29 protein-coding genes and 2 tRNA genes (1 of these 31 only partly in view) are annotated in these 42093 nt (G+C 54.6%); 22 read left to right on the top strand and 9 right to left on the bottom strand.

Annotation, left to right across the window (positions count from 1 at the left end):
• Positions 1 to 157: 157 nt before the first annotated feature.
• Positions 158 to 2101, top strand: a complete 1944-nt coding sequence (gene htpG / locus B5F76_RS04825; protein ID WP_087351840.1) for a molecular chaperone HtpG — start codon at positions 158 to 160, stop codon at positions 2099 to 2101.
• Between the two features lie 110 nt (positions 2102 to 2211).
• Here htpG and B5F76_RS04820 read toward each other — a convergent pair whose 3' ends face one another.
• On the bottom strand, positions 2212 to 3456 hold the full coding sequence (locus B5F76_RS04820) for a BPL-N domain-containing protein (protein WP_144268389.1): 1245 nt from the start codon (positions 3454 to 3456) through the stop codon (positions 2212 to 2214).
• Positions 3457 to 3550: 94 nt separating this feature from the next.
• Here B5F76_RS04820 and B5F76_RS04815 point away from each other — a divergent pair, with 94 nt between their 5' ends.
• The 9 genes from B5F76_RS04815 to cydB all read left to right on the top strand — a co-directional run bounded on the left by B5F76_RS04815 (position 3551) and on the right by cydB (position 14919).
• Complete coding sequence (locus B5F76_RS04815; protein ID WP_087351835.1) at positions 3551 to 6208, top strand: valine--tRNA ligase; 2658 nt, start codon at positions 3551 to 3553, stop codon at positions 6206 to 6208.
• Positions 6209 to 6305: 97 nt separating this feature from the next.
• Positions 6306 to 7139 (top strand): hypothetical protein, encoded by an 834-nt coding sequence (locus B5F76_RS04810; RefSeq protein ID WP_162608688.1) that lies wholly within the window; start codon positions 6306 to 6308, stop codon positions 7137 to 7139.
• A 31-nt stretch (positions 7140 to 7170) separates the two neighbouring features.
• Positions 7171 to 7581: a hypothetical protein gene (locus B5F76_RS04805; protein ID WP_087351830.1), complete on the top strand. Its 411-nt coding sequence runs from the start codon at positions 7171 to 7173 to the stop codon at positions 7579 to 7581.
• Between the two features lie 239 nt (positions 7582 to 7820).
• Positions 7821 to 8192, top strand: a complete 372-nt coding sequence (rpsL, locus tag B5F76_RS04800; protein WP_087351828.1) for a 30S ribosomal protein S12 — start codon at positions 7821 to 7823, stop codon at positions 8190 to 8192.
• A gap of 119 nt (positions 8193 to 8311) precedes the next feature.
• A complete protein-coding gene (gene rpsG / locus B5F76_RS04795; RefSeq protein ID WP_087351826.1) occupies positions 8312 to 8782 on the top strand; it encodes a 30S ribosomal protein S7 in 471 nt (156 codons plus the stop codon).
• 78 nt (positions 8783 to 8860) lie between these two features.
• Positions 8861 to 10939, top strand: a complete 2079-nt coding sequence (fusA, locus tag B5F76_RS04790) for an elongation factor G (protein WP_087351824.1) — start codon at positions 8861 to 8863, stop codon at positions 10937 to 10939.
• 162 nt (positions 10940 to 11101) lie between these two features.
• Positions 11102 to 12295 (top strand): bifunctional glutamate N-acetyltransferase/amino-acid acetyltransferase ArgJ, encoded by a 1194-nt coding sequence (gene argJ, locus B5F76_RS04785; RefSeq protein ID WP_087351822.1) that lies wholly within the window; start codon positions 11102 to 11104, stop codon positions 12293 to 12295.
• A 285-nt stretch (positions 12296 to 12580) separates the two neighbouring features.
• Positions 12581 to 13888 carry a cytochrome ubiquinol oxidase subunit I gene (locus B5F76_RS04780; protein ID WP_087351821.1) on the top strand — a complete coding sequence of 436 codons (1308 nt, stop codon included), beginning with the start codon at positions 12581 to 12583 and terminating at the stop codon, positions 13886 to 13888.
• Between the two features lie 2 nt (positions 13889 to 13890).
• Positions 13891 to 14919, top strand: coding sequence for a cytochrome d ubiquinol oxidase subunit II (gene cydB, locus B5F76_RS04775; protein ID WP_087351819.1), 1029 nt, complete (start codon positions 13891 to 13893; stop codon positions 14917 to 14919).
• Between the two features lie 339 nt (positions 14920 to 15258).
• On the opposite strand, the gene B5F76_RS04765 is transcribed toward cydB, so the two are convergent.
• On the bottom strand, positions 15259 to 15909 hold the full coding sequence (locus tag B5F76_RS04765; protein ID WP_162608687.1) for an OmpH family outer membrane protein: 651 nt from the start codon (positions 15907 to 15909) through the stop codon (positions 15259 to 15261).
• A 279-nt stretch (positions 15910 to 16188) separates the two neighbouring features.
• Complete coding sequence (locus B5F76_RS04760) at positions 16189 to 17298, bottom strand: transglycosylase SLT domain-containing protein (RefSeq protein WP_162608686.1); 1110 nt, start codon at positions 17296 to 17298, stop codon at positions 16189 to 16191.
• 158 nt (positions 17299 to 17456) lie between these two features.
• Between B5F76_RS04760 and B5F76_RS04755 the strand changes: the two genes are divergently transcribed.
• The 7 genes from B5F76_RS04755 (at position 17457) to B5F76_RS04725 (ending at position 30905) form a co-directional block, all read left to right on the top strand.
• Entirely contained in the window at positions 17457 to 18458 is a 1002-nt protein-coding gene (locus B5F76_RS04755; RefSeq protein ID WP_087351811.1) for a tRNA dihydrouridine synthase, read from the top strand.
• Positions 18459 to 18492: 34 nt separating this feature from the next.
• Positions 18493 to 19356, top strand: a complete 864-nt coding sequence (gene ispH / locus B5F76_RS04750) for a 4-hydroxy-3-methylbut-2-enyl diphosphate reductase (RefSeq protein WP_087351852.1) — start codon at positions 18493 to 18495, stop codon at positions 19354 to 19356.
• A 136-nt stretch (positions 19357 to 19492) separates the two neighbouring features.
• The gene (gene selB / locus B5F76_RS04745; RefSeq protein WP_087351809.1) at positions 19493 to 21430 is read left to right on the top strand and encodes a selenocysteine-specific translation elongation factor; all 1938 of its coding nucleotides are present in this window, start codon (positions 19493 to 19495) and stop codon (positions 21428 to 21430) included.
• A 24-nt stretch (positions 21431 to 21454) separates the two neighbouring features.
• The gene (locus B5F76_RS04740) at positions 21455 to 23167 is read left to right on the top strand and encodes an FAD-dependent oxidoreductase (RefSeq protein ID WP_087351808.1); all 1713 of its coding nucleotides are present in this window, start codon (positions 21455 to 21457) and stop codon (positions 23165 to 23167) included.
• Between the two features lie 476 nt (positions 23168 to 23643).
• Positions 23644 to 27195: a pyruvate:ferredoxin (flavodoxin) oxidoreductase gene (gene nifJ / locus B5F76_RS04735; RefSeq protein WP_087351805.1), complete on the top strand. Its 3552-nt coding sequence runs from the start codon at positions 23644 to 23646 to the stop codon at positions 27193 to 27195.
• Positions 27196 to 27524: 329 nt separating this feature from the next.
• On the top strand, positions 27525 to 29621 hold the full coding sequence (gene pta, locus B5F76_RS04730; RefSeq protein WP_087351803.1) for a phosphate acetyltransferase: 2097 nt from the start codon (positions 27525 to 27527) through the stop codon (positions 29619 to 29621).
• 69 nt (positions 29622 to 29690) lie between these two features.
• Positions 29691 to 30905, top strand: coding sequence for an acetate kinase (locus B5F76_RS04725; protein WP_087351801.1), 1215 nt, complete (start codon positions 29691 to 29693; stop codon positions 30903 to 30905).
• A gap of 103 nt (positions 30906 to 31008) precedes the next feature.
• Here the strand turns inward: B5F76_RS04725 and lepB are convergent, their stop codons facing one another.
• From lepB to B5F76_RS04705, 4 genes are all read right to left on the bottom strand, one after another.
• The gene (gene lepB, locus B5F76_RS04720; RefSeq protein ID WP_087351800.1) at positions 31009 to 31629 is read right to left on the bottom strand and encodes a signal peptidase I; all 621 of its coding nucleotides are present in this window, start codon (positions 31627 to 31629) and stop codon (positions 31009 to 31011) included.
• A gap of 190 nt (positions 31630 to 31819) precedes the next feature.
• The gene (epsC, locus tag B5F76_RS04715) at positions 31820 to 32725 is read right to left on the bottom strand and encodes a serine O-acetyltransferase EpsC (RefSeq protein ID WP_087351798.1); all 906 of its coding nucleotides are present in this window, start codon (positions 32723 to 32725) and stop codon (positions 31820 to 31822) included.
• 206 nt (positions 32726 to 32931) lie between these two features.
• Positions 32932 to 33007, bottom strand: a tRNA-Lys gene (locus tag B5F76_RS04710).
• 55 nt (positions 33008 to 33062) lie between these two features.
• Positions 33063 to 34766 carry a glutamine--tRNA ligase/YqeY domain fusion protein gene (locus B5F76_RS04705; RefSeq protein ID WP_087351796.1) on the bottom strand — a complete coding sequence of 568 codons (1704 nt, stop codon included), beginning with the start codon at positions 34764 to 34766 and terminating at the stop codon, positions 33063 to 33065.
• 264 nt (positions 34767 to 35030) lie between these two features.
• Between B5F76_RS04705 and B5F76_RS04700 the strand changes: the two genes are divergently transcribed.
• The 4 genes from B5F76_RS04700 (at position 35031) to B5F76_RS04685 (ending at position 38792) form a co-directional block, all read left to right on the top strand.
• Positions 35031 to 35125, top strand: a tRNA-Ser gene (locus B5F76_RS04700).
• Positions 35126 to 35812: 687 nt separating this feature from the next.
• Positions 35813 to 36898: a DctP family TRAP transporter solute-binding subunit gene (locus B5F76_RS04695; RefSeq protein WP_087351794.1), complete on the top strand. Its 1086-nt coding sequence runs from the start codon at positions 35813 to 35815 to the stop codon at positions 36896 to 36898.
• Between the two features lie 121 nt (positions 36899 to 37019).
• Entirely contained in the window at positions 37020 to 37493 is a 474-nt protein-coding gene (locus B5F76_RS04690) for a TRAP transporter small permease (RefSeq protein ID WP_087351792.1), read from the top strand.
• Between the two features lie 3 nt (positions 37494 to 37496).
• Positions 37497 to 38792 carry a TRAP transporter large permease gene (locus B5F76_RS04685; protein WP_087351791.1) on the top strand — a complete coding sequence of 432 codons (1296 nt, stop codon included), beginning with the start codon at positions 37497 to 37499 and terminating at the stop codon, positions 38790 to 38792.
• A 113-nt stretch (positions 38793 to 38905) separates the two neighbouring features.
• Here the strand turns inward: B5F76_RS04685 and B5F76_RS04680 are convergent, their stop codons facing one another.
• Positions 38906 to 39829, bottom strand: a complete 924-nt coding sequence (locus tag B5F76_RS04680; RefSeq protein ID WP_162608685.1) for a DMT family transporter — start codon at positions 39827 to 39829, stop codon at positions 38906 to 38908.
• Between the two features lie 361 nt (positions 39830 to 40190).
• On the opposite strand from B5F76_RS04680, the gene B5F76_RS04675 reads away from it, so the two are divergent.
• A complete protein-coding gene (locus tag B5F76_RS04675; RefSeq protein WP_087351787.1) occupies positions 40191 to 41111 on the top strand; it encodes a phosphoglycerate dehydrogenase in 921 nt (306 codons plus the stop codon).
• A gap of 89 nt (positions 41112 to 41200) precedes the next feature.
• On the opposite strand, the gene glpK is transcribed toward B5F76_RS04675, so the two are convergent.
• Positions 41201 to 42093, bottom strand: partial view of a glycerol kinase GlpK gene (gene glpK / locus B5F76_RS04670; protein ID WP_087351784.1) — the 3' portion only. 601 nt of this gene lie beyond the right edge of the window; only the last 893 of its 1494 coding nucleotides appear in the window; its start codon lies beyond the right edge, outside the window; the stop codon is at positions 41201 to 41203.

Genomic DNA, 42093 nt, shown 5'->3' with positions numbered 1-42093 from the left:
TTTTTTGAAGTCATAAAACACTGTAACAGCAAGAAATATCTGGAAATATTTGAGGACTGAGCAGGATTAAAACGCACCATCAGGTATCGAGATTCTGGAAATTCACGAAAATATCTTGTGGAACAGGCTTTAGGCTCTGTTTTTCGGAGGGACAAACATGAGTGAAGGCAATACCGAGGACAAAAAGACCTGCGAATTTCGTGCAGAAGTGCGCAAGGTGCTGCAGATTCTGACCAATTCCCTGTACACCAACAAGGAAATCTTCCTGCGCGAACTTGTTTCCAACGCGTCCGATGCACTGGACAAGCTGCGTTTTCGTGAAAACAGCGGGGACAAGCCCCGTGAAGCCGGCCTGCCCCTGGAAATCAGCATCACGCTGGACAAGGACAAGAAGGAACTTGTCATTGCCGATACGGGCATTGGCATGACCGAGCAGGAAATCGGGGACAACCTAGGCATCATTGCCAAATCCGGCTCCGAGGAATTTCTGAGCAAGCTTGCCGAGCAGGCTGGTTCCGACACCGACGGCAAGGGTACCGACGCTTCGCAGATCATAGGCCATTTCGGTGTAGGCTTCTATTCTGTCTTCATGGTTGCAAACAGGGTCGAGGTTATTTCCCGTCCTGCCTTTGGTGACGGCAGTGCCTGCGTGTGGGAAAGCGACGGCCTTGGCACCTACACTGTATCCGCCTTTGCCGGCGAGGAGCCGAAGCGCGGCACTCGCATTGTTGTCCATCTCAAGGATGACGCCCTGGAGTTTGCGGAAAAATTCCGCGTCGAGAACGTGATTCGCAAGCATTCCGGCTTCATTCCCTTCCCTGTTCTTGTGGACGGCGAAAAGGTCAATACACAGCCTGCCCTGTGGAGAGAGCCCAAGAGCCAGATCACTGCCGACCAATACAAGGAGTTCTACAAGTCCTTCACCTACGACTTCAAGGATCCCCTGGACTGGCTGCACATCAGTGTGGACAGCCCGGTGCAGTTCCAGGCTCTGCTCTTCATCCCGGACGAGGAACAGGAATTCAAGGGACCCAGGGAGGACGAGTACTGGGGTATTGATCTCTACTGCAACAGGGTACTCATTCAGCACAAGAACAAGGACCTCATTCCTCCCTATCTGGGCTTTCTGAAAGGCATTGTGGATACCGAGGACATCCCGCTCAATATTTCCCGCGAAACACTGCAGGAAAACGTGGTCCTGCGCAAAATCAACCAGACCATAGTCAAGCAGACCCTCGGTCATCTGGAGAAGATGGCCAAGGACAAGCCCGAAGAATACCTGAAGTTCTGGAAGCATCACGGCACAATCCTGAAGTTCGGTGTTCACCAGGACTTTGCCCAGCGCGACAGGCTGCTCGGTCTACTTCGCTTCAACACTTCCGCAGGGGAAAACGAGGAGAGCGTCTCCAGCCTTGCCGAATACATGGAACGCGGCCTCGAAGGGCAGAAGACCTTCTGGTACGTCACCGCCCCCAACCGCGAGGCGGCAAAGGTCAATCCCTACATGGATCGCTTCCGCAAAAAGGGCGTGGAAGTCCTCTTCTTTTACGAGGCACTGGACGAATTTGTAGTGAGCGGCCTTGGCAACTACAAGGACTGGAACTTCAAGTCCATCGAAAACGCGGAAGAAAAGGATCTCGAGGCCTTCCCGGACAAGGGTGAAGAAGCCCCCAAGGCAAGCCCCCTTTCAGCAGAGGACGAGAAGACCTTTGACGATCTCGTGAACAGGATGAAGGAAATACTTGGCGACAAGGTCAAGAGCGTTGTCATCTCCTCAAGACTTACGGACAGCGCTGCAGTTCTGTCTTCAGAGGACGGCGTGACCTCGGCCATGGAAAAGTTCATGCGCGCCATGGACAAGAACATGACCGTCCCGGTCAAGACTCTTGAAGTCAACAGGGAACATCCCCTGCTGCGTGCTCTGCTTGCAATCTACAAGGCCGACTCTCACGATGCGGTGCTCACCACCATGGTGAACGTCCTCTTTGACTCTGCCCAAATGATGGACGGATTTATCAGGGATCCGCAGGAACTGGCTCGCAGAAGCTCGCAGCTGCTTGAGCAGTCCGCAGCCTGGTACACCCAGGTTACAAAGGCCTAGGTTCCTTTCCCTGACATAGCTACGTTGACAAAAGACCTCTCTGCCAGAAGGCAGAGAGGTCTTTTGCATTGTGCTTTTCTTGCTTGCGCTCTTGCGGCTGCGTGCCACTGCTATTCGAGCAGCAGGACTTCCCGACAGCCCCTGTCCGCGATGCACAGATACAGATACTCTTCCAGAAGAAAGAGCAACCGTCCAAGGATACCCTTGCCCAGCATGGGATGCCCAAAGAGGCGATCGCGCTCCCTGACAAGGCTCCCCCTGTCCATCACGCCGGTCATGCTTGCGTGCATGGTTTCCATAAGGCGAGCAGCGAGCAGATAGCCTTCCGCCCCGGCAAAAAAGGACTCTACAAGGGACGTTATCTCGCTCTCGCTCTCACTCCAGAAGCGAAGCGCTTCCCTTCCCGGCAGGACACTGCAGGAAGCTACCGTTGCTGCCAGAAGATTGTTGCACATGGCCCCTGGCAAACCCTGTTTCCAGCCCACAAGCCATGGGGTTCGGGCAAAGAAAAGCCTGTGTTCCATGGCAAGGTCTACCAGATCCCTGATTCGTGACAGAAGCTCAGACAATAAAGGAGGAATTCCCGGATCCGGAGTCTTGCGCTTGAAAAGGAAGTTCCAGGCAGGCACACTTTCACTGGCAGCGCTCACACAAGTGAGGGCCTTCAGTATATGCACAAGCCACGCGTTGGCCTCGGAGCTGTCCGGAGTCTCCAGGTGGGAATAACTGAGAACATAGCGTCCCTTGCCGTACCTTCCTGTCACCATGAGTTCGGTATCCGCCAGGAAATCCGCGGTAAGGTTTATGCCGTACAAACGCTTCCATTCCTCAAAAATCCGCTTTGGCACGCTGTCCAGGGCAATGTCTGCTATCCAGAAGTCCCTGTCCGGCCCCCGGTAGCGGGCAAGAACCTCCACATCTCCCCCGCTGTTGGAAAACCTGCCTGGCCACCACACGGGAAGCGAGGGTGCATGATTTCCCCAGTCTGGCGTCAGAGCATTGGGGCAGGGCTCTGCCTGCACATAACCGGAAAGCAGGTGCAGCATGCGCTGGGGATACTCTGCCCTGCGCCAGGGACACAGGCCAAGCCCTCTGGATTGAGGCAGGGTAAGCGCCAGTCCTGCACCTCCGCAAAAGCCAAGATAGCATCCTCCCTGGCGGATATAGTCACAGATAGCCCTTTTCCCTGCGTCTCCAAGGGCCTCGGCCTTCAGTTGGGCGGATCCCCCCGGTACCACGAGCAGAGCGTATGGCTCCCCTCCGGCTTGCTTGCGTAAAAGGGCCCCTTGGGCTATGTCTTGGCCTTTCAGAAGTCTGGTGGGAAAACCGAGACTTCCAAGGGCCCTCAAGGACATAAGCCCCCAAATGTGGGAGTCATCCCACAACATTGCAATGGGCGGCACGCTGTTCATGCGGCCAACTATCCCCGACTTTCATGGAGAATGCAAGATGTCCGACACTCTTCCCAAGGGTTACGAGCCCGCGGATGTGGAAGCAAAATGGCGCAAACGCTGGCGCGATGACAAGACCTTCACCCCGGATCCCGCAAAGGGCGGCGATCCATACTGCATTGTCATTCCTCCGCCGAACGTCACAGGCGCGCTGCATATAGGACATGCTCTCAATCTGACCCTTATCGATACCCTGTGCCGCCACTACCGCCAGAAGGGCAAGAACGTGCTGTGGATCCCCGGTACGGACCATGCAGGTATCGCCACACAGAACGTGGTGGAAAAGACCCTGGCAAAGGAAGGACTCAGGCGCCAAGATCTGGGCAGGGAAAAATTTATTGAACGCGTGTGGCAGTGGCGCGAGGAGTACGGCCACAGAATCCTGAGCCAAATCGAGGCCCTGGGCTGCTCCGTGGACTGGACAAGGCTGCGCTTTACCCTGGACGAAGGCCTTTCAAAGGCTGTGCGCAAGGTCTTTGTGCAGCTCTATAACGAAGGTCTTATCTACCGCGGCAAATACATTATCAACTGGTGCTCGCGCTGCCATACGGCCCTGGCAGACGATGAAGTGGAGCACAGCGACGAAAAGGGACATCTGTGGAAGATCCGCTACCATATCAAGAACAGCGACGAAAGCATTGTAGTGGCTACCACTCGTCCGGAAACAATTCCTGGTGACACAGCCATATGCGTTCATCCGGAAGACGATCGCTACGCAAGCCTCGTGGGCAAGACAGCCCTTGTACCTGTTCTCAACAGAGAAATCCCCATTATAGCCGACAAGTACGTGGATCGGGAGTTTGGTACAGGCGCCCTCAAGGTGACCCCCTGTCACGACCACAACGACTGGGCTCTGGGCAAAACACACAACCTCGAATTTATCCAGGTCATTGATGAAGACGGCATCATGAAGGCCGAGGCCGGCAAGTACCAGGGAATGACCAAGCAGGAATGCCGCAAGTCCATAGTCGCGGACATAGAGGCCATGGGCGATCTGCTCGGCGTGGAGGACCTCAACCACTCTGTGGGCCATTGCTACCGCTGCCACACTGTCGTTGAGCCCCATGTTTCGCGCCAGTGGTTTGTGGCAACAACCAAACTTGCGCCCAGGGCCAGACAGGCCATACCGGCTGATATAACCCTGCTGCCCGAGACCTGGCTCAAAACATACTATCACTGGCTCGACAATATCCGCGACTGGTGCATCAGCCGCCAAATCTGGTGGGGACACCGCATTCCCGCCTGGACATGCAAATCCTGCCAGCATGTTGTGGTGGCAGAGGAGGATCCCACGGTCTGTCCCGAATGCGGCTCCCACGATCTTGTCCAGGACGAGGACGTGCTCGACACCTGGTTCAGCTCAGCGCTTTGGCCCTTCTCCACACTCGGCTGGCCGGAAAAGACTGCAGACCTTGACAAATGGTACCCCACATCGGTTCTGGTCACGGGCTTTGACATTCTCTTCTTCTGGGTGGCCCGCATGATCATCATGGGCCAGCACTTTATGGGGCAGGCTCCCTTCAAGACCGTCTATCTTCACGCCCTTGTGCGCGACGCCCAGGGCAAGAAGATGTCCAAGTCCACGGGCAATGTCATTGACCCTCTGAAGATGATCTCTTCCTACGGCTGCGATTCGCTTCGCTTCACCCTGACAGCCTTTGCGGCAATGGGCAGGGATATCAAGCTTTCGGAAGAGCGCATCGAAGGCTACCGCCACTTTGTGAACAAGTTGTGGAACGCCGCACGATTCACTCTCATGAACCTTGGAGAGAAGGCTCCGGAGCCGGTGGATCTTGGCAGTGTCGAAGGTCTCAACAATCGCTGGATCCTGCACAGGCTTGAGCTTCTGAAGCAGGACATGGACAAGGCCTTTGACGAGTACCGATTCAATGACGTTGCCCAGGGTGGCTACAAATTCCTCTGGGGCGAATTCTGCGACTGGTATCTTGAGCTGATAAAGCCGGATATGGCTAACGAGGCTACGAAGAAGGAATCCTCCTACGTCCTCTACACTGTACTCAAGGAAATCCTGGTGCTCCTGCACCCTGTGATGCCTTTTGTCACGGCAGAAATCTGGCAGGCTCTTCCCGGTCACGAAGGCGAGGATCTTGCAACCATGCCCTGGCCCGAAGAGCGCCCCGACTGCATCAGGCCCGAGGACGCAGCCAGGATGGAATTCGTCCAGGGCGTCATCGTGGCTGTGCGCACCATCAAGGCGGAACTCGACATCGCTCCGTCCCACAAGGTTGTTCTCAAGCTTCATCCTGCGGACAAGCCCCAGGAAGATCTGCTCCTCTCCAATGCATCTACGATCCAGACGCTGGCAAGACTTGAGACTATGGAAGTAGGCATGGAGGTGCACGCACCAAAGGCGTCCGCCTCGTCCGTTGTCCAGGGGTGCGAAATCATTGTTCCCCTCAAGGGCAATGTGGACCTTCAGGGCGAGCTTGCCAGGCTCGCCAAGGAAATGGGCAAGATTGCCGACGCATTGGCTGTCGTGGACAAGAAGCTCTCCAATGAAAGCTTTGTTTCCCGCGCCAAGCCGGAAATTGTCCAGCGCGAACGGGATCGAGCTGCGGAACTTAAGGACAATCTGGGCAAGCTGGAAGTCCTGAAGCAGCGCTTTACCGAAGCCCTCGAAGGCGGAGAAGAATAGTTATTCCCACAGGGGCTGAAGTCCGAGGGTGGCCATGGAGACGTACATGGCCACCTGCAAATATGGAGGCGGCGCCTTCGCGCCGAGATTGCGAACAATGAACAGGCTTGCATTCCTTCTGATACCAGTGCTTGTCCTTGGCATGCTTGTGACCCAGCCTGCCAGCGCCGCTGACCATGACACAGCGCAAAAGGCGGCTGCCCCCGATTTGCATCCCCTGCTTGTCAGTGCTTCGGAGCTTGAAGGCTCCTTTGCCGAAATTCAGCACTATGTTGAGGCTGGCTTCATCTACCAGCCAAACCTGAGTTTCTCTGCCCAGGTGACCGCCTGTGGCACGGAAGACACAGACTGGCGCGCGGTAGTCAGCGGCTTTGCCGATGCCGATCGTGCCTTTGCCTTTTTTTTCGGCAAGGCAGAGGATGTTTTGCGCGAACAAAAAGCCCTTGCCAGGCTCGTGCCCACAGAATCTGCGAAGAGCCTTTCCAAGCAGAAAATTGCTGCCTTGCAGAAGGACCTGAAGACTGCCCAGGGCAGAAGGGAGCTTGCCAGCATCACCAAGAAAACTCTGGACGATATTGCGGGAAAGGTTTCCGGCAACAAGGAAACCCTGCGTTTTCTTGGGGGACACATGTACGGTGCCTTTGTGGAGCGTCTGTACGTGACGTCAATCATGGTTCTTGCCGCAGCAGAAGAGGGAACACTTGCTCCTCTTCACAATGTCAGGATTGGAACCTTCTCCCGCATCCATGATGTCCTGACAGCCTTTGGCAGGGACAATTGCCTTGGCAGCAGCGAGAAGAGTCCCCAGCGTCTGAAAACTGTGCAAAAGCTCGGCAGGCTAGTCGGCACAGGCACACACAAGCCCACTCTGGCAGATCTGCGCAAGGTGGTGGAAATCTGCCAGGACGTGCGCGACAGCTTCATGCAATAGAATTCATTCCTCAAATCAAAAGGGATACCACATGTCTGTCATTATTGGTTTTCTCGATGGCGAACCCCAGGAACTCACTCTCGTTGAGGGACGGGTGCACATCAACGGCGAAATCCAGCCCATCAAGAACGTGAGCGTGGAGGAAGTGGAAGAGTTCGCCCGCACCCTTGACAATGCTCCGGAAGGGGACGAGGAGTCCCGGGAGATCTGGCGCCACACCCGCCGCATCCAGTTTCTCGTAAGCCTGCTTTCGCGGGCCTTTGGAGACGAATGCTCCAACTACCTGGAAATGCTCATAGGCAACATGCACTACAGGGTTCTGGAATATCTTGGCGAAACCGACAGCCTGGACGAATTTGTGGAAACCAGGCGCGTTCCAAGACGCCATGACCACTGCTGCGACCACGATCATGATCACTGTGATCACGATCATCACGACTAGCCGCTCTCAAAACACGCTTGGGGGCAGTCGAAGGGATTGCACAACAGGCAGGAAGGAGATGCTCTCCACATCCTGCCTTTTTTTTGCCTTTGCGTGACATTTTGGCTGCACAATTCCAATGCGTTGGATCAAGCGTTGACAAATTTTGCAGTCAATAGTAAAGCTTCGACCTCTTTTGAGGGGGCAACCCCTCTTCTTGTTTTGCGCCCCTGGCGGGCGAAAATCTTTTTGGAGGACAAATGCCTACCATTAACCAGCTCATTCGCAGCGAGCGCAAGGACAGCGTCAAGCACAAGAAAACGCCTGCCCTGCTTTCCTGCCCCCAGCGCCGTGGTGTGTGCACCCGCGTGTACACCACCACCCCTAAAAAGCCTAACTCGGCTCTGCGCAAGGTTGCCCGTGTGCGCCTCACCAACGGCTACGAAGTGACAGCCTATATTCCCGGCGAAGGCCACAACCTGCAGGAACACTCCGTGGTGCTCATCCGCGGCGGCCGTGTCAAGGACCTTCCCGGTGTGCGTTACCACATCATCCGTGGCACCCTGGATACCTCTGGTGTGACGGATCGTCGCAAGAGCCGTTCCAAGTACGGCGCCAAGCGTCCCAAGTAGTCTTTTTTTTGCAACCAGCTTCAGGCAGGTGCTCGTCATGCAACGCACCAGGCAGCCACAGGCGCCGGGCGCTGCGGGGCTGATGGCGCCTGAACCAAGCACTCTCGAAGGAGTATACCATGCCCCGTAAAGGACCCATTCCCAAGCGTGAAGTGCTGCCCGATCCGATTTATGGCAGCAAGCTTGTCACCAAATTTGTGAACCGTCTCATGTATGACGGCAAGAAGGGCGCAGCCGAAAAGATCTTCTACACCAGTGTCCAGGCTCTGGCAGAAAAGACCGGTGAAGATCCCATGCGCGCCTTTGAAAAGGCGCTCGACAATGTCAAGCCGCGCCTTGAAGTCAAGTCCCGCCGTGTGGGCGGCGCAACCTACCAGGTTCCCATGGAAGTTCGCGCCGACCGACAGCTTTCCCTGTCCATCCGCTGGATCATCAACTACGCTCGCTCCCGCGGCGAAAAGGGCATGGACGCGAAACTTTCCGCAGAGCTGCTTGATGCCTACAACGGTCGTGGCGGCGCCGTGAAGAAGCGTGAAGACACGCATCGCATGGCCGAAGCCAACAAGGCTTTTGCCCACTACCGCTGGTAGTGCATGTTTTTGGGCAATGCCTTGCAGCACAAGGCATTGCCCTGTTCCGGAAAGCAGGCATCATTTGGAGGAAACCCCGTGTCCCGCAGCGTGAGCATAGACAAAGAGCGCAATATCGGCATTATGGCCCATATTGACGCCGGCAAGACAACTACAACCGAACGCATCCTCTTCTACACCGGTGTCAATCACAAGATTGGCGAAACCCATGACGGTGAGTCCACCATGGACTGGATGGAACAGGAGCAGGAGCGCGGCATTACCATTACTTCGGCAGCAACAACCTGCTTCTGGAAGGATTGCCGCATCAACATCATTGACACCCCCGGTCACGTGGACTTTACCATCGAAGTGGAGCGCTCCCTGCGCGTACTCGACGGTGCAGTCTGCGTCTTCGACGCAGTGGCAGGCGTGGAGCCCCAGTCTGAAACCGTGTGGCGTCAGGCTGACACATACCATGTTCCCCGCATCTGCTTCGTGAACAAGATGGACCGCATCGGCGCCAACTTCGATCGCTGCGTGGACATGATCCGCGATCGCCTTGGTGCTACCCCCGTGCCCCTGCAGATCCCGATTGGAGCAGAAGACAAGTTCGACGGCATTGTAGACCTCATCAGAGGACAGGCCATTGTCTATGACAAATCCTCCAAGGGCATGGACTTCGAGGTAGGCCCGGTTCCCGCGGAGCTGCAGGATGCCTATGAGCAGCATCGCCATGCCATGCTTGAAGCCGTGGCTGAAGAGGACGAAGTCCTGCTCGAGAAGTACCTGAACGGCGAGGAGCTCACCGAGGCTGAAATCATTTCCTGCCTGCGCAAGGCCACCATCAACCGTTCCGTGGTGCCCGTGCTCTGCGGCTCCGCCTTCCGCAACAAGGGCGTGCAGCCCCTGCTCGACGCCATTGTGGACTACCTGCCCTCGCCCGTGGACATTCCGCCCGTTCTTGGCCACATGCCCAACGACGAGACCAAGACCGTTAAATGCCATTGCGACGACAACGAGCCCTTGTGCGGCATGGTGTTCAAGCTCTTCTCCGATCCCTTCATCGGCCACCTTTCCTTCTTCCGCATCTATTCCGGCTATCTGGAAAGCGGCATGAGCGTGCTCAACGCCAACAACGGCAAGCGCGAACGTATTGGCCGTATCCTGAAGATGCACGCCAACAAGCGAGAAGACATCAAGTGGGCTGGCGCAGGCGACATAGTGGCTCTGGTGGGTCTGAAGAACTGCTCCACCGGTGACACACTGTGCGACGACAAGCGCGTTGTCATCCTCGAATCCCTGCACATTCCGGATCCGGTTATCGAAGTTGCCATCGAGCCCAAGACCAAGAGCGACCGTGACGCATTGTCCGCTGCCCTGAGCAAGCTGGCCAAGGAAGACCCCTCCTTCCGCGTCAAGGGTGACGAGGAAACCGGTCAGACTCTTATCGCCGGCATGGGCGAACTGCATCTGGAAATCATTGTTGATCGTCTCACCCGCGAATTCAATGTGAACGCCAACGTGGGCAAGCCCCAGGTTGCCTACCGAGAGACCATTTCCAAGCCTGCCAAGTCCGACATGAAGCACGTGAAGCAGTCTGGTGGTCGCGGTCAGTACGGTCACTGCGTCATCGAGGTCGAACCTAATCCCGGCAAGGGCTACGAGTTCATCAACTCCATCACCGGTGGCGTTATTCCCAAGGAATACATCCCGGCCATCGACAAGGGTATTCAGGATGCCATGAAGAGTGGCGTTGTGGCTGGCTTCCCCTGCGTTGACATCAAGGTCAACCTGGTCTTCGGTTCCTACCACGAAGTGGACTCTTCCGAACAGGCCTTCTACGTGGCCGGTTCCATGGCAATCAAGGACGCCATGCAGAAGGCATCCCCCGAGCTGCTCGAACCCATCATGGACGTGGAAGTTGTGACGCCCGAGGAATACCTTGGCGACGTCATGGGCGATTTGACCGGTCGCCGCGGCCGCGTTTCCAGCATGGAAGCCAGAGCCGGCGGAGCCCAGTCCGTTCGCGCCCAGGTGCCTCTGGCCAATATGTTCGGCTATGCAACGGATCTGCGTTCCAAGACGCAGGGCCGTGCATCCTTCACCATGCAGCCTGACCACTACGAGCGCGTTCCTGCCAGCATGGCAGAGCAAATCAAGTCAGCCAAGGGCTAACAGAGCCCTGGCCTGAATGGAATCCTGGAGGCGGGGCCCGAGGGCCTTCCGCCTCCTTTTTGCTTTTGAGGATTGCAACTAAAGGCCTCTTTCCCCGATTTTACAAGGAGGATGGCGTTTATCCTTGCGTAGATGCCAAGGAGCTTGCGCCGGTATATTGTGATGAATCACTCATTTGATCTTCCTCTCGGCTTTGTCGCTGGTGCAGCCCAGGCAGGATTCAAAAAGGAAGGCAGAGACGACCTCGGCCTCATTGTTTCCGACAGGGACGCAGTCTGCGCCGGTGTCTTCACAACCAATGTCTTCAAGGCCGCTCCAGTGCTTGTCTGCCAGAAAAGACTCGCAACAGGAAAGGCCGTTCGCGGCATAGTGGCCAATTCCGGCCAAGCAAATGCCTGCACCGGTGACGAAGGCCTTGCCAACTGCAAGAAGACCCTGGCCATGGTGGGAGAAGCGCTGAATCTTGCTCCTGACACCCTTTTGCCCATGTCCACAGGTGTGATTGGCGATCAGCTGAAGATGGACAAATGGGAAGCTGCAGTTCCAGCCTTGGCCGCAAGCCTTGGCAGCAGGGATGCGGAGGGCTTTACCAGAGCCTTCATGACAACAGACGCATTTCCAAAGTTTGCCTCAAAGGACATCAGGCTCTCTGGCGGAACCGTACGCCTGACAACCATGGCCAAGGGCGCTGGCATGATCTGCCCGAACATGGCGACCATGCTCTGCGTTGTCCTCACGGACGCCATCGTGGATCCGGCAAAATGGCAGGCTCTTTTTGCGCGCTGCGCGGACAAGACTTTCAACCGTGTCAGCGTAGACGGGGACACGTCCACCAATGACACGATTCTTGCTCTTGCCAACGGTGCATCCAATGTTGCCATGGCTACGCCCGAAGACGAACATATCTTCGAGGAAGCCCTGACGGACATCCTGCACACCACAGCTCACATGCTGGTGAAGGACGGCGAAGGGGCAACCAAGGTCATGATTATACACGTTCATGGCGCAGCCACGGACAGAGATGCGGAACAGGTTGCCAGAACGGTAGGTCACTCGCAGCTTGTCAAAACTGCCATTTACGGCAGGGACGCCAACTGGGGGCGCATCGTGGCAGCCGTGGGCAGAAGCGGTGTCACCATGAAGCCCGAGGATGTCTCGGTTGTGCTGTGCGGTGTCGAGCTCTTCCGCAATGGCCAGCCTCTTGGCGGCAACTTTGACGCAGCTCTGGAAGGCCCCCTCCAGGAAGAGAACATTCCCATCGACATCTGCATTGGAGAAGGCTGTGGCAGCTACACGCTGGAAGCCTCCGACCTGAGTGTGGGATACGTCAAACTGAACTCCGACTACAGATCCTGAGTGATTGCAGCAAGCCTGATTTCTTCCCTGTCCAATGTGTCAACTGGCTTTGGGCAGAGCTATACAAGGATTTGTTGCAATCACTTATTGTTACTGATAGAGTTTTTTCTACAAGCGCGGGTTGCGACAAGACATATGCATTGCCGTACCCTGTGTTGTTTGCAGGTCTTCTGAAAAACCCAATTCCCACGGATTCTGTACCCGTTGCGGTCAAGCTTCACTAACGTCACTTGGTGTTGGCTCTGCATCTTGGGGTGTACAGAGTTTCCGCCCCCGGGAGGATGCATGGATGCAGTAATGCTGTCCAGGCTGCAGTTTGCTGTAGCTGTCTTTTTCCACTTTATCTTCGTGCCGCTCACTCTGGGCCTTTCTCTGCTGATTGCCTGGATGGAGACAAAGTACGTCAGAACCGGAGACGAAATCTGGCGCAAACACGCGAAGTTCTGGGGAAAACTCTTTCTTATCAACTTCACCCTTGGTGTAGTCACCGGTATTACCCTGGAATTCCAGTTTGGCACAAACTGGTCACGCTACTCGGAATACGTGGGTGACATCTTTGGCTCCCTTTTGGCAATCGAGGCAACGGTTGCCTTCTTCCTCGAATCCACTTTCCTGGCTGTCTGGCACTTCGGCTGGAAAAAGCTGAGCAAGACTGCGCACTGCGTCTGTGCCTGGCTGGTCTTCATTGCCGGCAACCTGTCTGCTGTGTGGATTATCCTGGCCAACGGCTTCATGCAGAACCCGTCAGGCTTCATACTGCGCAATGGACGCGCCGAGCTGACCGACTTCTTCGCTGTTGTCTCCAATCCCTATGCCTGGGGCATGTTCAGCCACAACATGCTCGCAGCATGGCTTCTTGCCGGCTTCTTTGTGCTTGGCGTTTCCGCCTGGCACATGTACCGCAAGAACGAGCACACCGAATTCTTCCGCAAGACCTTCCGCATGACAGCGGTGTTTACCCTTGTCATGTCCCTGCTTGTAGCGCTCAGCGGCGACATTCAGGGCCGCAATGTGGCCAACTACCAGCCCAGCAAACTCGCTGCCATGGAAGGTCACTGGGAAACCGGGACCAATGTTCCCTTCTACCTCTTTGCCGTGCCCAACGAGGCAAACGAGGAAAACAGCATCGAGATCATTCCTCTGCCCGGCATGGTCAGCTTCCTGAGCTACGGTTCCTTTGACGCAGAGGTCAAGGGTCTCAAGGATTTTGCCAAGGAAGACAGACCGCCGGTCGCACCCGTATTTTGGTCCTTCCGTTTCATGATTCTTCTTGGCTCGGTCTTTGTGCTGGCCAGTGCCTGGGCCTTTACACAGCGTAAAAAAGAACAGCCCAACGAAAAGCTGCTCAGGATTTTGCCCTGGCTTATCCCCCTGCCCTACTTTGGACTGGGCCTTGGATGGGCTGTTGCAGAAATCGGCCGCCAACCCTGGATAGTGTTCAACCTCATGCGCACATCCGACGCAGTCTCCCCGGTTGATCCCACCAATATCCTGATCTCCCTGGTTGCCTTCATTGTGGTCTACACACTGCTTGGCATTCTCGATATCTGTCTGCTTATCAAATATGCCCGCAAGGGACCTGAGGAGGTATAACCATGCTGGAAACCATATGGTTCGTTCTCTGGGCTCTGCTTTGGGCAATGTACTTCATCCTTGACGGCTTCGACCTCGGCATTGGCAGCCTGCTTCCCTTTGCTGCCCGCAACGAGGGCGAGCGCCGCGTGATGTTCAACGCAACAGGCCCGTTCTGGGACGGCAACGAAGTGTGGCTCATCTCTGCTGGTGGCGTGACCTTTGCAGCCTTCCCCAAGACCTATGCCGTGATGTTCTCGGCCCTGTATGTGCCGCTGCTCCTTCTGCTCTTCACCCTTATCCTGCGCGCAGTTTCCTACGAATTCAGGAACAAGATCGATCATCCTGCCTGGCGTAGCCTCTGGGACTGGGTGCATTTTCTCACCAACTTTGCCGCAGCAGTTCTTTTGGGCGTTGCCTTTGCCAACCTCTTCCGTGGCATTCCCATTGACGCCAACGGAGTCTTCCACGGCAATCTCCTCACCTTCCTGAACTTCTACGGCCTTGCCGGTGGTCTTTTCTTCCTGGTCATGTTTGCTCTGCACGGGGCCTTGTGGCTGTGCTTCAAGACCAAGGGTGAAATGCAGGAAAGGGCTCTGGCCTACGTGTATCTGCTCTGGCCCCTGACCCTTATCTGTCTTGTCGGCTTCCTGTGGCTCACAGCATTCTACACGGATCTGTTCAAGAACTACTTCAGCAATCCCGTGCTCTTCATTATCCCGGTGATTGCTGTGGTAGGCCTTGTTGGCATTCTGGTCATGCTCCTGCGCAAGAAGATCCTTCTTGCCTGGGCAAGCAGCTGCCTGTTCATCATTGGCGTGACCTTCTTTGGTGTCATGGGCATGTTCCCGAGGATGCTCATTTCCTCCATGGATCGTGCAGCTACCCTCACGGCATTCAACTCTTCTTCAAGCGAGCTGACCCTGACCATCATGCTGGGCGTTGCCCTAGTCATGGTGCCCATCGTGCTCATCTACCAGTTCTGGGCCTACAGGCTTTTCTCGCACAAGCTGGATCCCGAACAGGTCATGAGCGACAGCCACTCCTACTAACGGTGTAACTGAATCAGCCTTGCTGGCCTGACGCGGTTTTCTACTGCCAGACCAAGAGCTGCCATAAATGAAAAAGCCGTGTCCCCCAAAAGGACACGGCTTTTTCATTGTCCCGAGCAATGAGCTTGTGCATCAGGAAGAATCTCTGTCAGACAGTTCGTACAATGTGCAGGAGCTCTCGCAGATGGCCCTCTTGCCAGTACAGGCACAAGCACCATCCAAGGTTGTTGCGTACCCGCATCCGTTGCATGAGCTGTCCTTCTTTCTCGCCAAATGCAAAAGCGCCCTGTTTCAGAAAAGTGAAACAGAGCGCTCCTGAAAAACGGGTGCAGGAGATTTCTACTTTGTCTGCTTGCCAGAAGTCTCTGCAGGTACAGCAGCCTTGACATCACCTGCAGGCTTGGACTGCTCTGCAGCAGGGGCTTCAGCAGCCTTGGGAGCAGGCGTTTGCGCAGCCTCCTGAGCCTTGGGAGCCACACCGGCCGCTGCGGGATCGATGGTAGGCTGATCGCTGGTAACAGGCTTGAACTCCATCTTGAGCTTGTTAACTTCATCAAGCACAAGGGGAGTCACGTCGAGAGACGCGTCGTAATCGACCACGCCCTCGCTGCGCAGCACAGCCTTGTAGCCCTTGGCCTCACGGAATGTTTTCACTGTCTGCAATATCTTTTCAAGCAGATTGTTGCTTACGTTCTGCTCTTCGGTCTGCATGCGCTGCTGCATGCTCACATACATGGTCTCGAGAGCCTGCATGGCTTTCTGATCATCGGGGTTGGCCTGGACCTTCTTCTGCTGGACCATCAGCCTTGTATTGAAATCTTCCTGAATACCTTCAAGAAAAGCCTGGGCCTGCTTGCCTGGCTCGCTGTCCCTGATCAGCTTGCCAAGATCGACAACAGCGATTTCATTTTTGGACTGGCTGTCCGGGAGACAGGCTCCGAACATGAGACAGCAGGCAAGAAGAGGGAGAAGGACAAAACGTTTGAACATGATGTACACCTCATCCAGAATTGTCTGGAATATTTTGATTTTTTTCGCCTTTTTTCCTGTGCTGAGCAAAACATCGGGCTGAGCCGGTATTTTTCGCACTGGCTGACAAGGCATACCCTGGGGATGCTGCAGCTGATAGCACACAATAACCGGAAAGGCAAAATGCTGTTCATGCCATATCCATCATGTTTTTTCCATTTATTTTGACAAATGATTCAAAAAAAAATATTTTACAATCAATCCTGTATAACAAAATAATTAATTTTAACAAATATGATTTTAATATCCAAGTTTCCTGTACTGAAACATGAGACTAATCACCCTGTCAATATAATTATATTTATTACAGTTATATCTTATAAGTATCTCTTCGTATAAGCCAATACTGCTGTATAAATTTATTATTTCTACTGCTTTTTCAGTAGTATTTGCAAAAAGTCTAGTAAATCGTCCTGGTCCCATATTATATGCTGCAATCATGCAAAGCATACGTGATTCCCTGTTATTTACCTTGCAAAAATATCGTCTTTCCAGAAGATGCAAATATGTTGCTCCATAGCGAATATTCTGTTCGAAATCTTTAACATGCACATAAACATTTGATACTTCTATATTTTTTAACGATCCTCCGCTCTTTTTTACCAGATACTTGTGAACATCGATGCCAGCAGTCTCCGGCTGAACCTGCATGAGCCCAATGGCATTGCGACTGCTTGTTGTCTCGTGCCTGCCTCCACTTTCCACATGCATGACAGCAAGAAGGAGAGGGACCGGGATATCATACCTTGCGGCAAATCTTCGTATCTCCGGAAGATAGACAAGTACAGGCTCTTTGAAACCAAGCCCGCGGGATTGTCTCACATAATAAAAGGGAGAAGGACTTTCCTGCCTTGTGCGCTCATGCATCATTCTGGCTGCCTCAAGCTCACGCATGGCGCCCTGCCAGCGCAGAGGGCGTCCCCTTTCATTCAGAGGTTCTCCTCTGGCACTGGACTGATAGCCAACAAGATCTTCATTCAGGAGAGGAAATGCCATATGATTGTCCAGAGCAAGCTCCACCTGCTCCCGCACACTTGTGTAGCCAAAATCCGAAAGGGATCGCTCAAGGCTCCCTACATGGCTTCGTACACGCCCCACAAGCCAAGTATTAGTCTCGAACACATGCCAGGAACCAATGTCTTCCCTGAGCCAGTGACTGCTATTGCGAACAATGCTTTGGGCAAGCTTCTCATGCTGAAGAAAAGCAAGCCCTCCTTCCCTTGCCGCTATTCCTGCAATGGCATTCACGAAAAAGACGAACGCAAGCAAAAGACCAGCAACAATGCGCTGGCGCTTGATTGGGCAGAACTCTGGCCTTTTTCCTTGTGCCTTGCTTCTCTGTTCGATCATGAGTCTCTTTCCCAAATGCCTTTCCCCTGTACCTACAGGCTTATCGGGGATCTTCCCTGTGCATACGTTTCCTTGAAAGGGAATTCGGTATACACTCCCTTTCCCGATCCTGCCCTGCATTCCTTTTCGGCAGAAAACAGAAATTCTATGGAGCGCGCATGGCGCACAGCTACGATTTTCCTCTTTCCCCGGGCAAACAGCCGGACAAACTTCCCATTGGCAGGGACAAGCCCTGGCTTGCCCCTCTTGCAGGCTACAGCGATCTGCCCTTCAGGATATTGTGCCGCGAGTACGGGGCAGCCTGCTGCGTGACAGAGATGGTCTCTGCCAAGGGGCTCGCCTACAACGGTACAAACACCTGGCGCGTCCTTGCCACAGTGCCCCAGGATACTCCCCTTGTCGTGCAACTCTTTGGCGCGGAAGCCTCCTTTCTGGCAGACGCTGTGCATACTCTCCGCGACGCAGGCTACTCCTTCTTTGACTTGAACATGGGCTGTTCTGTTCCCAAGGTGGCTCGTCAGGGTGCCGGGTCTGCCATGTTCCGCGATCTGGACAATGCCCTGCAATGCGCTCAGGCCATGATTAAGGCAGCAGAGCCCGGACACATGAGTTTCAAGTTGCGCCTTGGTCTCAACGAGGAAAACAAACCGTGGCTCGATGTAGCCCTGCGCCTTGAGGACATGGGTGCTGGTCTTGTCACTCTGCACCCTCGCACAGCCAAACAGGGCTTTTCAGGCGAGGCGCGCTGGGAGGAACTTGCTCTTGCCAGGGAAAGACTCTCCATTCCCGTGCTGGCCTCGGGCGATCTCTTCACGGCAGAAGACGGCATGCGCTGTCTTGATGAAACCGGTGTGGACGGAGTCATGTACGCCAGGGGTGCCCTGACCAATCCGGGCATTTTTGCCGAACACAACGCCCTTGCGGCAGGGCACAGGCTGCCGGAAAGAAACAGGAAAGAACTCAAGGCAATGATCTCGCGCCATATGGCCCTTATCAGCTCTCTGGGAAACGAGGAAAATGCCATCTTCCGCCTGCGTTCCATTGTTCCCCGCTATGTACGGACACTTCCGGGAATACGCAGACTGAGGCAGGAGCTGTGCCAGTGCACAAGTCTAGCCCAGCTCGACACCCTGCTCGATGAATTCCTTGGGCAGGAGTAGGAGCTCTGTGGCACACGAAGGAGGAAACATCTGCATGCTTGTCAAACGCGCAAAAACAGCCGGCTTCTGCATGGGGGTCAGCCTTGCCCTGAGGACCCTGGACAAGGCTATTGAAAGCAATCCCGGCAAGACCCGCATCTGTACCCTTGGCCCCATTATCCACAACCCCCAGGTTCTGACAGACTATGAAGCCCAGGGCGTTGTCTGCCTGCAAAAGCTGGATAGCGTGACAGCCTGCGACATTGTAGTCATACGAGCCCATGGTGTTCCGAGGCAGGACGAGGAATTTCTTCGCCAAAGCGGAGCCACTCTGGTCGACGCCACATGTCCCAGGGTAAAGAAGGCCCAGCTGGCCATTGCCAGGGCAACGGCAGACGGTTCTTCCCTGCTCCTTTTCGGCGAAGCGGATCACCCTGAAGTACGGGGCCTCATCTCCTACGCCTGCTGCAAAAGCCATGTTTTCACGGATCTCGCCACACTCGAAGGCATGGAACTCGATTCCGGCCAGTCCTGGGTCCTTGCCTCGCAGACCACACAAAATGCGGGACTCTTCGAGGAAATTCGTGCCTACCTCGAAAAGAAATTGCCCAGGCTCAAGGTCCTGGCCACAATCTGCGACGCTACGGACGAACGCCAGGCCGAAGCCCTTGCCATTGCCAAGGATGTGGAGGCCATGGTGGTTGTTGGTGGCAGGCAGAGCGGCAACACCAGGCGTCTGGCCTCCCTTGCCGCAGGCTGCGGCATTACCACCTACCACGTGGAAGAGATACAGGAGCTGACAGAACAGGACTTTGCCGGCAAGACAACAGTCGGACTGACCGCAGGAGCATCCACTCCGAAGCCGCTCATTGACGCAGCCGAAGTCTGGCTCAAGGACATCAAGACTTCTTCCAACTGACAAACAGGATTCAAAACTGGCAGAACTTCCATTTCCCATTGGCAAAAGCCCTGCACTTTGTTGCCAAAGGAGATCTTTGGAGCTACTATCAGACAAAACAGATTCTGCTTTTTAGCCCCTGTTTCAAGGAGATTCCATGCCCTTCATTCTCGGTACAGCAGGCCATATCGACCACGGCAAGACGGCGCTCGTCAAGGCGCTCACGGGCATCAACTGCGACCGTCTGGAAGAAGAGAAAAAGCGTGGCATCACCATAGAACTGGGTTTTGCCTGGATGGATCTGCCAGACGGCCAGCGTCTCGGCATAGTGGACGTGCCGGGACACGAACGTTTCGTAAAAAACATGGTTGCGGGCGCTGCAGGCATGGATCTTGTCATGCTGGTTGTGGCTGCAGACGAGGGCATCATGCCCCAAACGAGGGAGCATCTGGATATCTGCTCCCTGCTTGGCATACACGATGGCTTCGTAGTGCTTACCAAATGCGACCTTGTGGAGAAGGACTGGCTTTCCATGGTGCAGGAGGATGTCGCCAGCTTTCTGAAGGGAACCTTTCTCGAAGGCGCACCCATTCTGCCCGTTTCCTCGCTCACCGGCGAGGGTCTGGACAGGGTACGCAGCCATATTGCCGCAAAGGCACACGCGTTGCGTCAAAAGGCACGCTCAGACATCTTCCGTCTGCCTGTGGACAGGGTCTTTTCTCTCAGGGGCTTTGGCACCATTGTCACCGGGACCATCATTTCGGGCAGGGTACGCAAGGACAGCGACGCTCTGCTTATGCCCCGCGGCCTTGCCACCCACATACGCACCCTGCAGCGCCATGAAACGCCAACCGAAGAGGCGCATGCGGGCGAACGCTGCGCTGCAAATCTGCAGGGCCTTGAGGTAGGAGACATACGCAGGGGAGATGTTCTCTGCCTGCCGGGCACGCTCTTCCCCTCCCAGCGATGGATTGTGGACCTGCACTGCCTTGCAGACTCTCCCATGATTCTCCACAACAGGACAGAGCTGCATTTCCACCACGGGACACTGGAAACTCAGGCCAGGATCCTTTTCTTTGATCGCCAGCAGCTCAAGCCGGGAGAGACGGCTCTTTGCGAGATACGTTTTGACGAGGCCCTGCCGGCTGTCTTCAACGATCACTGTGTGCTCCGTTCCGCTTCACCCCTGCGTGCAGTGGCGGGTGCTGTCGTTCTCTCTCCCCTGCCACCGTCCATGAGCAGCAAGGATGGCAAACGTGACAGAAATCTCTCACTGCTGCAGGATCTCGCACGCATAGCCTCCGCCTCGGGCGAAGACAACGATGTCCTGCTTTGCGACAAGGTACTTGCCCTGCGCGAAAGCGATCTTGCCTCCTTCGCTGTCTTGCGCGTTGCAACCGGCCTTGGCCAAAAAAGGCTTGAAAAGGCTCTGCAGATCCTTGCCTCCTCACACAGGGCCATTTGCTGCGACAGGGAAAACAGGGCCTACATCGGAGCGGATGCCTTCGCCGCCCTTGCTGATCAGGCTTTTGCCAGAGCGCACGAACTGCACGAGAAATCCCCTCTTATGGAAGGTTTTGCCAGATCTGCCCTTGCTGCCGGATGGACAAGGGCACTTGCCCCAAAGCTTGTAACAAGGGTTGTGGACAGTCTTGTTGCCGAAGGCAAGCTGATTGCCAGCGGCGATATCCTGAAGCTGCCTGGGCGCGGGATGGAGCTGGACGAGAGACAGACAAGGCTTGGTGCATCCATGCTTGCCATCTACGAAAAGGCCTACCTCACTCCGCCAAATCTCAAAGATGTCCAGGAGAGTCTGCGTTCGAGCGAAAAGGAAACCATTTCCATCTGCAAGGTGCTGGTCTCACGGGGAGAGCTTGTGAAGCTGCGCGAGGGGCTCTACTACTCAAGACAAGCCTTCGAGGAGGTGCTCACCAAAGTTTCTGCCTGGTTTGAGGGCCATGACGATCTCACCCTGGCAGACATGAAGACGCTCTTCGGTCTGTCGCGAAAATATCTTATCTCCCTGCTCGAATATCTCGATCAGGAAAAAATAACAGTGCGGATTGGCGACAAACGCCAGTTCCGTAGCCATTAACGCTTTAGCCCAAGGAACATTGATATGGGACAGAAAATCATCGTCGTTGGCGGCGTGGCCCTTGGTCCCAAGGCTGCCTGCCGCTGCATGCGTCTTGCACCCGACAGTGAAATCACCCTTTTTGACGAAAATTCCCTCATCTCCTACGGCGGATGCGGCATCCCCTTCTTCGTGGGCGGTGATGTGGACAACGTGAAGGAGCTGTGCTCCACTCCCTATCAGACCTTGCGTGATCCCTCCTACTTCAGGGACATGAAGGGCTTCGAGGTCAAGACAAACACGCGTGTGACGGCCGTTGACAGAAAGGCAAAGACAGTCTCGACAAAAAATCTGCTCACTGGCGAAGAGGCAACCTATCCCTACGACAAGCTTGTCCTTGCCACTGGTGCCAGGCCAAGGCCCGCTGATGTGCCAGGCGCAGAGCTGAAAAATGTCTTTACCCTGACCAAACTCGAAGCTGCCGATGCGATTCGTCACCTCATGGAAGGCAGGAAGGTGGATTCCGCAGTGGTCGTGGGCGGAGGCTTCATTGGCCTTGAGGCCGCTGTTGCCATGGCAGACCAGTGGGGCGTCAAGGTAAGCGTAGTGGAGATGATGGACCAGGTGCTCCCTGGCGTGCTCTCGAAGACACTGAGCGACATGGCCAGACACGACCTTGAAAGCAACGATGTCTCCGTGTTCACTGGCGAAAAGGTGCTGCGCATGGAAGGCGCAGATGGCAAGGTCGCGAAGGTTGTCACGGACAAGAGGGAAATCGAGGCCCAGCTTGTCATCTATTCCACAGGCTTCCTCCCCAACGGCCAACTGGCCAAGGATGCCGGCCTTGAAGTGACCAGCCGTGGCGCCATTGTGGTCAACGAATACATGCAGACCTCGGATCCTGACATTTACGCAGGCGGCGACTGCTGCTCCATCAAGAACCTCATTACCAACGAACAGGGCTATCTGCCCCTCGGCAGCATGGCAAACCGCCAGGGACGCGTTATAGGCACCAACCTTGCAGGTGGCTCCGCGACCTTCAAGGGCTATGTGGGCACATGGGCTGTGAAGCTCTTCAAGAAGGCCTTCTGCGGCGTGGGCATGACTCCGGAAATGGCCCGCAGAAGCGGTTTTGACGCCATAGGTGTTCTTGTCGAACAGCTCGACAAGGCCCACTTCTACCCCCAGCACGACATCACCGCTCTGGAACTGGTCGTTGAAAAGGGCACAAAGCGCGTGCTTGGCCTGCAGGGTTCAAGCGCCAACCCGGATGCGCTCAAGGCCCGCATCGATCCCGTGGCTGCACTTTTGCAGCATATCAAGCCCACTGTCGAAGACATCAGCACCCTCGAGGCTGCCTACGCGCCGCCCTTCGCCGCTGCCATGGACGTCATCAACGCTGTGGGCAACGCGGCAGAAAACGTGCTCGAAGGCCGCTGCCAGGTTCTGACTGCCGGAGAATTCGCCGAGCTGTGGAAGAACAGGGACAAGAACAACTACTTCTTCATCGATGCCCGTCCGCAGAAGGCAGGCGATGCCGTGCAGGCCAAGCATCCCGACTGGCACGCCATCTCCCTTGAAGCCATCCATACCCGCTGGAAGGAAGTTCCCACGGATCGCCCAGTTGCCATCATCTGCAACACAGGCCTGAGAAGCTATGACGCAGTGCTCTGCCTTGCCCGCCACGGCATCACCAATGTCAAGCATACTATGGGTGGCATGCAGGCCTTCCTCGCCACAGGCGGCGAAGTCAAGTAGTCAGTAGTATCCACATCCTTGTATTGGGCGTAGCCTGGGGATTTTCCCAAGCTGCGCCCTTTCCTGTTTTTTAAATCTGCATGGCCTTGAGCCGTCTCTTGTGCCCTGCCTGTGTTTTCTCCCGATACGCAGCACTGGTTTTCATGCTCCTGCGCATGGCACAAGTTCACTACGTGAAATTTTTCTTTTGCCCTGCTTGTCTTTCAGCTTCATTTTCCCGTAGATTCCTTGTGATTTCAATTGGTTGAACCAGAAAAAATTTTTCTTTGAACCCCACTGTTCAATCAATCAATTTCATGGTAGGGGAGTCCAAACAAAAATGAGGAAAGGCCCGAAAGTCCTTTTCTGCCCGCACGAGACTGGCCACCCAGTCTTTCTTGTACAAGCAATTTTCAGTTTTTGGCGAAAACCAGTCTGGTTTTCGCAATAAAGTCTTGAAATATTGTATATTCCCTATCTCTTTTTAGGAGGATGACATGGCCAAGATGAAAACCATGGATGGCAACAATGCAACCGCCTGGATTGCATATGCCCTCTCCGATACTGCTGCAATCTATCCCATCACTCCCTCTTCCGTCATGGGCGAGGTCATTGACGAGATGGCAGCCCACGGGACCAAGAACCTGATGGGCCAGACTGTTGCAGTGCGTGAAATGCAGTCTGAAGCTGGTGCTGCCGGTACCGTTCACGGTATGCTCGCCGCTGGCTCCCTGACTTCCACCTACACTGCATCCCAGGGTCTTCTTCTGATGATCCCGAACATGTACAAGATCGCCGGCGAACTTCTTCCCGGTGTCTTCCATGTTTCCGCCCGTGCAATCGCAAGCCACGCCCTGTCCATCTTCGGCGACCATCAGGACGTCATGGCCTGCCGTCAGACCGGCTTCTCCATGCTGTGCTCCTGTTCCGTGCAGGAATGCATGGACCTCGCCCTGGTGGCTCACCTCTCCGCCATCGAGTCCAGCGTCCCCATGCTCCACTTCTTCGACGGATTCCGTACCTCCCACGAAATCCAGAAGATCGAGATGATCGACTACGAGGACATCAGGAAGATCGTCCCCTGGGACAAGGTCGAGGAATTCCGCGCCAACGCCATGAGCCCGGATCATCCGCACATCCGTGGCACTGCCCAGAACCCCGACATCTACTTCCAGAACGTGGAAGCAGGCAATGCCTTCCATGCTGCGGTTCCCGCCATTGTGGAAGCCAACATGAAGAAGGTGGCCAGCATCACCGGCCGTCGTCATCACCTCTTCGAATACAATGGCGCCCCGGATGCAGAGCGCGTGATCATCAGCATGGGTTCGTCCTGTGAAGTCATTGACGAAACCATTCAGCACATGAACGCCAACGGCGAACGCGTGGGCCTCGTGCGCGTGCACCTGTACCGTCCGTTCTCCGCAGCTCATCTGCTCAAGGCCCTGCCTGCCACCACCAAGAAGATTACTGTTCTCGATCGCACCAAGGAACCCGGCTCCCTCGGCGAGCCCCTCTACCTCGATGTGTGCGCAGCCCTCAAGGAAACCGGCAGGGGCGACGACATCCAGGTCACCGGCGGCCGCTACGGCCTTGGTTCCAAGGACTTCACCCCCGGCATGGTCAAGGCTGTCTACGACAACATGCTCGGCTGCCAGCCCAAGAACCACTTCACAGTGGGCATCGAAGACGATGTGACCAACCTGAGCCTCGACGTCGAGAAGGAACTCGACACCGTGCCCGAGGGCACCATCCAGTGCAAGTTCTTCGGCCTTGGCGCTGACGGTACCGTTGGTGCAAACAAGCAGGCCATCAAGATCATTGGCGACAACACCGATCTCTATGCCCAGGCCTACTTCGCCTACGACTCCAAGAAGTCCGGCGGCTTCACAGTTTCCCATCTGCGCTTTGGCAAGAAGCCCATCCAGTCCTGCTACCTCATCTCCCATGCCGACTACATCGCCTGCCACAAGGCAGCCTATGTGACCCAGTATGATCTGCTTGACGGCATCAAGGACGGCGGCACCTTCGTGCTGAACTCCGACTGGACCCTCGAGGAAATGGAGAAGCAGCTGCCTGCCTCCATGAAGAACATCATCGCCAGAAAGCATCTGAAGTTCTACAACATCGATGCCGTGAAGGTGGCCCAGGAAGTGGGTCTTGGTGGCCGCATCAACATGATCATGCAGACCGCCTTCTTCAAGCTGGCCAACGTGATTCCCTTCGAGAAGGCAGTCGAGCTTCTGAAGGAATCCATCAAGAAGACCTACGGCAGCAAGGGCGACAAGATCGTCAACATGAACATTGCCGCTGTGGACAAGGGCATGGACGCCCTGCAGGAAATCGTCTACCCCGAGTCTTGGGCTACCACCACCGAAGGCGCCGTGGTTACCCATGACAACGACGACGAGTACATCCGCGAAGTTGTCCGTCCCATTCTCGCCCAGCGCGGCGACAAGCTGCCCGTTTCCGCCATGTGGCCCGACGGCACCATGCCTACTGGCACAGCTGCCTGCGAAAAGCGTGGCGTGGCCATTCTGGTTCCCGAATGGCAGGCCGACAAGTGCATCCAGTGCTGCCAGTGCTCCTTTGTCTGCCCCCATGCCACCATCCGTCCCTATGTGGCTACTGACGACGAGCTTGCCGGCGCTCCCGAAAGCTTCGTGACCAAGGACGCCAAGGGCAAGGAACTCAAGGGCATGCATTTCCGCATGCAGGTCTACACCGAAGACTGCCTTGGCTGTGGCTCCTGCGCCGAGGTCTGCCCCGCAGACGCCCTGGTGATGAAGCCCCTCGCCACCCAGATGGAAACCCAGAAGCAAAACCTTGCCTTCGCTCAGGACAACGTGAGCCTGAAGAACAACATCCTGGATCGCTTCACCCTCAAGGGTTCCCAGCTGCAGCAGCCCCTGCATGAATTCTCTGGTGCCTGCGCAGGCTGCGGCGAAACCCCCTATGTCAAGGTTCTCACCCAGCTGTTCGGCGAACGCATGTACATTGCAAACGCCACCGGCTGCTCCTCCATCTGGGGTGCCTCCTCTCCCACCACTCCCTACACGGTCAACGAAGAAGGCTGCGGTCCGACATGGGGCAACTCCCTGTTCGAAGACGCTGCCGAGTACGGCCTTGGCATGGCTTCTGCCGTGAAGCAGCGCCGCCTGAAGCTGGCCGACCTTGTGAAGCAGGCTCTGGCCGAGGAAGGCCTTGACGCTGCCCTCACCGAAGCCATGCAGAACTGGCTGGACAACATGGACGACGCCGAAAAGTCCAAGGAATACGGCGAAGCCGTCATGGCCAACATTGCCAGCCTGCACGACGTCAACTGCCCGCTTGCCCATGAAATCGAAGACATGGAAGAGCACTTCACCAAGAAGAGCTGCTGGATCTTCGGTGGCGACGGCTGGGCCTACGACATCGGTTACGGCGGTCTGGACCATGTGCTTGCCTCCGGCGAAGACATCAACGTGCTCGTTCTCGACACGGAAGTGTACTCCAACACCGGTGGCCAGGCCTCCAAGGCTACTCCTCTCGGCGCAATTGCCCAGTTTGCCGCAGCTGGCAAGCGTACCGGCAAGAAGGACCTCGGCCGTATGGCCATGACCTACGGCTATGTCTACGTGGCCTCCATCTGCATGGGCGCCAACAAGCAGCAGGTCCTCAAGGCCTTCAAGGAAGCCGAAGCCTACAAGGGTCCCTCGCTCATCATCGCCTACGCTCCCTGCATCAACCAGGGCATCCGCAAGGGCATGGGCAAGTCCATGGAAGAAGGCAAGCTGGCCGTGGATACCGGATACTGGAGGCTGTACCGCTACAACCCCGATCTGGCCAAGGAGAAGAAGAATCCCTTCGTTCTCGACTGCAAGGCTCCTACTGCGGACATCATGGACTTCCTGGCTGGCGAAAACCGCTATGCAGCCCTGAAGAAGAAGGATCCTGCAACTGCCGAGAAGCTGAACAGCGAGCTGCGTGACCTGTACGCCGAACGTACTGCCATCTACACGCAGATAGCTGATCTGCCCTACGCCTTGTCCGACGACAACGAAACCAAGTAGTTTCCATTTCCACGCGGGGGTGGAGGGCAAAATTCTGCCTTCCACCCCCTTTTCCTTTCGACCTGCCACTTCCCCCTCCAGCAGGACAGCCTTCCCGGAGAGCGCCCGCAACATTCCTTCTTGCGGCGCCTATCCTGAAAAGACCCGGGGCACGGGAAGTCCCCGTTGTCTCCCCAGGTTTCCCTTTTCATTACAAGGGGGAAACGCTCCCCATCCCAGACACCATTGCCCGCAAAACGGCGCAAAAGAGCCTGGCCGTAACCCATCTCAACCGGAGATCAGGGAGGTTAGCCACCTTTCCCACAGGAAGCGGTGCTGAAAAAATCCTTATGAAGCAGTCACTCTATATTACAGCCACAGGTCCTTCTTCGGGTAAAAGCGCCATTGCCCTTGGCGTCATGCAGCTTTTGAGCGGCGTGACAGGCAAAATCGCCATTTTCCGCCCCATCATTCCCCTGCCCCAGCTTGACGACAAGGATCCCGACATCCATCTCATGCTGGAATATTTCAAGCTGGACCAGAACTACGCAGACACCTTCGCCTACACGGAAGACGAAGCCTACGAAATCATCGCCAAGGAATCCACCACGGCTCTGCAGGAGTCCATCCTCAACAAATTCAAATCCCTGCAGGAAAAATACGATTTCGTTCTTTGCCTTGGCACGGACTTCCGCGGCAAGGATCCTGTTTTCGAATTCAATCTGAATGCCGAAATTGCCGGCAACCTCAACTCCCCCGTGCTTCTCGTGGTTGGCGGCAAGGACATGAGCCTGCCGGAAATCCGCCAGACCATTCAGACAAGCATGCTGGACATGGTGAAGCACTGCGATGTCGCTGCGACCATCATCAACCGCGTCTCCCTGTCCAGAGCCGAACTCGACAGCCTGCGCTCTGCCTTCCACACCGCAAAGGGTCAGCCCCTCATCTACGATATTCCGGAAGATCCCACTCTGGCCAGCCCTACGCTGAACGACGTGGCCCGCTGCACGGACGCGGAATTTCTCACCGGCTCGCAGCACACGGATACCCTGGTGTCCAACTTTGTCATTGCCGCCATGCATTCCGAGAACTTCCTGCACTATCTGGAAAGGGATCTTCTCGTCATCACGCCTGGCGACCGTTCCGACATCCTGCTTGCCACACTTGTCGCCCGTCTGTCGCCCAACAAGCCCAGCATCGCCGGTGTGCTCCTCACTGGTGGCCTCAAGCCTGCCGACTCCATTATGGAGCTCATCAGCAGCATGGGTCCCATGGCAATGCCTATCCTGGTCACCCAGCACCACACCTATCGCGCATCCCAGCTGGTGCAGCATGTGCGCGGTGTCATTGATCCTTCCGATCTGCGCAAGATCAACACAGCCCTCGGCCTCTTTGAGCACTATGTGGATGGCAAGGCCCTTGCCTCCCAGCTTGCGGCAGAAAAGAGCAGCCGCATGACCCCGCTCATGTTCGAGTACAACCTGCTCGAAAAGGCGCGCCAGAAGAAACAGCGCATTGTCCTGTGCGAGGGCGAGGAAGGTCGCATCCTCGAGGCCACGGACATTCTGCTCCGCCGCAACGCTGCAGACATCATTCTGCTCGGCGACGAAGAAAAGATCCGTTCCGAGGCCCACAAGCTCGGTGCCAATATCGAGGGCGCGACAATCATCAATCCCGCCACTTCTCCAGACCTCGACAACTACGCAAACAGCTACTACGAATTCCGCAAGCAGAAGGGTGTCACGCCCGAACGTGCCCATGATGTCATGCTCGACGCCACCTATTACGGTACCATGATGGTCAAGCTGGGTGCAGCCGACGGTATGGTGAGCGGTTCCATCAATACCACAGCTCACACAATTCGCCCTGCCTTCGAGTTCATCAAGACCAAGCCCGGCTTCTCGGTGGTCTCCTCTGTCTTCCTCATGTGCCTGAGCGACAGGGTACTTGTGTTCGGCGACTGCGCAGTGAACCCCAACCCCACTGCAGATCAGCTGGCCGAAATCGCCATCACCTCTGCCCACACGGCCAAGGTGTTTGGCATCGAGCCCCGCGTTGCCATGCTCTCCTACTCCACCGGTTCGTCCGGCAAGGGTGCTGACGTGGATGTGGTCATCGAAGCCACGAAGATCGCCAAGGAAAAGGCCCCCGATCTGCTGATCGAAGGCCCCCTGCAGTACGACGCTGCCATTGATCCCGTGGTTGCCAGGACCAAGGCTCCCAACAGCAATGTTGCCGGCAAGGCCACTGTCTTCATCTTCCCGGATCTGAACACCGGCAACAACACCTACAAGGCTGTGCAGCGTGCCGCAGGCGCCATTGCCATCGGTCCTGTTCTGCAGGGCTTGAAGAAGCCTGTGAACGATCTTTCCCGTGGCTGCCTAGTTGCGGATATCGTGAACACGGTCATCATCACGGCCATTCAGGCTGCAGCCGAAAGCAAGTAGACATACTCATCAGGGGGGGGGCAGGAAAGCGTACCCTGCCCCCCTTTCAAGAAACTTTTAGGGACATTTATGAAAATTCTTATTGTCAATTCCGGCTCTTCTTCCTGCAAATACCAGCTCATCGAGATGGAAACCGAGGCTGTGCTCTGCTCCGGCATAGCCGAGCGCATCGGCCTTGAGATGGGTCGCCTTGCCCACAAGATTGCTCCCGATACGGACAAAGAAGAAAAAATCATCCGCGAGCAGCCCTTCCCCACCCACAAGGAGGCCATGGAGCTCGTTATCGAACTCCTCACCGACAAGGACAAGGGTGTCATCAAGGATCAGAGCGAAATTGCAGCCATAGGCCATCGCGTGCTCCACGGCGGCGAGGAAGTGACCCAGCCGATGATCGTGGACGAGAAGTGCAAGCAGGCCATCCGCGACTGCTTCCCCCTCGGCCCCCTGCACAACCCCGCCAACCTCATGGGCATCGAGGTCTGTGAAAAGCTCTTCCCCGGCGTCCCCAATGTGGCAGTGTTCGACACCGAGTTCGGCATGGATATGCCCGACGAGTCCTACATGTACGCCCTGCCCTACGAATACTACGAAACCATGCGTATTCGCCGCTATGGCTTCCACGGCACGTCCCACAAGTATATTGCCAAGAAGACAGCGGAATACCTGGGCAAGCCCCTGAACGAGCTCAACTCCATCACCATGCACCTTGGCAACGGCTCCTCCATGTCTTGCGTGAAGAACGGCCGCTGCCTTGACACCAGCATGGGTCTGACCCCCCTCGAAGGTCTTGTCATGGGCACAAGGTGCGGCTCCATTGACCCCGCCATTGTTCCCTTCATCATGAAGAACAAGAACCTGACCCCCGAGGAAATGGACACCCTCATGAACAAGAAGTCCGGTCTGCTCGGCCTGTGCGGTCTTTCCGACATGCGCGACCTGCACGCAGCACGCGACAAGGGTGACAAGAAGGCGGATCTCGCCTTCCGCATGCTAATCCACTCCATCCGCAAGACCCTTGGTGCCTACTTCTTCCTGCTTGACGGCAAGGTGGACGCAGTAACCTTCACTGCAGGCATCGGCGAACACGACGAACTCGTGCGCGAGGATGTGGTCAAGAACCTCGAAAGCGTTGGCCTTGTGCTCGACAAGGAAGCCAACCTGAAGCGCGCGAGCGGTGCCCGCACCATTTCTGCTCCCGAAAGCAAGGTCAAGATTCTTGTCATTCCCACCAACGAGGAGCTGCAGATTGCTCAGGTCGCCCAAGAACTGGTGAGCAAGAAGTAGTTTTCTGCTACAGCAACAAGTCATTTAAAAAGCCCTGATGCCATATGGCACCAGGGCTTTTTTCATGCCTGCACAAGGACAGGCGGACAAAGTGCGAAAGCTGCTAATTGATGGCCTGTCCCAGGCGGGACCAGCGTATATCGGTCAGGCCTTGCCAAGACCAGTAGATACGGCGTGCCTTGGCAATAATGTCATTCTTGGGAACAAATCCCCAGAAGCGCGAGTCCATGCTGTTGTCCCTGTTGTCGCCCATGACAAAGTACATGCCCTCGGGCACAGTTACAGGTCCAAAGATGTCACGTCCGGGAATGATGCGATCCGGCTCGTCAATGCGGACATAGTCTTCCTTCAAAGCCTCGCCATTGCGGTAGACCTGCTTGTTGCGAACTTCTATGACGTCACCGGGAATGCCAATGATACGCTTGATAAAGTCCACGTCGGGATCCTTGGGATACTTGAAAATAATGACGTCGCCGCGCTGGGGCAATTCTCCAGCGAGAATGGCAATATCTGTAAAGGGAAGCTTCAGGCCATAATCAAATTTTGTGGCCAGAAGATGGTCTCCCACCAGGAGTGTATTGCACATGGACTCGGAAGGAATCTTGAAAGGCTGGACAATAAATGTCCTGATCAGCATGGCGATGAGGAGAGCGACAACAAGCGCCTCCAGATATTCACGCCACAACGGTTTCTTTTTTTTCACCGAACTATCCTTGAGATACATTGAGCTTTCTTCCAATTGCAGTTCTTCGTTGTTTTTTGATATCCAGTCAGACACTGTCTATCTGTGTCCGCCAACACCTATGCCTCCCTGTATTTCCCCACGGGGTTTTATCTGTACGCTCTGGCAGGCCAAAAGGCTTGCACAGAGCATCAGTACTACCACAAGAGAGAGCACAGGAAAAAAGGGAAATCTACGCACGATGCGCTTTCTCCTGGGTAAGGGTGGTATGGGGTGGAACGTCCGAGGTAACCCAGACATTGCCGCCAATAACTGCTCCCTCGCCCACAGTGATTCTTCCGAGTATGGTTGCCCCGGCGTAAACGGTTACGTTGTCCTCCAGGATTGGGTGACGCAGATTGCCCTTGACCAAGGTGCCATCGGCATTCTTCGGGAAGGACAGGGCACCCAGGGTCACGCCCTGATAGAGTCGGCAGTGCTTGCCTATGATACAGGTTTCGCCAATGACAACACCAGTGCCGTGATCGATGAAGAAGTATTCCCCAATCTGGGCACCGGGGTGAATGTCGATTCCCGTGCGCGAATGGGCCATTTCCGAAATGATGCGGGGAATGAGCGGCACCTTGTTCTTGTAGAGTTCGTGGGCAATGCGGTGATGAATCATAGTCCACATGGAAGGATAGCAGAAAACCGTTTCTCCCGCGCTGGTTGCTGCCGGATCCCCCTCGTAGGCGGCCTGGGTGTCCGTGACGAGCAGATCGCGAATCTTCGGCAGGGCATCGATGAGCCTCATGGCCCCTTCCTTGCCTCGTGCCTCGCAGTCCCGGCACAAGTCCTGCTCCTTGCAGGCAAAGCAGTAGCCACGCCTGATCTGTTCACTCAAAAGCCTGTATATGCTGTCAAGGTTAGCTGACACATGATATTCAATGGATTCACGCCAGACCTTGGCACGCCCAAAGAAGCCCGGAAAAAGAGCCACACGCAGACGGGCCATGATCTCTTCAAGCACAGGCAGTGCGGGCATGGGCGAATCGGCCATGGTTTCCTGCCAGACCTTGTCAAGGGAACTGGGATGGCAAAGAGCCTTGCTCACTTCGCCAAGTCGACGCATAGCCAGAAAATCATCATTCAGGGACATGGGCTTGTTCCTTTTGTCCGTATTCCCCGCAAACAAGGAATGCAGGACAGCAATAGGTTGCTTGCTTGAAGAAATCGTCTTGGAATGGACACAAGTTTTTGGAAAACAGAACGGAGAGGACTATCTGCAGTCTGCATGCCTTTCCATGCAGTCGAAAATACCAAAAAAGGCACCACCCGTACAGGGGAAGTGCCTTTGGAAATTCCTGGTGGGACGTGCGGGGATCGAACCTGCGACTCTCTGCTTAAAAGGCAGATACTCTACCGACTGAGTTAACGTCCCTCCGTCTGCATGCCTTTACGCTCCCCATGGGGACTTTGTCAAGACATGGATTTTTCTACATTCCACCCTTTTTCTCTATCTTGGCCCAGGAATCACGCAGGGTAATTGTCCTGTTGAAGACAGCCAAATCCTCTGTGCTGTCCCTGTCCTTGCAGAAGTAGCCCATGCGCTCAAACTGAACGGTCTCTCCCACGGGAAGAGATTTCATGGCTTCCTCAAGCACGATATTAACTTCCTTGAGAGAATCCGGATTAACATTGTCGAGGAAGGTCTTGCCCTCTGGGACATCATTGGGATTGTCCATTGCAAAGAGGTGATCATAGAGCCTAGCCTTTGCCGGGACACCGTATTTGGCGCTGACCCAGTGAATAGTCCCCTTGACCTTGCGGCCGTCAGGGCTCTGTCCCCCGCGGGAAGCAGGATCATAGGTGCAGTGAATTTCCCTGACAGAGCCGTCCTCATTCAGTACTGCCGAAGTGCAGGTTACAAGGAAGGCATAGCGCAGGCGCACTTCTCTCCCGGGAGCAAGGCGATAGTACTTTTTGGGAGGATCCATGCGAAAATCGTCGCGCTCAATGTAGAATTCCCGCGTGAAGCGAACCTTTCTGGTTCCGTAGGAAGGATCCTCGGGGTGCAGGGGCATTTCGAAGACTTCCTCGCCGTCTTCAGGGAAGTTATCCACAATAACCTTGACCGAATCCAGCACTGCCATCCAGCGGGCAGTGTGGGCGTTGAGATACTCGCGGATGCAGAATTCAAACAGGCTGAACTCGACTGTGGAGTCCGATCTGGCCATGCCGATGCGACGGCAGAACTCATGCAGGGCTTCGGGCGGCACTCCGCGGCGGCGCATGGCGCACAATGTGGGCATGCGGGGATCGTCCCAGCCGCTGACAATGCCGGACTGGACAAGCTGGATGAGCTTTCTCTTGGAAAGGATGGTGTGCGTCAGATTGAGGCGGGCGAATTCCGTCTGTTCGGGATGGTAGACATTGAGAGTCTCAAGCACCCAGTTGTAGAATTCGCGATTGTTCACAAACTCCAGCGTGCACAGGGAGTGTGTAATGCCTTCCATGGAGTCGCTCAAGGGATGCGTGAAATCATACATCGGGTAGATGCACCACTTGTCGCCTGTTCTGTGATGGTGCGCGTGCCTGATACGGTAGATGGTGGGATCGCGCATGACGACGTTGGGAGAGGCCATGTCAATTTTGGCCCTTAGCACCTTGCTGCCATCGGGAAATTCCCCGGCCTTCATGCGACGGAACAGATCAAGGTTCTCCTCGACGCTGCGATTGCGCCAGGGGCTTTCCTTGCCGGGCTCGGTGAGGGTGCCTCTGTACGCGCGGATCTCGTCTGCCGTGAGATCGTCAACATAGGCCTTGCCCATCTTGATGAGCTCTTCCGCGTACTCGTACAATTTGTCGAAATAGCTGGAAGCAAAATACTCGCGATCCTCCCAGTTTCCCCCAAGCCAGCGAACGTCTTCCTTGATGGACTCGACGTACTCCACTTCTTCCTTGGTGGGATTGGTATCGTCGAAACGGAGGTTGCACTGACCATTGAATTCTTTGGCAACGCCAAAATTCAGGCAGATGGATTTGGCATGCCCAAGGTGGAGGTAGCCATTGGGTTCAGGTGGAAAGCGGGTATGAACTTTCCCTCCAAAGCGCCCGGACGCATTGTCGGCCATGATTTTGGCACGAATAAAGTCTACGCTTTCCTTGGCTTCGACATCTTTTTTGTTGTCCTCGGACATATCTCCCTCGCTGACAAAGTAGGTGAATACTGGAAAAGGCGTTGTTACCTTAGCCAGCTACGCTCGTCAAGATCCAGAAATCTGCAGACTTTTTCAGTAGCTCCCACCAATGCAAGACTCAAAAACCCACTATTCCATGTGGTTCTGTCACCAGTTCCCTGGCAACAAAATTCCGTTGCGTACCCCATTGAAGCGGCAAATGACAAAAGTGCAAAAATTTCTTGACGATAAAAAATTTTTTCTGTATTTATCTTTTCCTCAATTGGAGAGATGTCCGAGTCGGCCGAAGGAGCTCGCCTGCTAAGCGAGTATACGGGCTAAAACCCGTATCGAGGGTTCAAATCCCTCTCTCTCCGCCATAAAGAAATTTCAAGCAGTCTTTGTTAGGCTATAACAGTCTACAAAGACTGCTTTTTTATTCCCTGAGCGTCTCAAACCGCCTCATCCAGTCTCAGGGGGCATCCTTGCATACCGTGCTTTTTACGGGATTTCATCCTTCGGGACTTACTGAATCAAGGCAGCCTAAACGTATATACAACTATCCTGAATAACAGACAAAATCTTCCATATATTCAAAGACAGCTAGAAGCGGCCTCAAGATACTACGAAATTTCCAAGCATTCAGTTTCCGTAGACATTCCTAAAGTGGTTTCCATTTGAGAGTCATAACACAAGTATCGAAGAAAATAATTTCTGGAGAGTGGTAACCCTCGATGGGCGTTGTTCGCCTAAGTAGCTGATACTTTTGACGTCTATACCAGAAGAACCAACTGCGATTTACCACTCTCGGTAAAGCACAGGCAAGTCACTCTTTCATGCAGGGTGAGCGTGCAGAGGCGACATATGGACAAAGCGTTGTGGCGCCGAAAATTGTGACAAGCAGCTATAGGGCAGAATTCTATGCTCCTGCCGTGTTCATGTGCCACCCCGCAGTGGTCCAAAATCATGCAGCCTCTTTAAGATCTTGAATTTTTTTTGCATCTTTCACATAATAATTCGGTATTTCTTACCGTACTTCCCATTTTATCACTCGAGGAGGACTTTGAATGTCGCGTCTTTCACATATCTTGCTGAGTGTGGCCTGTGCCTGCCTCTGTCTGGCCATTGCCATGCCAGCCAATGCAGCAAAGTATAAAGAAGAGTACAAACTCAGTGTCGTTCCCGGCCCCACCACAGGCTGGGGGCTTTCTGCTGCTTACTTTGCGGATCTGGTCCGCGAGCGCACCAACGGCCGCATTAATATAAAAGTATACTGCTCTGGTCAGCTCTTTGCTGGCAAACAAACCAACGAATTCTTGCTCCTGCGTCAGGGCAGCATTGATTTTGCCTTTGCATCGACCATCAACTGGTCGCCTCAGATCAAGGAACTCAACTTGCCAGCCCTGCCCTTCTTCATTGGCTCCCAGCCTAATCCCTACAAAGCCATGGACGCCATCCTTGCAGGCAAGGCTGGCACTATGATGAAGGCTGCGGTGGAAAAAAAGGGCGTACGCGTCTTAGGCTGGGCTGAAAATGGTTTCCGTGAACTGACCACCAACAAGGGGCCCATTACCAAGCCCGAAGATCTCTCGGGTCTCAAGATCCGTGTTGTCGGCAGCCCGATCTTTATCGAGACATTCAAGGCTCTGGGTGCCAATCCCATTAACATGAACTGGTCCGAAGCTATCACAGGCTTCCAGCAGGGTATCGTTGATGGTCAGGAAAACCCCACCAACGGCATCAACATCCCAATCAAGATTTGGATGTATCAGAAGTATCACTGTGACTGGCACTACATCATCGATCCCCTGCTTGTCTCCGTGAATCCCAAGGTCTGGAAGAGCTTCAGCGAGGAAGACCAGAAGATCATCATGTCTTGCGTGGCAGACAGCGAAAAGTACAGCAAGGCATTGTCCCGAGTTGGCATTGATGACGGTTGGGCGTTGAGCTATCTCGAAAGCCTCAATGCCAAGCCCGAAATCAGCGATCCGTTCGGCTGCATGGAAAGCAATGGCATGACAGTGACCAGACTCACTCCTGAACAGATCAAGGTGTTTTTCGATGCTACCAAGTCCGTCCGGGACAAATGGACCAAAAAGATTGGAGCAGAGCTTGTGAAGGCTGCCGAAGCCGACATGGCTTCTGTTCGCTAGTAGCAATCATCAGTATGTCGGGCCGAAAAAAACTTCGGCCCGATTTTTCAGCTAGAAGAGAGTGAATTTTTCAGACCTGAATTCTCGCTGTAATCACTCTTGTCGACAAGGATTTAATTCAATGTGGCGCTTTCTTGACGAGCGTTTTGAGGACATACTCGGCGCAATACTTCTGGCAGTAATGGCAACCGTAGCTTTTATTAACGTCGTAGTCCGTTACTGCACATCTTTTTCCTTTGCTTGGACAGAAGAATTGACAGTCAATTTTTTTGTCTGGGTTGTTTTGCTTGGCACTGCCCGCTCCTTTCGGGATGGCAGCAACCTCTGCATGAGCATGCTCTATGATGCATGTCCGCGCAAGTTGCAGTTTCTGTTCAGACTAGTGGGAACCATTGTCTGCATCATCTTTTTTGCGTCTCTCGTCTGGACAGGATATCTGGAAGTACTGGACGAAATCGAGCTGGAAGCAACGTCGGAGGCTTTGGAACTTCCTGTCTGGTATTACACCTGCGCCACACCACTCCTTTCCTTGCTGGTTATTTTCCGCATCCTGCAAAATTTTGTGAGCTCACTCAAAAAAGGCGGGGAGAAATAACAAATGGAAAATCTTTTCAATGATCCCGCCTTCTGGATGATGGTCGTTTTTATTGGTACACTTGCCATCAAAGTACCCATTGCCGTGGCCTTGGGATTTGCCGCTCTGGCGATTGTCTGGGTATGGGATATGGGCATAGGCATGCTCTCCCTGAACTTTTTTGCAGGTATCGCCAAATTCCCGCTTTTGGCCATTCCGTTCTTTATTTTGGCTGGCTACATTATGGAAAAAGCCGGTATTGCAGCCAGAATCATCAATCTCATGGAGGCCCTGGTCGGTGAAAGAACCGGAGGTCTGGCCATGGCAGCAGTTGCCGTATGTACCTTCTGGGGAGCTGTCAGCGGTTCCGGACCTGCAACTGTGGCAGCCCTTGGACTGGTGCTGATCCCGGGTATGGCCAATGCCGGATACGACAAGGCATTTGCCGCATCGACAGTTGCCGTGACATCCGGGCTCGCCATCGTTATCCCTCCGAGCATTGCCTTTATTGTCTACGGGGGCATCACCGACGTCTCTGTCCCGGCTCTTTTCGCAGCCGGCTTCTTGCCTGGCCTCGTTGTCGCTGGCTTCATTCTGGCCGCAGTTGCTCTGATATCTCGCAGACGCGGCTATCACGGCGTCAAGCGCACCCGCCCCATAAGACAGATTTTCAGGGAATCCTTCTGGGCCATCATGACGCCTGTGGTTATCCTTGGCGGCATCTATGGCGGCATCTTTACCCCGACCGAAGCTGCTGCCGTTACTGTTTTCTATGGACTTTTTGTCGGCATCTTTATCTACAAGACAATACGCAGCCTGAACGATCTGTTGGAGATCTTCGGTCAGTCGGTACGTGCCACTGCAGTTGTTATGATTGTGGTGACCTGCGCTGGTCTCTTCAGCTGGGTCGCTTCTACAGTTGGTCTGATTGAAAAGGGCTCCTCACTGCTGTTGTCGCTCTCCGACAACCAGTATGTTCTGCTCTTTTTAATCAACATCATACTGCTTATTGCAGGCATGCTCTTGGACGCCATCTCCATCTACTACGTCTTTCTGCCCTTCATGATCCCCCTGATGGCACACTTTGGATGGGATCCAATCTGGTTCGGCATTGTCATGACCGTTAACTTGGCCATTGGGCAGGTCACACCACCCGTGGCAGTCAATCTGTACGTGGCAGCACACATAAGCAAGCTATCCATGGAGGAAATCAGTCGCTCTTGCATTCCTCTGATTATAGCTGCCATCATGGCCTTGGCTGTACTGATTATCTTTCCGGAGATTTCGACATTCCTTCCCAAGGCACTTGGACTGGCATAGTACTGCAAATACTTTTTTGAATAAGAAACAAGCCTGATCATTTTCTCTTTGTGTAAAAGAAAAAAAATGGCCAGGCTTTATTTAATTTATATTATAAATATTTTTAACAAAATTTATTTTCTTATATGTATATGATTAGTTCTTATCGTCTGGTATATTCCTCCTAAAATCAGACATGTTGAAATCACAAATCGTACAGTTACTTCTTCCTCAAGAAAAATAAAACCCTGAATTGCTGTAATCACAGGTATTGCCAGCTGAATGATTGATAAGTTGATCAGAGTATATCTGGGGACTATGGCATACCAAAGTATATATCCAAGGGATGAAGCCAATCCTCCTGCAAGGACAAATATCCAAGCCATAGACTGTGGTTGTGCTTCAAACACAAAACCAGCAATGACACAGAAAAGACCTGGCAAAGCGGCCCGCCAAAAACACCCGGCAGTAGCCAAAGCAGCTGATTTTGCGTCTTTGCCAGCCACAGTAAAGACCCCCCATGCAAAACCGCTACCTGCCATAAAAAGGGAATGGAGAAGCGGCGGGGCTGTCAACCCTGGAGAAAGGAGAAGAATGAGACCAGCTGTTGCTATGGCATAGCCAATATACTGCTTTTTATTGGGATAAACACCATGCAGTATGCCCCAGCCAATCATACAGACCTGAACACTCATATTGAGAATGAGTGTTCCCGGAGCCGATGGCATGGCAACGTAGCCTGTAGAGAAGCAAACCATGTACATGAAAAGCCCCAAGGCTCCGGTCCAAGAACTCTGTTGCCAGGCATCCCGCCAGACATTGCCTTCACCTTGCGGCAGAGGTTTTATTACCTTTATGCCGCACAGTATTGCCAGAATGAGCGCAGCAGAGAGCGCCCGCACACCAGTATATTGTAGAGGCCCCATGTCGCAGGCCACCAGTGCCGCCCGACAAAATATTGAATTTCCAGCAAAGATAGAGAGACAAAAAATAGTAAGACAAGCGAGATACATTGTTTTGCAAATTTCCTTGAACAGCTGTGCCAGCGTTTGGCACACAAGAGCAGTATCGGCTTGAGAGCAAAAAAGCCCAGCTTGCCGGATGCCAGCACTGAAAATGCAAGAAAAAGACACCGGCCCAAAGTCCCCAAATTTTTCCGATGCAAAAGATTTCCGGATGCCGGGGAAGCCGGTGTACGCTGGTTGGAGAAGGCGGGAATGTCCGTCTCGACTCAGTCTTGTTGTGAGATAGCTATTCCCTGGCTGGAACGTCAAGAGCCTTTCTGCGGGGATTGCGCTGCCTGTCCATGCGGGCTACAAGTGTTTGCGCCTTTGCAGGAAAGGTATATTTCGGCATTTGAATTCAATCAAGGAGGCGGCGCAATATCCCAAGACATACAGGGTAGCGCCGGATTTGATAATGAAAGTTCTCATCACCCCCCGTTCTTTTGGCAAGAGCAATCCCGATCTTTTTGCGCAGCTCGAAAGCCTGGGTTTTGAAATTGTTCGCAATGATACGGGAGCCATCCTCTCCGAACAGGCAATGTGCGAGAAGATCGCAGACTGTGAGGCTCTCATCCTGGGTGTGGACCCCTGCAACGCGAATGTCCTTGCCCATGCTTCCAAACTCAAGGCCATTGCCCGCTATGGCGTAGGACTCGACAATGTGGACGTAGCAGAATGCGAACGCAGGGGCATTGCCCTGAGCCGTACTGTAGGCGCGAACTCCAATGCAGTGGCAGACTTTGCCTTCGCCCTCATGCTGGCCGTAGCCCGCAAGGTGGTCCAGATTGACGGCCGCTGCCGCCAAAAGGACTGGGGCAAGGAAACAGGCATCGACATCTTTGGCAAGACTTTGGGCATTATTGGCCTTGGCGCTGTTGGAAAGTGTGTCGCCCAGAGAGCCACGGGTTTTGGCATGAAGATTCTTGCCTACGATCCCTATATGGATGAAGACTTCGCAGCCAAATATAATATCAAAAAGGCCAGCATTGATGAAATCTGCACGGAGTGCGATGTCATTACCCTGCACTGCCTGCTCAATGACGACACAAGGCATCTTGTCAACAGCGAACGTTTGGCTGCCATGAAGAAAAACGCCATTCTTGTGAACACGGCCAGAGGCGAACTTGTGGACGAAGCGGCCCTTCTGGACGCGCTGGAACAAAAGCGCATCTACGGAGCGGGGCTTGATGTCTTCAGCAAGGAACCGCCGGAAGACAAGCGCTGGTATGAGCTTGACAACGTGGTTCTTGGTTCCCACACATCCTCATCGACTGTCGGCACAACCAACTGTATGGGTCAGATGTGTGTTGACGCACTGAAAAAGACTTTTGCCTAGCAGCAAGCAATCTATATACACAAGGGGGAAGAAGTCCTTGTACTTCTTCCCCCTGTCTTTTTGCTGTCCCTTGCTATCCGAAGGCCAGATTACTGCTCTTCCCACGCGCGTGAGCGCTCCACGGCCCTGTGCCAGTTGTCCAGAAGCTCCTGCCTTTGCTCCTCGGCCATGAGAGGCTCGAATCTACGCTCGAGACGCCACAGGGAAGCCACTTCCTCCTCGCTTTCCCACACTCCTGTGGCAAGGCCGGCCAAAAAGGCTGCCCCAAGCGCCGTTGTTTCGGTGATGACAGGCCTCTCCACTGCCACCCCCAAAAGATCCGCCTGATACTGCATGAGCATGTTGTTGCGACTTGCTCCGCCATCAACACGCAGCGTTGCCAGCGGCATCTTGCTGTCGCTTTCCATGCACTGCACAATATCCAGTGTTTGCAAAGCTATGGCTTCAAGAGCAGCCCTTGCAATGTGCCCGCGTCTCACCCCTCTGGTCAGGCCTACCATGGTTCCCCGGGCATACTGGTCCCAGTAGGGAGCGCCAAGCCCGGCAAAGGCCGGCACAAAGTAGACACCCCCGTTGTCAAATACGGTAGACGCAAGACTCTCAATCTCCGAGGCGGATTGCACAAGGCCAAGACCATCACGTAGCCACTGTACTACGGCGCCAGCGATGAAAACGCTGCCTTCCAAGGCATAGCTGGTCACGTGTTCCCTCTCCCAGGCAACAGTGGCAAGCAGGCTGTTGCTACTCATGCGCACAGAGTTGCCTGTATTGAGAAGTAGAAAACAGCCCGTGCCATAGGTATTCTTTGCCATCCCCTCGCAAAGACAGGCATTGCCGAAGGTTGCGGCCTGCTGATCCCCCGCGTCGCCTGCCAGGGGAATGGCCCTGCCAAAAAATTCGGGATGCACCTCGCCCATGACGCCGGAAGAGGGCACAACGCTGGGCAGCATAGAGCGGGGTATGCCAAGCAGGGCAAGAAGTT

Origin of the sequence: Desulfovibrio sp. An276 (genome assembly GCF_002159665.1) — a bacterium.
Classification (GTDB): domain Bacteria; phylum Desulfobacterota; class Desulfovibrionia; order Desulfovibrionales; family Desulfovibrionaceae; genus Desulfovibrio; species Desulfovibrio faecigallinarum.
This window is presented reverse-complemented; position numbering and strand designations above follow the sequence as displayed.

What these genes read in the sequence shown, in the direction of transcription:
- B5F76_RS04695 (WP_087351794.1), top strand. Translation starts at nt 35,813, where the DNA reads ATGTCGCGTCTTTCACATATCTTGCTGAGTGTGGCCTGTGCCTGCCTC.
- pta (WP_087351803.1), top strand. Translation starts at nt 27,525, where the DNA reads ATGAAGCAGTCACTCTATATTACAGCCACAGGTCCTTCTTCGGGTAAA.
- ispH (WP_087351852.1), top strand. Translation starts at nt 18,493, where the DNA reads ATGCTTGTCAAACGCGCAAAAACAGCCGGCTTCTGCATGGGGGTCAGC.
- nifJ (WP_087351805.1), top strand. Translation starts at nt 23,644, where the DNA reads ATGGCCAAGATGAAAACCATGGATGGCAACAATGCAACCGCCTGGATT.
- B5F76_RS04765 (WP_162608687.1), bottom strand. Translation starts at nt 15,909, where the DNA reads ATGTTCAAACGTTTTGTCCTTCTCCCTCTTCTTGCCTGCTGTCTCATG.
- selB (WP_087351809.1), top strand. Translation starts at nt 19,493, where the DNA reads ATGCCCTTCATTCTCGGTACAGCAGGCCATATCGACCACGGCAAGACG.
- B5F76_RS04815 (WP_087351835.1), top strand. Translation starts at nt 3,551, where the DNA reads ATGTCCGACACTCTTCCCAAGGGTTACGAGCCCGCGGATGTGGAAGCA.
- B5F76_RS04810 (WP_162608688.1), top strand. Translation starts at nt 6,306, where the DNA reads ATGAACAGGCTTGCATTCCTTCTGATACCAGTGCTTGTCCTTGGCATG.
- B5F76_RS04805 (WP_087351830.1), top strand. Translation starts at nt 7,171, where the DNA reads ATGTCTGTCATTATTGGTTTTCTCGATGGCGAACCCCAGGAACTCACT.
- B5F76_RS04685 (WP_087351791.1), top strand. Translation starts at nt 37,497, where the DNA reads ATGGAAAATCTTTTCAATGATCCCGCCTTCTGGATGATGGTCGTTTTT.
- lepB (WP_087351800.1), bottom strand. Translation starts at nt 31,629, where the DNA reads ATGTATCTCAAGGATAGTTCGGTGAAAAAAAAGAAACCGTTGTGGCGT.
- B5F76_RS04675 (WP_087351787.1), top strand. Translation starts at nt 40,191, where the DNA reads ATGAAAGTTCTCATCACCCCCCGTTCTTTTGGCAAGAGCAATCCCGAT.
- B5F76_RS04740 (WP_087351808.1), top strand. Translation starts at nt 21,455, where the DNA reads ATGGGACAGAAAATCATCGTCGTTGGCGGCGTGGCCCTTGGTCCCAAG.
- htpG (WP_087351840.1), top strand. Translation starts at nt 158, where the DNA reads ATGAGTGAAGGCAATACCGAGGACAAAAAGACCTGCGAATTTCGTGCA.
- B5F76_RS04690 (WP_087351792.1), top strand. Translation starts at nt 37,020, where the DNA reads ATGTGGCGCTTTCTTGACGAGCGTTTTGAGGACATACTCGGCGCAATA.
- rpsG (WP_087351826.1), top strand. Translation starts at nt 8,312, where the DNA reads ATGCCCCGTAAAGGACCCATTCCCAAGCGTGAAGTGCTGCCCGATCCG.
- argJ (WP_087351822.1), top strand. Translation starts at nt 11,102, where the DNA reads ATGAATCACTCATTTGATCTTCCTCTCGGCTTTGTCGCTGGTGCAGCC.
- B5F76_RS04820 (WP_144268389.1), bottom strand. Translation starts at nt 3,456, where the DNA reads ATGTCCTTGAGGGCCCTTGGAAGTCTCGGTTTTCCCACCAGACTTCTG.
- B5F76_RS04725 (WP_087351801.1), top strand. Translation starts at nt 29,691, where the DNA reads ATGAAAATTCTTATTGTCAATTCCGGCTCTTCTTCCTGCAAATACCAG.
- cydB (WP_087351819.1), top strand. Translation starts at nt 13,891, where the DNA reads ATGCTGGAAACCATATGGTTCGTTCTCTGGGCTCTGCTTTGGGCAATG.
- rpsL (WP_087351828.1), top strand. Translation starts at nt 7,821, where the DNA reads ATGCCTACCATTAACCAGCTCATTCGCAGCGAGCGCAAGGACAGCGTC.
- B5F76_RS04705 (WP_087351796.1), bottom strand. Translation starts at nt 34,766, where the DNA reads ATGTCCGAGGACAACAAAAAAGATGTCGAAGCCAAGGAAAGCGTAGAC.
- B5F76_RS04755 (WP_087351811.1), top strand. Translation starts at nt 17,457, where the DNA reads ATGGCGCACAGCTACGATTTTCCTCTTTCCCCGGGCAAACAGCCGGAC.
- B5F76_RS04780 (WP_087351821.1), top strand. Translation starts at nt 12,581, where the DNA reads ATGGATGCAGTAATGCTGTCCAGGCTGCAGTTTGCTGTAGCTGTCTTT.
- epsC (WP_087351798.1), bottom strand. Translation starts at nt 32,725, where the DNA reads ATGTCCCTGAATGATGATTTTCTGGCTATGCGTCGACTTGGCGAAGTG.
- B5F76_RS04760 (WP_162608686.1), bottom strand. Translation starts at nt 17,298, where the DNA reads ATGATCGAACAGAGAAGCAAGGCACAAGGAAAAAGGCCAGAGTTCTGC.